Raw genomic sequence first — 54,290 nt, 5'->3', positions numbered from 1 at the left:
CCGGGATGCAGCTTGTCGACCTCGGCGAATGCGGCGCCGATGACCGGCAATTCGGAAAGCTCGTCCTCGGTGAACAGATCGGCCCGCAGCCCGTCATGCAGGTCATGGTGGTTATAGGCCACGTCATCCGCGACTGCCGCCACCTGCGCCTCGGCGCTGGCATTGGTATGCAGTTCCAGATCCCAATCGGCATTCACCTCGGCCAGGGCATAGGGCAGGTCGCCGGTGACCGGTCCATTATGCTTGGCGATACCTTCCAGTGCTTCCCATGTCAGGTTCAGGCCGTCGAAATCGGCATAATGGCGTTCCAGCCGCGTCACGATCCGCAAGGCCTGTGCATTGTGATCAAAGCCGCCATAGGGGGCCATCAGTTCGGCCAGCGCGTCTTCGCCGGTATGGCCGAAGGGCGGATGCCCCAGATCATGGGCCAGGGCGACCGTTTCCGCCAGATCGGTGTTCAGCCCCAGGGCCCCCGCGATCGTGCGCGCGACCTGCGCGACCTCGATCGTGTGGGTCAGGCGGGTTCTGAAATAGTCACCGCGATAGGCATCGCCATCATGTTCGACAAAAACCTGTGTCTTGTGCTTCAGGCGGCGGAAGGCCGAGGAATGGATGATCCGGTCCCGGTCGCGTTGCCAGGGTGATCTGAACGTGGACATGCGTTCGGACCAAAGACGGCCGCGGCTGTCTTCGGGGTGGCAGGCATAGGGCGCGATGGACACGATGCAGGGCCTTCCTTGCGAGTGATGCTTGCGAACCCTATATTCTGCGGTAACGGACGAAAACGGGAACGCCCCATGAACCTGCCACCGAAAGTGACCGAGCGCGCCTTTCAGCGCCTTGCCGAAATCAATGACGACGCCAACATCCGCCCCTTGCGGGTTGCCGTGGCGGGCGGAGGTTGTTCCGGGTTCCAGTACGAGATCCGTCTGGACGATGCCGCCGAGGATGATCTGATTCTGGAGCAGGATGGCCAGAAGGTCGTCGTTGATCCGGTTTCGTTGCCCTATCTGGCTGGCGCAGTCATCGATTTCACCGATGAATTGATTGGCGCACGCTTTGTGATCGACAATCCGAATGCCTCGTCAAGCTGCGGTTGCGGGACGTCGTTTTCGATCTGACGGCCGAAAATCCACGCGCCGAAAGCAAGCGCTATCGCGAAGCCGGAAAAATTGCGCTATCCTCGTCACGATAGTTAGTGATTTTCTGGTTTTGTTTGATGAGACGCGTTGTGACGCCCTATGCCGGGCTTGGCTCTGGCCCATTTCCGCCCCCGCTATCTGGCGATTTACCGGTTTTGACAGCCATCCGCTTTTTCGCGGCTTTCTGGGTTTTCGCCTTCCATTTCTGGAGCTGGATTGGCTTGCCGGATTCGGGCATCTGGCGCGTCGCGGGATCGGGTGCGCGTGGCGTTGACCTGTTCTTCGTGCTGTCGGGATTCGTGATCTATCACGTGTACGGGCGGGGCAGGGCTGCGAGCAATTTCGACTTTCCGACATTCATGTGGCGCCGGTTCGCGCGGGTCTATCCGCTGCATTTCGTGCTGCTGGTCGTCTGGCTGGTCTTTCTTATCGGACTTGCGCAGGCGGGAATAACCTTGGAACGCGAGCTGACCTTTCGCGATGTGATCGCGTCGGTATTTCTGGTCCAGTCCTGGCATATAACCGATGGCTTGTTGTTGAACGGGGTGTCTTGGTCGGTATCGGCCGAGATGACGGCCTATCTGTTGTTCGGATTGCTGATTTCGGTGGCTGGCGGCCGGTTGCGTTGGGGGTTCTGGCTTGTGGCGCTGATCTTGACTGCCATTCTCGGGCATGTGGTTGCGCGCGCCGAAGGGTATACGGGCTTCATGCATCCGACATGGGATTTCGGGGCGCTGCGCATCCTGCCCAGTTTTGCCTTGGGCGTTCTGGCGCGGCTTGCGGCGGATCGGGTCGGGATCAGGGGGGCGGTCGCGATCGGCGTGCTTTCGGTTGCTGGCTTGTCGGTCGTGATGCAGGATGCGGATGCCGGATATGCCTTGCTGCCATTGTTCGCGGGACTCATTCTGGCTGCTGCCCGCCTGTCGGGGCCGCTTGGGCGTATGCCCGGAATGGGTGTTCTGGTTTATCTGGGCGAGATTTCCTATTCGACCTATATGGTCCATACGCTGATATTGCTGATCTATTCACAAGCGGGACCGCGGGTTTTCGGTTTTTATGACCTGATTCCGCTGTCATGGCATGCGGTGATCGTGTTCGTGATCATTCTGGCAGCTTCCTCCCTCAGCTATCATCTGATTGAAAAGCCGGCGCGGAACTGGTTGAACCGGTCGTGGAGCCGGCGCGAGGTCGCGAAGGGCGTGAGCAAGGGGACGACATGAAGATTGCCAGCTTCAACATCAATGGAATCAAGGCCCGGATCGAGGCGCTGACAAGCTGGTTGGCCGGTGCCGATGTCGATGTCGTGGTGCTGCAGGAAATCAAATCCGTGGATGAAGGTTTCCCTAGGGATCATTTTTCCGATCTTGGCTGGAATGTCGAAACCCATGGGCAAAAGGGTTTCAACGGCGTCGCCATCTTGTCGCGCCTGCCGCTCGAGGATGTGTCGCGCGGCCTGCCCGGCGATGACAGCGACGAACAGGCCCGCTATATCGAGGCGACGGTCATGGGGGATCAGGCCGTCCGGCTTGCAGGACTGTATCTGCCCAATGGAAACCCCGTGCCCGGCCCGAAATATGATTACAAACTGGCGTGGATGGAGCGTCTGCGCAAACGTGCCGCCGAATTGCTGGACCTTGAAATGCCGGTGGTCATGCTGGGGGATTATAACGTCATCCCCGAGGCGCGTGATGCGGCAAAACCGGAAAAATGGGTCGATGATGCCCTGTTCCTGCCTCAAAGCCGCGCTGCGCTGCGCGCAATTCAGTGGCAGGGCTGGACGGATGCCATACGTATCCGGGAACCGTGGGCGCAGCGTGGGCCGTTCACCTTCTGGGATTATCAGGCGGGGGCGTGGAACCGGGATGACGGCATTCGCATCGACCATCTGCTGTTGTCGCCACAGGCAGCGGACCTGATGGTGGAAACCGGGGTTGATCGGGACGCGCGGGCCGGCGACAAGCCAAGCGACCATGTGCCTGTCTGGGTTCGGCTTGCGGCCTGACCGGGCGCGCTGACGGCCTCGTGAAAGGGTGTGATGGGGGCGATGATCGACCCCGGCGCCATTTTTTGAGACAAGCTGGGGTATGATGTTTTTGCGCACCCTTCTGTTATGGGCCGTTCTGGTCCTTGCCCTGCCCTGGGGTGCCTATGCGGGCGGGCATGGCCGGTTTGCGGCGCCGTCGCCCTCGGTGACGCAGCATGAAGTGTCAGAGCAGGTCGTGACGCCCAAACTGTTCGGCGTGCGGCGTTGTCACGGCACGGCTGTGGCGGGATCGAGCTGCCCGTTTGACAGTGTTCTGTTGCCATCGGTTCCATTGTCATTGGCGGGGCCATCCGGGGTGCGAATCTGGCCTGCGAAAACACCGCCTCGCAAGGGCATTACCCCGCTTGCGATGCTTGACCCGCCCAAGCAGGTCTGACAATCGCTGCCGCGTCATTCACGCGGCCAATCCCTTGTCAGACCATTCAGGAATATCACAGATGAACAGACGCATTTTTCTGACCGCGGCCTCTGCCGCCGCGCTGGCCGCATGCGCCAAATCCGAACCCAAGCCGCAGCCCTTGCCCGGGCGTGCGATTCCGCTGTTGCCTGCCCGCTATGGGGCTATCAATGACGAACCTTATCCCGTGCCGGCCGTTCCCGAGGGCGTGGTGCCGCCAGAGTTGTTGCGCCAAGAGGTTACGAATCCGTTTCCCAATCAGGCGCCGGGCACGGTGGTGGTCGATCCCGACCGGGCATTGTTGCACCTGATCCAGGAAGAGGGGCGTGCCTTGCGTTACGGCGTCGGCGTCGGCGCGGCGGGGTTTGGTTGGGATGGCGATGCGGTCATGCAATACAAACGGGAATGGCCGCGCTGGACGCCTCCGGATGAAATGGTGGCGCGGCGTCCCGATCTGGAACCCTATTCCATTGCCAATGGCGGGATGGATCCTGGACCGGGCAACCCGCTTGGCGCGCGCGCCTTGTATCTGTTCCAGAATGGTCAGGACACATTGTATCGCATTCACGGCGCTTGCGAGCCGCAGTATCTGGGTCAGGCGGTGTCGTCGGGATGTATCCGCCTGTTGGATCAGGACGCGATCGACCTGTATGAACGCGTGCAATCAGGTGCCAAGGTCGTGGTCCTGAAATCACTGTGGAAAGATGGCGCGCGCGGTCTGTTCTGATCACGCGGCGGGGCGCGCGTCAGGCGCGCCCTATATCACCATCACGCCGGTATGCTTGGCCTTGTGATCCGGCTCGACATGGATCGTGATCTCGGCTTCGGGCAAAAGTTCAAGCAGTGACGTCTCGATCCGGTCGCAGATCTCATGCGCGGCATCGACCGAGATGCCACCATCCACGACCAGATGAAAGTCGATGAAAGTGACTTTTCCGGCATGGCGGGTGCGCAGGTCATGGGCCTCGATCGCGCCAGAGGCCCGATCGGAGATGATCTGGCGAATTTGCGACAGGATGTCGTCTGGAACGGCCTCGTCCATCAGCCCGCTTAGCGAACTGGCGATGACCTTCCAGCCCGACCACAGGATATGCAGTCCGATGATCGCGGCCAGCAGCGGATCCAGTATCGCCCAGCCGGTCAGCCCGGCAAGGCCGACCCCGACAAGAACCCCGGCCGATGACACCACATCGGTCAGCAGATGGCGCCCGTCGGCCAGCAGAGCGGGTGAGGACAGCGCCCGCCCGCGTGAAATCAGCACCCAGCACCAGACGCCGTTGATCGCCCCCGCCAATGCATTGATGGCAAGGCCCGTTAGTGGCGCATCCAGCGCCGGCGGCGACATGAACCCCCGAAACGCTTCGCGCATGATCAAAAGCGCGGCGAGGATGATCATCACGCCTTCCAGGACTGCGCTGAAAAATTCTGCCTTGTGATGGCCATAGGGATGGCCCGCATCTGCGGGGCGCGCCGCCACGCGAATGGCAATCAGCACGGCGATTGCAGTGGCGACATTCACCGTGCTTTCCAAGGCATCCGACAACAATGCCACGGAATCGGTCAGCCGCCAGGCAACAAGCTTGAGCGCCAGAACGATCAGGCCGATCAGGATGCTGCCGACCGCAAGTTTTATCGTGCTGTTCATCTGTTGTCCCGGCCACCGCCGCCATCGGGGGCGACGGGGCGGATGTGTCAGATCATGCCGCGATACTCAAGCCGCCGGACAGGCGGGTTGTCCGGTGTTCTAGTCGTCATCGTTCTCGGGGCTATCGTCACCGAAACGCGCATCGTCGTCATACTCATCCTCGCCTTCGTTCACGTATTTCGAACTTAGCGCGATAGAGTGATTGTCATGCGTCGGATCCATGACGACATCCGATGGTATCTCGCCGGTCAGCCAATCACGCAGTTCGTCGCGGATTTCGGACGATTCCTGCCCGGTCACCTCGGCCAGATAGGCGATGAATGCCCGTTGATCGCCGTCGATTTCATCCAGATCCGATTCATCGGCTTCGGGCCATTTTTCCTGGATGGCCTCGTAAAAGGCCGACCAGTTTTCCTGAACGTGATGCCATTTCATCTAGTAACCTCCGGGAAGCCCCTGCTGGGCCCATCGTGCCGAGCCGGTGATATCCTCACCCACCCCTGCCACTGTATTGCATCCCGCGAGAAACGCACAGGCCAGCATGATCGTTGCGACTGCTCTCATTTTTTTGCCTCCTGCCACCAGACCTCGGGCATGAACCCGGGCCAGTCACCATAAAGCGGTGTGTTATCAGGATATTTCAGCCACGTCGAATGGGCCAGCCGCGAAACCGGCGAGAAACTGACCGGAATGACATAGCGTCCGGCCATGAGCACCCGATCCAGGGCACGCACCGCGGCGTTGAAATCCTGAGGAGAGCGGGCTTCCAGCATCTTGGCGATCATGTCTTCGGCCACGGGGTCCTTCATGCCCATCCAGTTGCGGCTGCCGGGCAGGGTCACGCCATCCCCGCCCCAATACAGCAATTGTTCGTTCCCCGGAGACAGCGACAAGGCGCGTTCATACCAGGTCATGCCGAAATCGTAATTGTTGGTGCGTTGCACGAATTGGGCGGAATCAAGCACTGTAACCCGTGGGGTGATGCCCAAATTCTTGAGGGATTCTAGATAGATATCCACGATCTGCTGGGTTTCGGATGCGCTGCGCATGGCAGATCCGGACTGGTTCAACAGGATCTCGAAATCAAAGCCCTGCCCGTCGCTGTTCTTCAGGGCACCGTCTTGTACTGTCCATCCGGCCTGTTCCAGAAGCTTCAGCGCACGGCGCAAACCCTGGCGATCAAAGGGGCGATCATTTCCGTCGGGCAGGGAATAACCTTCCATTGCGCCGGGCAGCAGCTTTCTGGCATGTGGTTCAAGCAATTCGCGAACGTCGCCCTCGGCAGGGCCGGAATGCATCGCCAAGGTCGAATTCGAGAAATACGAGGTGATGCGCGGGTCCAGCCCTCCGTTCAGGGTTTTGTTTATGAACTGGAAATTGAATGCCTCGATCATCGCCTGACGCACCCGCCAATCGCGAAAGATCGGGTTGCGTGTGTTCATGACCAGTCCCATGATTCCGGAAGGGCGCTGGTTGGGGATTTCGGATTTCACGACCTCTCCCTGGGTCAGCAAGGGAAAGTCATATTCACTGTCCCATTTCTGTGCCGAGAGTTCGCGCCAGAAATTTACCTCGCCGGCCTTGAACGCCTCGAACATGGCATTCGCGTCGCCAAAGTAATCATAGCGGATCTCGTCGAAATTGTTCAGCCCGCGATTGATCGGCAGATCCTTGCCCCAGTAATCAGGATCGCGCTTGAAGGTGATCGTTCGCCCTGGATCGACCTGATCGACCAGATAGGGGCCGGATCCGATGGGGGGTGTCAGGCCCGATTGCGCAAAGTCCTGCCCTTCCCATTGGGCTTTCTTGAGGATCGGGCGCATGCCCATCAGCATCGCCAGTTCGCGATCCTGTTCCTTGAAGGTGAAACGGACACTGCGTTCGCCGGTCTGTTCCATTCGAGAAACCTTGGACCAGGCGCCCAGATAACGGGGATGCCCAACGGTGCCCAATGTCTTGTAGGACCACATGACGTCTTCGATCGTGACCGGCGAGCCGTCGGAAAACCGAGCTTCCGGGCGCAGCGTGAATTCCACCCAGCTGCGGTCCGGGGCGGTTTCGACCGATTCCGCCAGCAGGCCATACAGGGTGAACGGTTCGTCGATGGACCGCATCATCAGCGATTCGACGACATGCACGCCGACACCCCAAGCCGAATTTCCTTTGAGAACCCAAGGTTTCAGCGAATCGAATCCCCCTGGCTCGGCCAGGCGAATCGTTCCGCCTTTCGGGGCTTCGGGGTTGGCATAGGGCAGGTTGGAAAACCCTGCGGGAAGGGCAGGTTCTCCATACATTGCAATGCCATGCGCGGGTTCTGCAAGGCTTGCCAGAGGCATTGCTGCAACACTGCCAAACAGGGGCAGCGCGACGGCAAACGCGCATCTGGTCGCGTATTTGTTAAGGATTTTGAAGATTCGCATCGCCGCTCGCCTCGTCTTTTCTTGTTTGACCACGATTTCAACAGGCTCGCCTGTCAGGCGTCAATGGCAGCAGGAACTTCATTGTTGGACTCGGACGGGGAGTCGCGTATAAATAACTTACTGCTCGATAGGTTTCTTGCCTGTATGAAACCTGCCTCATAACTTGCGCCCGCCTTGTGCGGGCGCTTTTTTTTATCCAATCCGATCAAGCTTTCGCTATTGGCACGTATTTCCTGCGATGCCGGAAAGGATTTGCCGCAACGCAGAAAATTGACCTGATTGCGGCTGGATATTGTTTCTTGCTCGGTTACTCTGTGCGCGATTGAGAACGTGAATTGGGGGTTCCAATGTTCGAAAAGTTTCTGGCGGGAAAAACGGCGGTTGTGACCGGTTCGAATTCCGGCATCGGTCTGGGTGTTGCGCATCAACTGGCCCGTGCCGGCGCCGATATCGTGTTGAACAGCTTTACCGACCGCGACGAAGATCATGCTCTTGCCCAAAGCATGGCCGATCAACATGGCGTCAAGGCGCGCTATATCAAGGCCGACATGTCCAAGGGCGATGAATGCCGCGCGTTGATCGAAACCGCCGGTGCCTGCGATATTCTGGTGAACAATGCGGGCATTCAGTTTGTTGCTCCGATCCCCGATTTTCCGACCGAAAAATGGGACGCTATCATTGCCATCAACATGTCATCGGCGTTTCACACGACGGCGGCGGCCTTGCCATTGATGCGCAAGGCCGGGTGGGGGCGCATCGTGAATGTCGCCTCGGCGCATGGTTTGACGGCCAGCCCGTTCAAATCGGCCTATGTGACCGCCAAGCATGGCGTTGTCGGGCTGACCAAGGTGACCGCACTTGAGACCGCGCAGGAAAAGATCACCTGTAACGCCATCTGCCCCGGATATGTCCTGACCCCGCTGGTCGAGGCGCAGATTCCCGACACGATGAAGGAATATGACATGACCCGCGACGAGGTGATCAAGAAGGTCATGCTTGAACGTCAGCCGTCCAAGGAATTTGCGACGGTCGAAGAAATCGGGGATACGGCGGCATTCCTGTGCAGCCCCGCGGCCGCCCAGATTACCGGCACCACGATCAGCGTCGATGGTGGCTGGACTGCGTTGTAGCGCCCCCGGTCATCCGGGTGAAATCAGGGGGCGTTGCGCCCCCTTTTTCAATTGCAGCCCTGACAGAATGTCTTGATTCGCGCGACGGCCTGGGTCAGTTGCGCATCGCTGGTTGCGTATGACACCCGGAAATGCGGACTGAGGCCGAAGGCGGCGCCGAAAACCACCGCGACGCCGGTTTCATCCAAAAGCGCGTTGGCAAAGGCTTCGTCGCTGTCGATCAATGTCCCGCTGGCTGATGTCTTGCCGATCATGTCGCGAATGGACGGATAGACATAGAATGCCCCTTGGGGCGTCGGGCATTCGATGCCGGGGCAGTCATTCAGCCCGGCAACCACCAGGTCGCGCCGACGCTGGAATGCGGCGCGGCTGTCACGGATGTAATCCTGCGGGCCGTTCAGCGCGGCTTCTGCAGCGTATTGGCCGATGGAACTGGGGTTCGAGGTTGATTGCGATTGCAGCTTGCCCATTGCGCGGATCAGCATTTCCGGCCCCGCGCCATAGCCGATGCGCCATCCGGTCATCGCATAGGCCTTACTGACGCCGTTCATGGTCAGGACACGATCTATCAGGCGCGCTTCGACCTGCGCGGGCGTGACAAAGCGGAAACCATCGAACACCAGATGTTCATATATGTCATCCGCCAGAATCCAGACCTGAGGGTGGCGCAACAGAACATCTGTCAATGCCCGCATCTGGTCATGACTGTATCCTGCACCTGACGGGTTCGAGGGCGAGTTCAGTATGATCCATTTCGTACGCGGGGTGATCGCGGCTTCCAGGGCCTCGGGGGTCAGGCGGAATCCGGCTTCTATGCCGCATTCGACAATCACCGGACGCCCGCCTGCCAGCAGAACCATATCAGGATAGCTGACCCAGTAAGGCGCGGGTATGACAACCTCGTCCCCGTCGTCCAGCGTTGCCATCAGGGCGTTGAACAGGATCTGCTTGCCCCCGGTGCCGACGGTGATCTGCGAAGGCGCGTAATCGAGACCGTTTTCACGCTCGAACTTCCGGCTGATGGCCTGTTTCAGGGATGGGGTGCCATCGACCGGGGTGTATCTGGTGTGGCCGGCATCGATGGCCTGCTTGGCGGCGTCTCGAATATGCTCGGGCGTGTCGAAATCGGGCTCGCCGGCGGACAGGCCGATGATGTCGCGGCCTTCCTGACGCAACTGGCCCGCACGGGTCGTCATGGCAATCGTGGGCGAGGGCTTGATCCGCTGCAGGCGGTCGGCAAGAAAGCTCATGATGGCCTCGTTGGTTTGAACTGTGCACCCGCTTGGCTTACGCTGAAGGTGACCAGACGACAAGCGAGGGTGCGATGGATCAGGAAGACTATGGCGAGGGACAGGCGACCTTGGGCGACCGGCTGACCGCGGCGCGTGAAGGTGCCGCCCTCGAATTGGGCGATCTTGCCGACCGTCTTGGCGTGCGGGTCGAGACCCTCGAAGGATGGGAGGCCGACCAGGCCGAACCTCGCGCCGCGTTCCTTGGCCGGCTTTCGGGGATGCTGGGGGTGTCGCTTGTCTGGCTGATGACGGGCGATGGCGAGGGGCCGCAGGATGGCGATGGCCTGCGCCAGATGCTAAGGGCCGAGTTGCGCGATCTTCGGCGAACGCTGGAAGAGGGCGCACAGCGTATCGATAGATTGGAGCGAATGCTTGGAGAAGACTGACGCCGTCGAAACACCGGACATCCGGCTGCGCCGCCTGACAATGCGCAGCTGGCGCCGCGGGATGAAGGAAATGGACCTGATTCTGGGGCGATTTGCCGATGAATGTCTGGCCCGGCTGCCCGAAAGCCGACTGGCAAGCTATGAACGCATGCTGTCGGAAAACGATCAGGACCTGTATCTTTGGGTGACGCGCCGTGTCACCGGATCAACCGATCCAGATCGCGGACCGCAAGAGCTTGCCGAAATTCTGGACCAGATCGCAGCGCACGCGGCGCAGCGGCGTCAGGCCTAGATCTGCCGGTCCGGTAAAGATCGCACACCATAGATAGCATTAACCGAAGATTCGTTCTTTTGTGACAATCATGGCGGTATCCAAGTTCTTACAGGAACCCAAGCCGCCATGCTGAGTCACATGCAACAATATCAACAAGGTCATCACCAAGCTTCGGCCCTGGACGAAGTAAGTGACAAGACAGAAGCCTATTTCGAGACCCTGCAACTGCTTGAGCGTATGCATCGATTGATGCTGGATCTGGTCAAGGATGAATTCGAACGCCTGCAACGGCACGAACTGACGCCCGTTCAGGCGCTGATCATCTACAATCTGGGCGAATCCGAAGTGACGGCCGGTGAATTGCGCTCTCGTGGAATGTATCAGGGTTCGAATGTCAGCTATAATCTGAAGAAACTGGTTGCGATGGGATATATCCACCACGAACGCTGCGATCTTGACCGGCGTTCGGTGCGCGTGCGTCTGACGGACTCCGGGCAAGAGGTTCGCCAGATGGTGCAGGATCTATTCCTGCGACATGCGGAAGGGCTGGCCATGTCAGGGATTCTGGATGATCCGCCCCTGGATCAGGTCAATATGCAAAGCAAACGAATCGAGCGTTTCTGGACCGAACAGATCAGATATATTTACTGATCTGTTCGGTCCATCGCCGGGCACTGTGGGCACGGGCGATGGGATGCCGATCCCGGACTGATTACCAATGGCCGGTGTTTTCCATGCTGGCCCAGGGTTCTTGCGGGGGCAGGTGGTCGCCTTCTTGCAAGAGTTCGATCGAAATATTGTCCGGGCTGCGTACAAAGGCCATGTGACCATCACGTGGCGGGCGGTTGATCGTTACGCCCGCGTCCTGAAGTTTCTGGCACAGTTCGTAGATATTCCCGACGCGATAGGCCAGGTGACCGAAATGCCGGCTATCCGACGGCAGGCCCTCGTCGCCATCCCAGTTATAGGTCAACTCGACGGGACATTCCTCTTGTCCCGGTGCGGCCATGAAAACCAGCGTGAACCGTCCCTTGTCGTTTTCCATACGTCGGGTTTCTTCCAGCCCGAGCAATTGGAAGAAGCGGATAGTCTCGTCCAGATTCTTCACGCGAACCATGGTGTGCAGATAGCGAATGTTCATATCGACCTCTTGTGCCATTGCGGGGCGGCATGCGCGGCCCGGTGTTGCTGCCGGACCATGGCATAGCCTTGTGCCCATGACAAACCGCGATGTCCGCATGCGGGTTCCGATGAAATCAGTTCACCAGCTCAGCGGCGATCCTGCGCACGATCGGGGTGGCTTCATCTGCCCGCATCCCCGGTTTCAGTCGGGGATCATAGAGTATCTGCAACAGCAGTTCATCATGCCGGGTCAGCAGCGCGAATTCCTCGTCGTCATTGAAGATCGACGGGCGTGCGTTGGGGCTGTCATTGGCCAGACCCATGCCCTGCGCCAACTCTTCGTGGATGCAGGAACTGCGCAACAAGGACGGCAATTCGGTGCGCAGGACTGCAATGGCCCGCACATAAACGGGAGAGCTGCCCCGCGAATAGGCAAAGACGGTACAGAGATTGTCCCGGTCCAGCTGGCCAAGCGTCGTGACATCCTGGGCGGGCAGATCCGGTGCTATGCCAGCCAGTTCCTCGGCGATGTTGCGCCGCTCGGCTTCGCTGAGGACAAGAATATGGAAATTGCCACCACGCTCCGTCAGGCTGACGGGATGCCCCGATGCTTGTTGCAGGCGCGTGGCAAATGCGGCGGTCTCGCCGCGATGCGCGCGCTGCGAGGCCTGATCCGCTGAATCGCCGAAATGCAATTGCAGGCGCACCGGACTTTGCCAGCGGCGCAGTGGCGCCGACGGCGAATCCGCGATCAGGCGCTCACCGCTGCGGCTGTATTCGTCATGCAAGGCGATTGCGATGAAATCCCGGGTCAGGCTGTCGGCATCAATGGGCGCATCCAGGGGCACGCGGTCCCGGCGCAGACGCCCATGGGACAGCAAACGCGCCTCCAGCCCCTGATAATAGCTGCGCAACTCTTCGTCGGGGCCGCTTTCGGCGGCCCGCGCGGCGTCATTCGCGGCGCGGTTGCGTTCTGCGCGTGCCTTGCGGATCTCGGCCTGACTGGGGGCATCGGTTTCCGCATCTGGCAGGCTGGGGCGAGGCAAAGGGGGCACCGGCGCAATGGCCGGCTGCGAGGCGCAGGCCGACAGCAGCAACAGGCACAGGCCCGCTGGACGAACTGCGGCCCGCAAGCTCATGATTGCGCGGCCTTGCTCGTCGCGGTAGCACCGGCCGAGGCCGCGCCCAATGCGTTGCGCAGCTCGCCCTCCATACGGGTCAGGTCCTCTTCTGCTGCGGCGCGGCGCGCGCGACCTTCATCGGCAATACGCAGGCTGTCCTCGATCGTGGCGATCAGTTCGGCATTGGCGGTGCGGATCGATTCGATGTCAAACACGCCGCGTTCGGTCTCGGTGCGGATCTGGGCGTTGGCCTGACGCAGATTTTCGGCGTTGCGAGTCAACAGGTCATTGGTGAGATCGCTTGCCTCGCGCACAGCTGTGGCTGCCTCGGCGCTGCGCTGGATCGTGACCGCTTGCGCAAGCTGGGTTTCCCAAAGTGGCACGGTGTTGACCAGCGTTGAATTGATCTTGGTGACCAGAGACTTGTCGTTTTCCTGCACCAGTCGGATCGAGGGCAGGGATTGCATCGTGACCTGCCGGGTCAGCTTCAGGTCATGGACGCGACGTTCCAGATCGTCGCGCGCCGAACGCAGGTCGCGCAGTTCCTGCGCCTCCATCACCTGTTCGGATTGCGGTTGGGCGTCGACCCGGGCCACAAGGGCAGGAATGTCCTGGCTGTCCAGTTGCTTCAGCTTGGCTTCGCCTGCGGAAATATACAGCGCCAGTTCGTCATAAAAGCCAAGGGTGCGGTCATAAAGAAGGTCCAGCGCCTTGATGTCCTTGAGCAAGCGTTGCTCGTGCCCCTCGAGATCCGAGGTCACGCGATCAAGCTGGGTCTGAACCTCTTCATAATTGGCGACAAATTTCGCGAAGGGGGCGGATTTTCCGATCAGCCTTTCCCACCAGCTGCGCTTGCGCCGTATATCCAGTTCTGAGGTGGAAAAGCCACGGATTGTCGTCACGATCTCGCGCAGGCTTTCACCAGCGGGGCCGATATCCTTGTTTTTGACATCCGCCAGCATGCCTTGGCTGATTTCCTGCAATTCCGCCTGCGCCCGCGTTCCGAACCGGACGATAGAACCGGTATCGGACATATCCAGTTCATCCATGCGGCGACGGATCTCGTCGCTGGTGGCCGCGTCGGCGGCCTCTAGGGGGACGGGGTCCTGTCCGGGTTCGGGCAGAACCACCGAAGTCACGTCCTCAATGTCCTTTTGTGCGGCCTCGGCGCGGCGGCGGGTGTCTTCGGTCATTCAGGCTATCCTTTTGTCGATTGCGACTTCGGCATCTATCTGCACCGCAGCATATGCCGATTCGCGCGACGTTCAACGGGCATGGGGGGCGAATTATTCGCCCCCCATGCAGACCTGCAACGACATGTCAGACGGCAGCTCGTCTAGGCCGCCTGCGCCTTGCTGCCAAAGCGGCCATAGAAGTGTTCGCCCTTCTCGGCCATCTCGCGCAGCAGCGCCGGGGCGTTGAAGCGGGCGCCGTAGCGTTCGGTCAGACCGTCGCAGATTTCCACCGCGCGAGCGGCGCCCAGCATGTCCAGCCAGCCGAAGGGACCGCCCGACCAGGGCGCGAAGCCCCAGCCCAGAATCGCGCCGACATCGCCTTCGCGGATATCCTCCAGCACGCCCGATTCCAGCGCGCGCACGGCCTCAAGCGTCTGGGCGAACATCAGGCGGTGCTGCACCTCGGTCAGTTCCGGCTGATCGCCGGATTGCGGATAGCGGGCGTCCAGTTCCCCCCACAGGCCCTGGCGCTTGCCCTTCTCGTCATAGTCGTAGAAGCCCGCATTCGCCTTGCGGCCCATGCGGCCCGCATCGGCCATGGCAAAGATCACCTCGTCGACGGCACCGTCGGGATAGGCGTCGCCCATTGCCGCGCGGGTGGCCTTGGCGATCTTGACGCCCAGATCGATGCTGGTCTCATCGACCAGCTGCAGCGGCCCAAGGGGCATCCCCATCATCTTGGCGGCATTTTCGATCAGGGTCGGGTTCACACCCTCGCCGACCATGCGGATGCCTTCGTTGATATAGGGGATGATGCAACGGTTGGCATAGAAGAACCGTTCATCATTGACCACGATGGGCGTCTTGCGGATCTGGCGGACGAAATCCAGCGCCTTGGCGACGGCGCGGGGGCCGGTTTCGCGGCCCTTGATGATCTCGACCAGCAGCATCTTGTCCACCGGGCTGAAGAAGTGGATGCCGATGAACTGTTCCGGACGGCTGCTGGCGCGGGCCAGGTCGCTGATCGGCAGGGTCGAGGTGTTGGTCGCGAAGATCGCGTCCTCGGGGATCACGGCCTCGGCCTTCTTCGTGACCTCGGCCTTGACGGACGGGTCCTCAAAAACGGCCTCGACGATCAGGTCGCAGCCCTTCAGCGCGTCGTAATCGGTCGTGGCGGTGATGCGGCCCAGAACTTCGGCCTTCTTCTCCTCGGTCGATTTCTTGCGGCTGATGGCCTTGTCCAGCAGCCCTTCGGAATAGGCCTTGCCCTTGTCGGCGCTGGCCTGCGCCGCGTCGATCAGCACGACCTCGATGCCGGCTATCGCGCTGACATAGGCGATGCCCGCGCCCATCATGCCCGCGCCCAGGATGCCGACCTTGCGGACGGTCTGATCGGGCGCCTCGGGGCGGTTCGCGCCTTTTTCCAGGGCTTCCTTGTTGATGAACAGGCTGCGGATCATCGCGCTGCTCGATGGGTTCATCAGCACGTTGGTGAACCAGCGGGCCTCGATCTTGAGCGCCTGGTCGAAGGGCACCATCGCGCCTTCATAGACCGCCGACAGCAGCGCCTTGGCCGCCGGATAGACGCCCATCGTCTTGCCATGCACCATCGCGGATGCACCGACGAAGGTCATGAAGCCCGCAGGATGGAAGGGCTCGCCCCCCGGCATCTTGTAGCCCTTGGCGTCCCAGGGCTTCACGATATCGGAGTCGGACGCGGCCAGCACCCATGTGCGCGCGTCGGCCAGCGGATCCTCGGACACCTCGTCGATCAGGCCGGCGGCCTTGGCCTTTTTCGGGTCCGACAGCTTGCCTTCCAGCAGGAAGGGAGCCGCGGCCATCGCGCCCAGCTTGCGGGCAAGGCGGGTGGTGCCGCCCGCGCCGGGGAAGATGCCGACCATGATTTCCGGCAGGCCGATCTTGGCCTTGGCATTGTCGGCGGCAAAGATGCGATGCGTGGCCAGCGGCAGTTCGAGGCCGATGCCAAGCGCGGTCCCGGGCAGGGCGGCGGCGATGGGCTTGCCGCCCTTCTTGGTCTTGCGGTCCATGCCCGCCAGTTCAATCTTGCGCAGCAGGTGGTGCAGGCCCATCACGCCGTCGAAGACGCCCTGCGCGCCGCCGGCCTCTCGCATCCCGGCGATGACGTTCAGATCCATCCCGGCGGCGAAATCCTTCTTGCCGCTGGTGATGACGATGCCCTTGACCGCATCGTCGGCCAACGCGTCGTCGATCAGGTCGCCAAGGGTATTGGCACCCTCCATCGACAGCACGTTCATGGATTTGCCCTGAACGTCCCAGGTGATGATCGCGGCGCCGTCGGCACCCTTCTCCATCGTGAAATCGGTCATGGTCTGATCCCTCACACGCGTTCGATGATGGTGGCCGCGCCCATGCCGGACGCGATGCACAGGGTCGCCAGACCCACGTTCTTGTCCTGACGCTCCAGCTCGTCCAGCAGGGTGCCGATGATGATCGCGCCCGTGGCGCCAAGGGGGTGACCCATGGCAATCGCGCCGCCATTGACGTTCACCCTGGCCGGATCGACCTGGAAGGCCTGCATGAAGCGCAGGACGACCGAGGCAAAGGCCTCGTTCACCTCGAACAGGTCGATATCGCCGATGGACATGCCGCTGTCCTTCAGGATCTTCTCGGTCACGGGGACGGGGCCGGTCAGCATGATCGTGGGATCGGTGCCGATCTTGGCGGTCGCGCGGATGCGGGCGCGGGGCTTCAGGCCGTGGGCCTTGCCGAATTCCTCGTTCCCGATCAGCACGGCGGCGGCGCCGTCCACGATGCCGCTGCTGTTGCCCGCATGGTGGATGTGGTCGATGGCGGACAGATGCGGGTATTTCAGCATCGCCACCTTGTCGAAGCCGGGCATCATCTCGCCCATCTCCTTGAAGGCGGGCTTCAGCTTGGCCAGGTCGTCGATCGTGGTGCCGGGGCGCATGTATTCGTCGCGATCAAGGATCGTCAGACCGTTCTGGTCGATGACCGGAACGATGGACTTGTCGAAGCGGCCTTCCTGCCATGCCTGTGCGGCGCGGCGCTGGCTTTCCAGCGCCAGGGCGTCGGCTTGGTCGCGGTCAAAGCCGTATTCGGTCGCGATGATGTCGGCGCTGATGCCCTGCGGCACGAAATAGGACTTCATCGCAAGGCTGGGATCGACCGCGATGGCCGCCCCGTCGCTGCCCATGGCGACGCGGCCCATCATCTCGACCCCGCCGGCGATATAGGCGCTGCCTGCGCCGCCCTTGATCTGGTTGGCGGCCAGGTTCACGGCCTCCATCCCCGATGCGCAGAAGCGGTTGATCGAAAGGCCCGGGATACGCTCGTCCAGATCGGATGCCAAAACCGCGCTGCGCGCAAGGCAGCCGCCCTGTTCCTTGACCTGGGTGACATTGCCCCAGATCACGTCCTCGACCGCGTGACCTTCCAGATTGTTGCGTTCCTTGACCGCGTTCAGCAGGCGCGCGGACAGCGCCAGCGACGTGACCTCGTGCAGGCTGCCATCGGGGCGGCCCTTGCCGCGCGGCGTGCGGGCGGCGTCATAGATGAATGCGTCGGTCATATGTCCTCCTCGGTCGCCCGGTCGGATGGATTGCCGGGCATCAGATCATAGGGGTGTTTCCAGCCGGGCAGATCGGCAATGCCGTCCAGCCAGCGGTCGATGTTCTTCCATTCGGCGCGCTCGAAGCCGAAGGGTTCGGGGTAATAGAGGTAACCGCACAGCGCGAAATCGGCGATGGTCGGTCCACCCGGGGCCACCCAGTCGCGATCCGCCAGATGCGCGTCCAGCACCTTCAGCGCCGCCAACATGCGGCCCTGAAGGAATTCGGCGGCGCCTGCGGGGCGCTTGTTCTGCGGCAGGAAGTTCAGCAGAAACCGGGCTGGTCCGGCTTGTGCCGAGACCTTGTGATTGTCGAACATCAACCAGCGCAACGTTTCGTTGCGGTCGGTGCCCCAGAACTTGCCGTGCAGATCGGCGAGATGCATCTGGATCACCGCAGATTGGGTCAAGGTCAGGTTGTCCTCGACAAAGACTGGTATCTCTCCCATCTCGTTCAGCGATTGGAATTCGGAAGCGCGGGTTTCACCGTTAAAGAAATCGACATAGACGGGCTGCCAGTCATGGCGCGTCATCGCTAGGGTCAATGCGGCCTTGTAAGCGTTGCCTGACTCTCCAAAACACCATAGTTTTGCTGTCATGTTTCCTCCATTCGTATCGGGGGCTGCTCGCTTCCGGACCCCTAGGGGTATTTGGGCGAAGAAGAAGCTCGGTTAACCTTTCCTCAATCTTGCCGTGTCACGATTGTTGGGCGGTACAGGCTGGGGAGCCGATGACCGCCGAAGGAGAAGTCGCCCCGGCTATCGGACCGAAAAGGTTGAACCCATGTTGACGCGTGGGCGAAGTCGGGGCGCATTCTGCTTCTTCTTCGTAGAAATACCCATTGCGCGGTATTCTGCTATCGTGACTTCAGAATGCATCGGGCTGTAATGCCATGACAGGCTCGGCGCCTGAAAGGATACGGGCCAGATGTGTCGTCGTCATGGGAAGTTGGCGGCGCATGTAGTATTTTCCCGTCGCGATCTTTGTGCGATAAAATTCTTGGTCATCGCCACCGTTTTCCAGGGCATGCTGCGCTGCGAGACATGTTCGGGCCCAGATATATCCCAGCGTGACATGGCCAAACAGATGCAGGAAGTCGCTTGAACCTGCGAGCGCGTCATTGGGGTTCTTCATGCCCCGTTCCATGAAGAACATGGCTGCGGTTTGCAGGTCCTTGGATGCGGCTTTCAGCGGTGCGACAAAGTCGTCGGCGAGGGCGGCGTTATCGCCGTATTTCTGGCAGAAGGCCTTGATGCGATCGATGAATGCCATCATGTGGCGTCCGCCATCCTGAGGCAGCTTGCGGGCCACCAGATCAAGGGCCTGCACGCCGTTCGCGCCCTCGTATATCATGGCAATACGTGCGTCACGAACGAACTGGCTCATGCCGTGTTCTTCAACATAGCCATGCCCGCCAAATACCTGCTGAGCCTGAACCGCCGATTCAAAGCCCTTGTCTGAAAGAAAGCCCTTGGCGACCGGCGTCAGCAAGGAAATCAACCCTTCTGCATCCGCGTCGCCGGCATGGCTGCGGTCGATCAGATGTGCGCCCCACAGAACAAGCGCACGGCCGCCTTCGATAAAGGATTTCTGGTCCATGAGGTTGCGCCGAATGTCGGGATGCACGATCAGCGGATCCGCCGCGCCGGATGGGTTTTCGGTTCCCGTAACCGCCCGGCCCTGCAGGCGGTCCTTGGCATAGACGACCGCATTCTGATAGGCGGCGTCTGCGCATGCATAACCCTGCATGGCCACGCCGAGACGGGCTTCGTTCATCATTGTGAACATGGCCCGCATGCCTTTGTGCAGGTCACCCAGCAGCCAGCCTCGGGCACCGTCATAATTCATCACGCAGGTTGCATTGCCGTGAATGCCCATCTTTTCTTCCAGGCTTCCGACGGAAACGCCGTTGCGATCCCCCAGCGACCCGTCTTCTTTGACCAAGAATTTGGGCACGATGAAGAGCGAGATGCCCTTGGTCCCCTCACCGCCGCCCGGAGCCTTGGCGAGGACAAGGTGGATCACGTTTTCGGCCATGTCATGATCGCCGGATGAGATGAAGATCTTTTGACCCGTGATGAGGTAGCTGCCGTCGTCTTGTGGTTCGGCTTTGGTGCGCAAAAGGCCCAGATCCGTGCCGCAATGCGGTTCGGTCAGGTTCATTGTGCCGGTCCAGTCGCAGCTGACCATTTTGGGCAGATATGTATTTTTTTGCTCGTCGGTACCGTGGGTGTGGATCGCTGAATAGGCACCATGCGTCAGGCCCTGATACATGGCAAAGGCCATGTTTGCGGCGGTGAAGATCTCTGATGTGGCGATTCCCAGCAGATAGGGAATGCCCTGGCCGCCATATTCCGGATCGGCATCCAGTGCCGTCCAGCCGCCTTCTTTCATGGCCTCGAACGCGTCTTTGAAGCCGTCAGGCGTATGCACGACGCCGTTTTCCAGCCTGCATCCCTGTTCATCGCCAACCCTGTTCAGCGGCGCAAGCATGTCCGATGCCAGTTTGCCTGCGGCCTCCAGGACGGCGCCGGTGAAGTCGCGATCCATTTCCGAATAGCCGGGCAGGTCGATTTTCTGCATGTCCAGAACATCATGCATGAGAAACTGAAAGTCGCGCAGTGGCGCATTGTAGATCGGCATGGGGCTAGTCCTCGTGCGTGTCGCGTGTCATTGCGGCAATGCGGGCTTCGGCTTCGACGATCTGAGCTTTCAGATCCTGAATTGCCTCGCCGAGCTCTGCATATTGGCGTTCCATATCGCCCAGTCGATCGCGTCCGATGTTCAATGTCGCGACGATCTGGTGCAGGTTGTCGCCGCCGGGTTCATAGAATTCCAGAAGCTGGCGGATCTGTTCGAGGCTGAAGCCAAATCGTTTGCCGCGCAGGATCAGGGTCAGACGTGCCCTGTCACGGCGATCGTACAGACGCCGCTGTCCCCTGCGTTCGGGGAAAATGAGCTCTCGGGATTCATAGAAACGCAATGTGCGCGGGGTCACGTCAAACGCGTCGCACATTTCGCGAATCGTCATCAGTTCATCTTGCATCGAAAGCGCTTCTCCCCTCAGCCGATGGCCAACCTCGAAGAAAATATAGGCACAAGTTGACGCGAACGTAAGGAAGACGCCACGTCACAAATTCGCGCGTCATCCCGGCGTTTCATTTCATGGCCTTCATCTCTTTTTCGCTGACCGTACGCAGTGCTTCCAGATCTTCGCGCGCGGCCCGCAATTCGGCGATCTGGTCATCCAGAACTTTCAGCTGCCTGTCGGCCAGTGCAAGCCAGCTTTCATATTGCTGCTTGCTGCCCTTTTCCTCGTACAGTGAAAGCCACTGCCGGATTTCCTCGAGCGAAAAGCCGAAGCGGCGGCCCCGCAATATCAGCGTCATGCGCGCAACTTCACGGGGGCCATAGAACCTGCTGCGTCCGTCGCGCTTGGGGCTGAGCAATTCGATATATTCGTAGTAGCGCAACGTGCGGGGCGTGACATCGAACCGTGCGCACATATCCTTGAAGCTGATCGTTTGCTCGTCTGGCAACTGATGGTCCTCCGACTTTTGCCACAAGCGCACGCTAGCGCCTTCGCGGCAAGTTCTCAACCGCAACGCGTAATGCGCCTTTGGGGGTTGAGAAAACCGGCGGGCAGGCGCTAATCGTTGGCAATCAACAGATCGGAGAAGCGGATGATGGTCGGGGCCGATGACGCAGGGCGGGACGAACAGGCCCGGATCGCACAGCAGTTTATCGGTGCGATTCCGCATGCCCGCGCGCTTGGGATGCAGGTCGAGGACATCGGGGCCGGAAAGGCCACGATCAGCATGCCCTGGGCCCCGCATCTGGTGGGCGACCCACGGCGGAACGTGATTCATGGGGGCGTCGTGTCCGCATTGATGGATACTTGTTGCGGAGCGGCGGTCATGGCGCATCCCGAACGCCCCCGGTCGACAGCGACAATTGATCTGCGCATTGATTACATGCGTGCGGCCAATCCGGGGCAGGGTATCACCGCAAGGGCGGAATGTTATCATATCACCCGAAGCGTGGCATTTCTGCGGGCCGTGGCGATGGACGAGGATGGTGAAGGCCCTGTTGCCTCTGCGACCGGCACCTTTACCGTGGAACGATAGGGGGCGTCATGGACCGCAACGAGCCATTGGACCGGGTCAAGAACCGCCGCGATTCGGCCTTGCGCGCGCTGGTGTCGGGCGTGCCATACATGACTTGGCTGGGGGTGCAGTTCGATCGTCGCGGAGACGAATTGACCGCCGTCCTGCCCTTTGACCAAAAGCTGATCGGCAACCCGGTGCTGCCCGCCATTCACGGGGGCGTAACTGCGGCCTTTCTGGAAATGACGGCAATCGTCGAGCTGTCCTGGTCGACGATGTGGGAGGATCTGGAATCCGGACGGATCTCACCCGATGCTGATGTGCCTGACAGCCTGCCGCGCCTGCCGAAGACGATTGATTTCACCATCGACTACCTGCTCAGTGGTTTGCCGCGGGATGTGTATGCGCGGGGGAGGGTGGTGCGGTCGGGGCGGCGTTATGCCTCGGTGCATGTCGAGGCATGGCAGGACAATCGCTCGAAGCTGATTGCACAGGCGACGGCGCATTTCCTGATGCCGCGAGGTTAACCGCAAATGAGCATATCCGAGGCGAGGCTGTCGCATCGGCGCGTGTTGAACATTGCGCTGCCGATCGTGCTGTCCAATCTGACCGTGCCCCTGCTGGGGCTGGTCGATACGGGCGTTGTTGGCCAGTTGGGGCGCCCCGAGCCCATTGGCGCGGTCGGAATCGGTGCGGTCATTCTGACCTCGATCTATTGGATCTTTGGTTTCCTGCGCATGGGAACATCGGGGCTAGTGGCGCAAAGTCACGGGGCCGGCGATGGCGCGCAGGTCGGGGCGCATCTGCTGCGCGCGCTGACCGTTGCGGGTGCCGCGGGTCTGGTGCTGATCCTGCTGCAGGTTCCGCTGTTCTGGGGGGCGTTTCGCCTTGCGCCGGCCTCGGCCGAGGTTGAAGCCATGGCGCGGGATTATCTGGCGATCCGGATCTGGGGGGCACCCGCGACGATTGGTCTGTATGCCATTACCGGTTGGCTGATCGCGATCGAGCGTACCCGCGCTGTCCTGACATTGCAGGTCTTGCAGAATGGCCTGAACGTCCTGCTGGATGTCTGGTTCGTGCTCAGCCTTGGCTGGGGCGTCGAAGGTGTCGCCTGGGCAAGTCTGATCGCCGAGACTTCGGGGTTGATATTCGGGCTGTATCTTGCGCGTCACGCGCTGGTTGCAGCTATCCATGCAGCGCGAAATGCTGCCACGCTGTTTGCCCGGGACAAGCTGGAACGACTGTGGCGGGTGAACTCGGATATCATGATCCGGTCGGTGCTGCTGCAGGGCAGCATCACATCGTTCCTGTTTCTGGGCGCTGCTCAGGGCGATGTGACGTTGGCCGCAAATCAGGTGCTGATCCAGTTCCTGTCGATCACCGCTTTCATGCTGGACGGATTCGCCTTCGCGGCCGAATCGCTGGTCGGCCAGGCTGTTGGCGCGCGGCGGCCGGACCGGGTGCGCCGTGCGTCGATTCTGACATCGGAATGGGGAATTGGGTGTTCCGTCCTGCTGGGGCTGGCGTTCTGGTTCGGGGGTGGCGCGATCATCGATATCCTGACCACGGCGCCAGAGGTGCGCATCGAAGCCCGTGAATATCTGGTTTGGCTGGCGTTCGCGCCGTTGGTCGGTATTGCAGGCTGGATGCTGGATGGCATCTTTATCGGGGCGACCCTGACGCGGGAAATGCGGATCGCAATGATTCAGTCTGTTGGCCTGTATGCGGTATTGGTGGTCACGCTGCCGCCGCTTTGGGGCAATCACGGGCTATGGGCTGCGCTGATGCTGTTGAATATCGCGCGCGGGCTGACAATGGCGCGGCTTTACCCCAGGGCAGAGGTCACGGCGCGTCCGTCAATGTCTTGATCCTGAAAGTAGAACAGGGGGCCAGGCCCCCTGTCGACAGGCGTTGCCGTTTGGGGCCTATTCCTCTTCGTCGATCACTTGTTTGCGGGCCGTGACCGTCATTTCCGCCATTTTCGCGCGGATGGTTTCCGCGTCGGCGCGCCCTTCAAGATCTTCGGCCAGCTTGCGAAAGACGTCCTCTTCGCCCGGCTCCTCGAAATCGGATGTCACGACGCTCATGGCATATGCGCTGGCTTCGTCACCGGTTTTGCCCAACAACTCAGCAGCCCAATCGCCCAACAATCTGTTGCGGCGGGCCTCGGCCTTGAAACGCAGATCGGCATCATGTGCGAATTTTGCTTCATAAGCGCGTTCGCGATCGTCAAAGGTGGTCATGCATGGCCTCCTGTTGCAGTTATACAAGATATGACCATTGCGGGCTGTTGCCGCAAGCCTGTATTGCCCATCGACCCCGTTTCGGGCTAAGGCGCAGGACATCAGATGCAAGAGGACGGTCTGCCCATGGCTCCGCGGCGTAAGAAAATCTATGAAGGCAAGGCAAAGGTTCTTTACGAAGGCACCGAGCCGGGAACGCTGGTTCAGTATTTCAAGGATGACGCCACCGCATTCAACGCCCAGAAAAAGGCGGTGATCGAAGGCAAGGGCGTGCTGAACAACCGCCTGTCCGAGTTCTTCATGAACGGGCTGACCAATATCGGCGTTCCCAACCACTTCATCCGACGCATCAACATGCGTGAACAACTGATCCGTCAGGTCGAGATCGTTCCGCTGGAGGTCATCGTGCGCAATTTCGCGGCTGGATCGCTGTCCAAGCGCCTCGGCCTGGAAGAAGGCACCGCACTGCCGCGTCCGATCGTCGAATACAGCTTCAAGAATGACGAGCTGGGCGATCCGATGGTCAGCGAAGAATACATCATCGCTTTTGGCTGGGCGACCCAGCAGGATCTGGACGACATCGTGTCGCTTGCCCTGCGGGTCAATGATTTCCTTTCCGGGGTCTTCTTCGGTGTGGGAATCAAGCTGATCGATTTCAAGATCGAGATCGGCCGCGTCTGGGACAATGATTTCATGCGTCTGATCGTCGCCGATGAAATCAGCCCCGACAGCTGCCGCCTGTGGGATCTGAAAACCGGTCAGAAACTGGACAAGGACGTGTTCCGCCGCGATCTGGGCAATCTGACCGATGCCTATACCGAGGTTGCGCGCCGGCTGGGCTTGATGCCTGCCAACACGACCAGCCTCAAACCGACTGCGATCAATTGAAGGATGCGCCGATGAAAGCCCGCGTCACCATCATGCTGAAAGACGGTGTTCTTGATCCCCAGGGCGAGGCGATCCGCCACGCGCTGGGTGGGTTGGGACACAAGAATGTTTCGGGCGTCCGTCAGGGCAAGCTGATCGAGCTGGACCTGACTGCGACCGACCCCGACGCCGCCCGCGCCGAGGTCGAGCGCATGTGCGAAGGTCTGCTGGCCAACACCGTGATTGAAAAATACTCGGTGGAAATCGCCTGACGCAGGGTCATCGGCGTGCATTCGGCGATGCAATGCGTGAAACCGTTGCAATCGGCACATAATTATCGCCCAATGCCCTGATGGATAGTCACAAGAACAACGCGCAGTCCGAAGCAGCCCCGGTCATCGAGATTCGGGGGCTGCATAAGGCCTATGGCCCTCTGGAAGTGTTGAAGGGCGTATCGCTTCGCGCGCCCCGCGGCCATGTCATCAGTCTTATCGGTTCTTCCGGTTCGGGAAAGTCGACGCTTTTGCGTTGCTGCAACCTGCTGGAAGACAGCCAGCAGGGGGATATTCTGTTTGACGCAGAACCCGTGCGCTGGCGCGGGCAGGGGCTAGGGCGCCACCCCGCCGACCGGGCTCAGGTGACGCGGTTCCGCACCAACCTGTCTATGGTGTTCCAGCAATTCAACCTGTGGTCACATATGACCATCCTTCAGAATGTCACGGAGGCACCGGTGACGGTTCTGGGTCAGGACCGTGCCGAGGTTGAAGAGCGCGGCCGCCAGTTGCTTGCCAAGGTCGGGATCGGCGATAAATGCGACGCATGGCCGGCGCAATTGTCCGGCGGGCAGCAACAGCGTGCCGCCATCGCGCGGGCATTGTGCATGAACCCCAAGGCGCTGCTTTTTGATGAACCGACCAGCGCGCTGGATCCGGAACTGCAACAAGAAGTGGTCAAGGTCATCAAGGATCTTGCAAGCGAACACCGCACGATGATTCTTGTCACTCATGACATGCGTCTGGCTGCCGATGTCAGCGATCACGTCGTTTTCCTGCATCAGGGCGTGATTTGCGAAGAAGGGCCGCCGGACCAGCTATTTGGCGCACCACAAACCGACAGGTTGCGCCAATTCCTCAGCGCCACAATGGCTGCCTGATTTCCACCAACGGGAGTAAATATAATAATGAACAAACTGTTTCTTGCCGCCGCGACGCTGGCCATGACCGCCAGCATGGGGACTGCCCAAACGGTTCGCATGGGAACGGAGGGTGCCTATCCTCCGTATAATTTCGTGAATGATTCCGGTGAGGTAGACGGATTTGAACGTGATCTGGGTGACGAGCTTTGCAAGCGGGCAGAGCTGGATTGCACCTGGGTCAAGAATGATTGGGATTCGATCATTCCGAACCTGGTCTCGTCGAATTACGACACGATCATGGCGGGGATGAACATCAACGAGGAACGCAAGAAAGTCATCCAATTCACCCAACCCTATACACCCGCGATGCCGTCGGCCTATGCCGCGCTTTCGGGGGATGCCGACATTGAGGGTGGCGTGGTTGCCGCGCAAACCAACACCATTCAGGCGGGGCATGTCGCCGAATCAGGGGCGACGTTGCTGGAATATGCGACCCCGGACGAAACCGTTGCCGCCGTGCGAAACGGCGAAGCCGATGCGGTTTTTGCGGACAAGGATTATCTGGTGCCGATCGTCGAGGAATCGGGCGGCGAACTGGTCTGGGTCGACGGATATGACACCGTGCCGCTTGGCGAAGGTATCGGTATGGGGTTGCGTCAATCCGATGCCGAATTGAAAGACAAGTTCGATGCCGTCATTACCGAAATGAAAGCGGATGGCAGCCTGAACGAGCTGATCAAGAAATGGTTCGGCGAGGACGCGCTGGTCTTCAATTGATCTGAAAACAGGCCGCTGCCCGGCGTTTTCCGGGCAGCGGCAAGCAGGTGTCTGACCATGTTCGCTCAATGCGCCGATCCCGCCCAGCTTGAAGGTTTTGCCTGGCTGATGTGCTATCTCACATCGGGCAAGCACATGCTGTTCTACGCCAGTTTCGGCACCGTGCTGCTGTTGCTTGCGGTGACGGCGCCGATGGCGTTGCTGTTCGGCTTTCTCGGGGCCATGGCCTCGCGTTCGCGCCTGTTCGCGCTGCGCTGGCTGGGCAAGATCTATACCTCGATGGTGCGGGGCGTCCCTGACGTGATCTTTTTCCTGTTCGTGCCAATCGCGCTGGACCAGGGCTTTGAGTGGCTACGTCACCAGGCCCTGTGCGATGGCGATGCGCCGGTCAGGCAGGGCAATGATTTCATCGTATGCGCGGCGGCCAAGCTGCCATTGTCGACGGCGGCCCCGTGGGTGCATGAACTCTATGGCCTGTTTCTGGCGGTGATCGCGTTTTCCGTGGTGTTTGGCGCGTTCGCGGCGAATGTTCTGTATGGCGCCATGCAGGCGGTGCCGCGCGCCCAGCTTGAAACCGCCGAGGCCTATGGCATGTCGCCGCGGCAAGTGACCCGGCGGGTGTTGGTCCCGCAAATGTGGAGCTATGCGATCCCGGGATTGTCCAATCTCTGGATGATCCTGCTGAAGGCGACGCCGCTGCTGTTCCTTTTGGGGGTCGAGGATATTGTCTATTGGGCACGGGAGCTGGGCGGCGCCAAGACCAGCGCGTTTTCCTATCCCCATCCGGATTGGCGGCTGTATTATTTCCTGGGGATTCTGGTGTTCTACCTGCTGATGACCTGGGTGTCCGAACGCCTGATTGCGCGTGTGACACGGCGGTTGTCGTCGGGGCAGGCGACGATGGCGGGTGAAGCATTGCGCAAGGGGGCCGCATGAGCTGTGCGCAGACAATTTCCGATTACGCGCTGCGTTCCATTGGCTTTGGCGAAAGATTGCTGCCGCGCAGCGATTTTACGCTTTGCCAGCAATTCACGCTGATCGGTTCGGGCCTGATCTGGAACCTGTATTTCGCGATCCTCGCCCTGAGCATCGGCTTTTTCCTGGCGAATGCGCTGGCCGTCGCAAAGGCCAGCCGGAACCCGTGGCTGCGCAAGCCGGCCGAGGGGTTCATTTTTCTGTTTCGCGGCAGTCCGCTGTTTATCCAGTTCTTTCTGGCATACGAGGCGCTGGTGCTTTTGCCCCGCGCCGGTATCGAGATCTTCGGCATCACCATTGCGACCAGCTGGTTGACCAAGGCATGGGCCGGTGCGCTGATCGTACTGGTCCTGAACACGACAGCCTATTCCGCGCAGATCTTCTATGGTGCGCTGATGTCGGTGCCCAAGGGCGATATCGAGGCCGCTGATGCCTATGGGTTGACCGGCTGGAACAAGTTTCGCCGGGTGGTCTGGCCTACAATGATGCGGCTTGCCTGGCCCGCCTATACCAATGAGGCAATCTTCCTGTTTCATGCAACGGCGCTGGTCTATTTTTCGGGTTTTCCCGCGTTCCAGCAACGCGGGGACAGCCTGTATTACGCCAGTTATTTTGCCGACAAGACCTTCAATCCCTTCGTGGCCTATCCTATCGTCGCGGGTTATTTCATCCTGTTTACATTGTTGCTGATTTCATTATTCGCGATGGTGAACCGGCGATTGAACCGGCATTTGCCCGGTGCGCGCAAGCGATTGAAATATCGTCCGCAACTGATCCGCTGATCGTGTCGCGAACGTCACGGAACTGTTCGTTTCGATATCTTTTCCAGCCCATGCTCCCGTGCTATCGAAAAAATGTTCTCAGGGCGGGGTGTGATTCCCCACCGGCGGTGACAGCCCGCGAGCGCCTTCCAGCGGAAGGGTCAGCAGATCCGGTGAAATTCCGGGGCCGACGGTATAGTCCGGATGGAAGAGAACCGTGATCGTGCCTGCCCGGGCCGGTCGTGGCTCGTGCTCTGGGACCTGACGCAAGTAACGGAAGGTTCCGAAATGAAGACAAGTACTGCTACCCCCCGTATCGCTTTTATCAAGGCCCGCTGGCACGCGGATGTCGTTGACCGCGCCTATGAGGGCTTTGCCGCCGAGGCGGCGACGCTGTTGCCCAATGCGGTGATCGACAGCATCGATGTGCCCGGCGCGTTCGAAATGCCGCTGGTGGCCAAGAAACTGGCGAAGACCGGAAAATATGATGCCATCGTCGCAGCCGCGCTTGTGGTTGATGGCGGGATCTATCGCCATGACTTCGTGGCAGATGCGGTTGTGACGGGGTTGATGAATGTGGGTCTGGAAACCGAAGTGCCGTGTTTTTCGGTATCGCTGACGCCCCATAATTATCAAGAGGTCGATGTCCTGACGTCCTTCTATCGCGACCACTTTGTGAAAAAAGGTGCCGAGGCTGCTGGCGCGGTGCGCCAGATCCTGGATCTTGATGCCCGGCTGGCCGCCGAAGATCGCGCGGCGGTGGCATAAATGTAGCGTTCGGTCGCGGGTCTGTGGTCCGCGACCGTTTGACCACAGCGGCCTCAGTTGCGATATGACCCTTCGGGGCCAATCGAACAGGAAAGCGCCAATGACCACTGCTTTTGCCTTCGCCACCGCAACCGAAATCCTGTTCGGACGAGGGCAGGCCGACACCGCTGCGGCGCGCATTTCGGCGCTGGGAAAACGATTGTTGTTGGTTCGCGGGCAAAGCGAGGTTCGCAGCCGCGATCTGGCGCAAGCCCTGACCGTGGCGGGCTGTCAGATCATCCCATATGCCATAGCGCAAGAGCCTGAGTTGTCGATGATCGAGCGGGGGGTCGCTCTTGCCCGCGAACACCGGGTCGATGCGGTTCTGGCGATTGGTGGGGGCGCGGTCATTGACGCCGGAAAGGCAATCGCCGGGCTTGTGCCAGGGACGCGCCCCATACTGGATCATCTCGAGGTCGTCGGACGGGGATTGCCGCTGGAACATGCGCCCTTGCCCTTTGTGGCCATGCCCACAACTGCCGGGACAGGGGCAGAGGTCACGCGCAACGCGGTGATCGGCGTGCCGGAACATCGCCGCAAGGTCAGCCTGCGCGATCCGCGCATGTTGCCTCGACTTGCGATCATCGATCCGGCACTGACCGACAATTGCCCACGCGGAATCACTCTGGCATCGGGGCTGGACGCGATTACGCAGGTGATCGAACCTTTCGTCTGCACCCGTGCAAATCACCTGACAGATGCATTGTGTCGCGACGCGATCGGGCGCGGCCTGACGGCGATCCGCCGTCTGATGCAGGCAGAAGATCCCGAGGCACGCGACGAGATGGCATGGGTCAGCCTCTGCGGTGGGTTTGCGCTTGCGAATTCGGGCCTGGGCGCCGTTCATGGGCTTGCCGGGCCGCTTGGCGGGCTGAGCAAGGCACCTCATGGAGCGATTTGCGGGGCGTTGCTGCCGCATGTGTTGCGCGCCAATCGCCGTGCTGTCACCGAATCAAGACTGCTTGCGCGGCTTGATCAGGTTGCGCTGTGGATCAACGCTGCGTTTGGCGATCATGATCAGGACATGGAACGAGCGGCCAGCAGGCTTGAAACATGGTCAAGGGAGGCTGGCCTTGCGCGCCTGTCAGAGCTGGGCGTCAGTCGGGCGGCCATGGAAACAGCGGCGGTTTCGGCAGCAGCGTCTTCTTCGATGAAGGCCAATCCGGCGGCGCTCTCGGCAGGTGAACTGCACGACATCATGCTGGCGGCTGGTTAGACCAGCCCCATCTCGGCAAGCGCGGCGGCGATATCTGCGGGAAGCGGGTCTTCGGCCTCGCGTCCCTTGGGAAGGTCGGCGGGCGCGTCCTCGGCCGAAAGGTATCGCCAGCCCTGAAAGGGGCGGCGCGGAGCTGCCGTAACCCTGTGCAGTTCCCGGTCAAGCACAAGGGCGCAGCGGCGCACACCGTCTTCGCCGAACTGCTCATCCAGTCGTAACAGCTTTTGCCGCGCCAGCAATACGCCCTTGAATACCCAATAGATCGAGCCGCCGTCCAGCAGTTCGGCTTCGCGCTTGGGCCACATGCGGGTGACATGCATGGCCGGACCATCGCCAAATCGGATCGCCTGCCAGCGTTCAAGGTCTTCGGGGCCATCCGCTCCGACGCATAGCTTGATCAGGTTTAAAGACGCGCTCATGACGTTTCAGATATGTCGCGGGGGCTGTGCTTGCAAGGTTGCTGCGGCAGCGAAGCAGCAGATATGAAAAAGCCGCGGAATTGACCGCGGCTTTTCCAGATTGCGATGGATCGCAGATCAGATCTCGTCCAGGCTTTCGACGGCTTTTTCCAGCTCTTCCTTGGAGACCTGCTTTTCTTCAACCTTCGCTTGTTCGGCGATGTGGTCGACAACCTTGTCTTCAAAGATCGGCGCGCGCAGCTGTTGCTGGGCAGCCTGATTCTGCTGGATGAATTCGAAGAAGGCGCGTTCCTGACCGGGATACTGACGTGCGGCCTGCATGACAGCCTGGGTCATTTCCTGATCGCTGACGTTGACTTCAGCCTTCTGTCCGATTTCGGCCAGCAGCAGACCCAGGCGCACGCGGCGCTCGGCCAGTTTCTTGTGGTCATCCGTCGGTTCGATGGCGCCATGATCATGGCCTTGAACCTCGGGGTTTTCCTCGTGCCACAGCTGATGAGCGATCTGCTGAGCTTCGGCTTCGACCAGCGATTCGGGCAGTTCGAACTTGACCTGTTCGTCCAGTTGATCCAGCAGGCCGCGCTTCATGATCGCACGGGCAGCACCGGCATATTCGGCTTCCAGCCGCTCGGTGATCTGCTTTTTCAGACCATCCAGATCCTCGGCACCGAATTTCTTGGCCAGTTCATCGTCGATTTCGGCGGGCTTGGGCGCCTTGACGGCCTTGATCTTGCATTCAAAGATGGCGTCTTTTCCGGCCAGATGCTCGGCGCCGTATTCTTCCGGGAACTTGACCTCGACCTTGACCTCTTCGTCGAATTTCGCGCCGACAAGCTGTTCTTCAAATCCGGGGATGAAGCTGTTGGAGCCCAGAACCAGCGGATAATCTTCGGCTTCGCCGCCTTCGAAGGCTTCGCCGTCAACAAAACCCTTGAAGTCGATCACGACCTGATCGCCGTCCTTGGCCTTGCTGCCCTTGCGGCGGTCGTCGAAATTCTGTGCCGATTTCGCCAAGTTTTCCAGCGCTTCGGTGATCGCGGCTTCTTCGGCCGGAACGGTCAGGCGTTCCAGCGACAGCTTGCCCAGATCCACTTCGGGGATCTCGGGCAGGGCTTCATAGGAAACGTTGACGACGACATCATCGCCTTCTTTCCAGTTCTCGCCGTCATTCATTTCGACTTTGGGCTGTGCTGCCGGGCGGTCGCCCGATTCTTCCAGATGCTTGCGCAGCGCCCCGTCGATCGCCTCTTGCATGGCGTCGCCCATGACGCGCGGGCCGAATTGCTTCTTCAGCATCGCCATCGGGACTTTGCCCTTGCGGAAGCCCTTCATTTCGATTTCGGGCTGCGCCTCTTTCAGCTTGGCGTCGACCGTCGCGGCCAGGTCGGCGGCTGGCAGGGTGAGTTGATAGCCCCGCTTCAGACCATCGTTCTGGGTTTCCTTGACCTGCATCATCGTCCTCATAGCAAGAAGGGCCACCGGTAACGGCGGCCTGAAAATTTCCGCTCTTCTAGTCGCCGCGACCAAGCTCTGCAAGCGGATTGCGGGGTTTCATCGGTCGTGATGGCAATTTGCGCCCTCAATCCGCCCGATATCCGGGCTTGAACAAAAGCGCCCCCCGAACCGCAGGGGATCGGGGGGCGCATGAATTCGGTCGTTCCGGGCGGATTATCAGCCACCAAAGTCATCAAGCATGATGTCTTCGCGATCGACGCCCAGTTCAAGCAGCATGTTGATACAGGACGAGTTCATGATCGGCGGACCGCACATGTAGAATTCGCAATCCTCAGGCGCCGGGTGGTTCTTGAGGTATTCGTCATGCAGCACGTTGTGAATAAAGCCGGTATAGCCGGTCCATTCATCTTCGGGCAGCGCATCCGACAGCGCGACATGCCAGGTGAAGTTCGGGAACTCCTTGGCCAGCTCGTCGAAATCCTCGACGAAGAACATCTCTTTCTTCGAGCGTGCGCCATACCAGAAGGTGATCTTGCGATCGCGATTCTTGAGGCGTTTGAGCTGATCGAAGATATGGCTGCGCATAGGTGCCATACCTGCACCACCGCCGATGAACACCATTTCCTTTTGCGTGTCGCGCGCAAAGAATTCGCCGAACGGACCCGAAATGGTCACCTTGTCACCTGGCTTCAGGTTGAAGATATAGGATGACATCTGGCCCGGCGCGAAATCGGTGCCCGGCGGGGGCGAGGCCACGCGGACATTCAGCATGATCAACCCCTTCTCGTCGGGGTAGTTGGCCATGGAATAGGCGCGTTCGATCGGTTCGGAAACGTTCGACTTGTATTGCCACAGGTTAAACTTGTCCCAGTCCTCGCGGTATTCTTCCTGAATATCGAAATCGGTATAGCTGAGTTGATGTGCGGGGGCCTCGATCTGGATATAACCACCGGCGCGGAAGTTGACATCCTCGCCCTCGGGCAGTTCCAGCACCAGATTCTTGATGAAGGTCGCGACGTTTTCGTTCGATCGGACCGTGCATTCCCATTTCTTGACACCGAAGACCTCTTCGGGAACTTCGACCTGCATGTCCTGCTTGACGGCCACCTGACAGGACAGGCGGTCACCACAGGCGGCCTCTCGCTTGGTGATGTGGCTTTCTTCTGTTGGCAGGATCGAGCCGCCACCTTCCAGGATGCGGACCCGGCATTGCGCGCAGGTGCCGCCCCCGCCACAGGCCGAAGGCACGAACAGTTTCTCGGCGGCCAATGTCTGCAACAGCTTGCCACCCGCGGGAACCGAGATGGTCTTTTCGCCATTGATGGTGATGTTGACATTGCCGCTGGACACCAGGCGTGAACGGGCCAGCATGATGATTGTCACCAGTGCCAGGACAATCAGGGAAAACAGCAATACGCCAAGGCTGAATGTTTGCATGTTTGCCGCCCCCTCAGAGATTGACGCCAGAGAAGGACATAAAGGCCATGGCCATCAGTCCCGCGCTGATGAAGGTGATCCCAAGACCCTGCAGGCCATCGGGAATGTCCGAATATTTCAGCTTTTCGCGCACACCGGCCATGGCCGTGATGGCCAAAGCCCAGCCAAAGCCCGATGAAAGGCCATAGACGGCGGATTGCGCCAGATCATAGTCGCGTTCGACCATGAACAGCGAACCACCCAGAATGGCGCAGTTCACGGTGATCAGCGGCAGGAACACACCCAGTGCATTGTAGAGCGGTGGGAAATACTTATCGAGAATCATCTCGAGGATCTGAACCATGGCGGCGATCACGCCGATATAGGAAATCAGGCCAAGAAAGGTCAGGTCCACATCCGGAAAACCCGCCCATGCAAGCGCGCCGGGCGCAAGCAGATAGGTCAGGATCAGGTTATTGGCGGGCACGGTGATCGCCTGGACCAGCGTCACCGAAATGCCCAGCCCGATTGCTGTCGAAATCTTCTTGGACACGGCAAGAAAGGTGCACATGCCAAGGAAGAAGGCGAGGGCCATGTTCTCGACGAAAATGGCCTTCACGGCGAGGGAAAGAAGATCTTCCATCAATGCGCCTCCACGGTCTGGATGCGGTATTCGCGGTCCTCGACCTGTTCGGGTTTCCACGAACGGAACGCCCAGATGATCAGACCGATGATGAAGAATGCCGAAGGTGGCAGCAGCAGCAGGCCGTTGGGCACATACCAGCCGCCATTGTTCACGGTTTGAAGAACGGTGATGCCGAAGACGCTGCCCGATCCAAGGAATTCGCGGATAAAGCCGACAAGCATCAGGATCAGCCCATAGCCCAAACCATTGCCGACGCCGTCTACGAACGACGCGAATGGAGGGTTCTTCATGGCAAAGGCTTCGGCGCGGCCCATCACGATGCAGTTGGTGATGATCAGGCCGACAAAGACCGAAAGGGTTTTCGATATCTCATAGGCATAGGCCTTGAGCACCTGATCAACGACGATCACCAGCGATGCGATGATGATCATCTGCACGATGATACGGATCGACGACGGAATCTGGCTGCGCAGAACCGAGATGAACATCGACGAGAAACCCGTCACCAGCGTCACTGCGATGGTCATGACCATCGCCACCTGCAGGGATGAGGTCACCGCCAGCGCCGAACAGATACCCAGCACTTGCAGGGTAATCGGGTTGTTGTCGACCATCGGGTCGACGAGCATGGTCCGATAGGTCTGTGCCATCAGATCTCTCCCGCTCTGACACGTTCAAGGAAGGGCTCGAAGCCGCGCTCGCTCATCCAGAACCGGATAAGGTTGTCGACCCCGCGCGATGTAAGTGTTGCGCCCGACAGCGCATCGATATGATAGTCCTCGCCCGCGGGAGGGGCGGTCTTGGCGACGGTGATGGCCAGCTCGCCCTTGCCGTCATCGGTGCGCAGCAGCTTGTCGTTCCACAGTGCTTTCCAGCGGGGGTTGTCGACTTCGGCACCAAGGCCGGGGGTTTCCGCGTGTTCATAGAACTGCAGCCCGTAGATGGTGTTCCCATCCTCTTCGACGGCGATAAAGCCATAGAGCGTGGACCACAGACCATAGCCATAGACCGGCAGGATGACCTTATCGAGCGATCCGTCTTCGTTGCGCAGCAGATAGACGGTTACGTAATTGGCCTGTCGGCCGATATTGGCGGGGTCGTCATCCAGCGGTGCCGACAGCGTCACGTCATCGGCCGCGGCCCGGTCATCGAACTGATAGGGATCGAACTGATCGGTGAACTCGCCGGTTGCCAGTTCCAGGACATGCGGTTCGAACGCCTCGAAGGTTTCGGCAACATCGATACCGTCCTCGTACAGGCCGGCGACCTGAACGATGTTGACCTGTTTGTCCAGGGCAGCATTCTGTTCCTGCAATGGCCGCAGGGACACAGCCGCCGCCGACACGATCATCGAGGCGACAAAGCAAAGCCCAAGCGCCACCACCATCGTCTTGGCGGTGTTGTCGGCCGGGGTGTCCAGAAACCGGCGCAGGAACCCTTTCGAGGTCACGACTTCACCTTCGGGGGCAGGAAGATCACGGTCTGGCGGGTTCATCTCGGGGGTGAACTTCGCCTCGGTATCCTGTCCGTTGCGGTTTTCGGTGTTGTTCTCAGACATTGCGGCGGGCCCTCCGGCGAATATTGGCCTGCACGACGAAATAGTCGATCAGTGGCGCAAAGACGTTTCCGAACAGGATGGCCAGCATCATGCCCTCGGGGAAGGCGGGGTTGATCACGCGGATCATGACGACCATGAAGCCGATCAATGCACCGTAGATATAACGGCCAAGATTTGTATGGGCACCCGAAACGGGTTCGGTGACCATAAAGACCAGCCCAAAGGCATAGCCGCCCAGCACAAGATGCCAGTACCAGGGCATCGCGAACATCGGGTTGGTATCCGAACCGATCCAGTTCAACAGCAACGAAAAGACGATCATGCCACCCAGGCACCCCACCACCATCCGATAATTTGCGATTTTCGTCGCCAGCAGGAAGGCAAGGCCCAGCAAAGCGGCCAGGGTCGATGTCTCACCCAGCGATCCGGGTACGAAACCAAGGAAGCTGTCCCACCAGGTCATGCCGCGTCCGGCCAGTTCCTGAAACCCATCAGCTGCCGAAACGGCCAATGCGGTGGCGCCGGTAAATCCGTCGACCGGCACCCAGACGCTGTCGCCCGACAATTGCGCCGGATAGGCGAAATACAGGAAGGCACGCCCTGTCAGTGCAGGGTTGAGAAAGTTCTTGCCGGTGCCGCCGAACACTTCCTTGCCGATCACGACGCCGAAGATGATGCCCAGGGCAACCTGCCAAAGTGGCGTCGTTGCAGGCAGGATCAGCGCATAGAGCATCGACGAAACCAGAAAGCCCTCGTTGACTTCGTGCCTGCGCACGGTCGCGAAGATCACTTCGAAGATACCGCCGGCAACCAGCGTCACGATATAGATCGGCAGGAAGTACAGCAGGCCGTGCAGCATGTTCGCCAGCGGATTGGCCGGATTGAAGCCGATGCCGAGAGCCTCGATGATCGCGGCGCGCCAGCCCGACGGCCCGTATTCGCCAATCGCGATATTGGTCTGATAGCCTGTGTTGTACAACGCCATCAGGATGCAGGGGATCGTGGCCAGCACCACATAGGTCATGATCCGCTTCATGTCGACGTAGGAACGTGCATGCGGCGCGGCGGTCGTGACCGTCTTGGGTGTGTAAAGAAAGCTCTCGACCATTTCATAGACGGGGAAATAGCGTTCCCATTTCCCGCCGTTGACGAAATGCGGCTCGATCCTGTCAAAGAAGTTGCGCAAGCCCATTGCCTAGCCCTCCCTTTCGATCTTGGTCAGGCAGTCGCGCAAGGCCATGCCGTATTCATATTTTGCAGGGCAGGAGAAGCCGACAAGTCCAAGGTCCTCTTCGTCAAGCTCCAGCGCCCCCAGAAGCTGAGCCTGGTCGGTATCCATCACCAACAGGGCACGCAATAGCTGGGTTGGCAGAAAATCCTGCGGCATCAGCGTTTCAAATGTGCCAAGCGGCACCATCGCGCGCCGTCCGCCGTTCAGGTTCGACGTCAGCGGGAACATGCGCCGCGCCAGGGCAGAACCCAGCACCGGCTGCACCGCGTATTTCGAGAACATCGGACGGATCCAGCCCATCGGGATCTGTTTGTGATCTTCTTCGATCAGCGTGATCTGGCGCGCATAGCGGCCCAGATATGCGGTGGCGCCTTCCCCGGCACGTCCGCTGAGAACCGATCCCGAAATGATGCGAACCGGCAGGCCAGAGGGCATGTCGGATTCCAGAAGATCCGTCATCGACGCCCCCGCGACCGTGCGCACCAGGCGGGGATTACCACAGGCAGGCCCGCCAAGCGAGATGATCCGCGATGAATCGTAATGCCCGCTCTGCACCAGCCGCCCGATGGCAATCACATCCTGATAGCCGATCGTCCAGACGGCAGAATCGGCCGTCGGCGTTTTCAGGAAATGGATATGGGTGCCGGGCAGGCCGGCGGGATGGGGGCCGCTGAAGCGCACGGGGGTGACGCCCTTGGCATCATGTCCGGGCAAAGCGGCCTCGCCAGCCTGGCATAGATAGGTGGGACCGTCGGTCAGCCGCGCAACCGCTGCGACACCCGCTGCGAAGGCATCCGGATCATCAGCGATGGCCAGCGCAGGGTCGGCGGACAACGGTTCGGTATCCGTCGCGGTCACGAAGATCGCCAGAGGCGTGCTGCCGGGCTGAGGCACCTTGGAATAGGGGCGTGTGCGGAACGATGTCCAAAGGCCGGCGGCACACAGCTTTTGCGTCAGGCCCTCGGCGCTGTCGGTATCGCCCACGGCACTGAAATCCACCGGCGGGTTTCCGGTGTCATCGACATCTATTTCTATACTGACAAGCTTGCGCCGAGCGCCGCGATTGATCGCGCGCACCCGACCGGCAACGGGCGAGACGATTTGCGCCTCGGGCATGTTCTTGTCAAACATCAGCGGCGTGCCGGCCACCACCGTATCGCCTTCTTCGACGGCAATGCGCGGCTTCAGGCCCAGATAATCATCGCCCAAAATGCCGACTGTTCTTACGGCTGGCGCCGAATCAATGGTTTGCCGCGGAGCTCCCGAAATGGGCAAATCCAGACCCTTGCGTAGCTTGAAATGCTTCACCGTCCTGTAACCTCAGCCTTGATCTTTCCGATTCATAAGCCACATGTAAGTGTGTCCGACTGTCTGCTAGTGGTTTTTTCGGCAAATGACCATAAAGAGCTTGAAAAAACTGTGCGCAATCGACTAGTTCGGCGCGAAGATTGGCGAAAGGACCTTACGTGAGCAGCTTGACATCCTTTACCCGTCGTTCGTTCCTGGTCATGCCGCTTGCGTTGGCTGCGTGTTACAACCGCCAGCAAGTCGTGGAATTCAATGGACTTTCGATGGGCACGACTTACCGGGTCGTTGCCGTCGATCATCGTAACAAGCTTGATGAAACCAAGCTGCGCCAGGCCGTTGCCGATGCGCTGGCCGAGGTGAACGGCGCGATGTCGAACTGGGATGACCGGTCCGAGATTTCGCGGGTGAATGCTGCTCCGGCGGGGGCGGTGACGCCGATGTCGCCGATCCTTTCGCATGTGATGCAGGCCGCAGCCGAGGTCAATCTGGCCAGTGCGGGGCGTTTCGATACAACCGTCGGTCCGCTGATCGAGTTGTGGGGTTTTGGCGCGCCGGGCGCACGCAGCCTGCCGGATGACGCCAGCATCGCCGCAGTTCGGGCCCGGTCGGGTCATGAAAATTCTTTGGTGATCGGTTCTGACGCCGTTCAGAAGAAGCATGATTCCGCTCAGGTCTATCTTGCCGCCATCGGCAAGGGCTATGGCGCGGACCATGTTGGCCGCGCAATCGAACGCCTTGGGATCACCGATTATATGGTTGAAATCGGCGGCGATCTTTATGCATCAGGCCGCAACCCGGATGGTGCGCCCTGGCAGATCGGGATTGAATCGCCCGATGTTGCCGATCGTGGGATGCTGGGTGTGGTCGGCGTGTCGGGCAAAGGGCTGGCATCGTCGGGCGATTACCGGAACTATTTCGAGGTCGATGGCCAGCGCTATTCGCATCTGATCGATCCCGCGACGGGGCGCCCTGTCGAACACAAGACTGCATCCGCGACTGTCCTGGCAGACAACGCCATGCTGGCCGATGCGTGGTCGACCGCGATGCTGGTTCTTGGCCGCGAACAGGGCCTCGAAATCGCGCAACAGCACGATATCGCCGTGCAATTTGTCGAACGTGACCCGTCGGTGGCGCATCTTGCCTTCAAGACCTTTGCAAGCGACGCCTTCAGGAACCTGACGGCCTGATCGAATTGAAAGGCACAAGTCATGGCCACCTTTGCTTTGTCCTTCACGCTTTTGCTGCTGGTCATGCTGGGCATGTCGCTTGGCGTGATCCTGATGAACAAGAGGATCAAGGGCAGCTGCGGCGGGCTGAATGCAATTGGCGATGCGGATCAATGCCTTGTGTGCCACAAGGAAATTGATCCCGACAGCCCGTTGCGCGAAAGACTGCAATGCCCGCGGGCGCGAAAAATGCTTGAGCAAATGGAAGGGGATCGCGTAGCCTGAGGTTGAAAGGGGTTCCGCGATGCCAACGTCTTACCAATCTCCGATGCGGCAGGATCACGAGTCTCAGCGCTCGAAAAGCCAGACCGTAAGCCTACATGAACTTCATGCGACGGTTGGCGATCTGCTTGCCAGCAAGGGCCGCGATGTGTTCTCGATCAAGCCCGGCGAAACGTTGGGGCAAGCGGTCAAGGAACTGCGCGACAAGCGAATCGGTGCGTTGATGGTCACCGATGATTCCGGCGCGCTGGCCGGAATTCTGTCAGAACGCGATATCGTGCGCAAACTTGCCGAGACACCGGGGCAGACCTTGCCGCAACTTGTCGGTGATGTGATGACCTGCGAAGTGCAAAGCTGCGATCCGTCGGAGCAACTGGTAACCGTGCTCAAGCGGATGACCGAAGGTCGTTTTCGACATATGCCGGTTCTGGAAGATGGGGCGTTGGTCGGAATGGTGTCCATCGGTGACGTCATCCATCACCGCCTGAACCAGCTGGAATATGAAGCACTGCATCTCAAGCAGCTGATCACCGGCTGACGTCCTGCTAACCCGGCAGATCAAGCGGTATGAAGGCAAGCAGCCCAAGGCCAAGGGCTGCTATCACGCCAAATAGCCAATATTGATACCTTGGGCCTTCTTTCTTCCAGACGCGGCGATACTGGTATCCCGAGAGGCAGGCCACACAGAAGATCAACGTGGCCACAACCGGATTCAGGGTAAATTCTGCCATTGGGTCTTCCTCTGTCATCTGGCTGCGATCTGATGGAAGGATCGCCTGGCGGGCATGCTTAATGCGACACGCTTTCCCGCGCCATCAGTTTCCGGCGTTTTTCGGCATTGCCATGTGGTTTTCTGTCTCTGGGCAAGTAGAGCGCATGGCTCAGTCGCCAAGATGGTCCGTGACAAGTGGCACCCTGTTTCGACCTGGGATAGGAAGCCCTTGTCTGGGCGTCGGGTAATCCAAGGAATCACGGAATGGAATGGATCAAGCTGCTTTCGAATGAGCGACTGCATGACCGCAGATATGCCGAACAGCCCAACCGATCCATTTTTACCCAGGATTATGATCGGATCGTGTTTTCAGAACCATTTCGCCGCCTTGCCAACAAGACGCAGGTGCAGCCACTTTACGAACATGATCACGTGCATCACCGTCTGATCCATTCGATCGAGGTTGGCAGCGTGGGGCGATCGCTGGCAATGTCCATCGGACAATGGCTGGTCGAGCAGGGCGAAATCGAAGCCGGAGAAGAGAACAGCCTGGCCAATATCGTTCAGGCCGCTTGCGCGGCACATGATATTGGAAACCCTCCCTTTGGGCATTCGGGCGAAAACGCGATCGGCGCTTGGTTTTCCGACAGATTTCAAGAGCCGAGCGGCATATTCTCCGATCTCGACGAGACTTTGCGCGATGAGTTCCGGAACTTTGAAGGGAACGCACAAGGTTTTCGGATCGTCGCAAGAACCGAGATGTATCGAAATGCCGGCGGTATGCGCCTGTCAAAGGCGGTGCTGGGCGCTTTTATGAAATATCCCCTCAGCGCGGCGACCAGATCCGTGCTTGCCGGCGGGGCTATCAGCGACGCGGGCTACTTCGGGAACAAGAAATTCGGTCTGTTCGAATCCGATCAGGCATTGTTCGCCGAAGCGGCCGGCACCTTGGGACTGCCAGAGATTCAATCTGGCGACCGGCGCTGGTGGCGTCGACACCCCTTGGTCTTCGTGGTCGAGGCCGCCGATGACATTTGCTATAACATCGTTGATCTTGAAGATGCCTTTACCACCGGGGAACTGACATTCGAGATCGTCCGCGACGCGCTGTTCGATCTTGCAGAGCGTCCCAATCGGGATACCGCGGGCATGAGCGAGGCTGAGCAAATCGCCCTTCTTCGTGCCATCAGTATCGGCAAGGCCATTCAAAGCTGCCTTGAGGCATTCAAGGACAATTATCGCGCGATCATGGAGGGGACATTCTCGCGCAGCCTGATCGAGGCTGGCACCTTGGGAGGGCAGTTCGCGCAAATAAAGACGCTTGCCGGTTCGCGAATTTTCACGGCCCGCAGGAAAACCGAGCTGGAGGTGTCCGGGCATCGGATTATCGGAAATGTTCTTTCCGGCATTTTGCCTGTATATCAGCAACTTGCTGACGAAAATTGGAATGCCGAAGAACTTGATGAGCATCCGCGGCAGATCGCGCGGGCGCTTTCGCTGGACCTGCGCGACATCTCGAACCCCGAACAGGCCCTGCATGGCATGGCTGACTTCATATCGGGAATGACCGATCGCTACGCATTGCGGATATCGCGGATGCTGTCGGGAACCTGACCATCACTCCATGCCAGACGCAGCCGGGTGGCACGCGGTATCGACCGATATGCCGCGACGCCCGACCGTGACGACAACATCTGGGTTGAGCGCCGCACCGGGCAATGCAAGGCGGCCAGCCGCTTGGCCAGTTCGCGCCCGAACTTATTGACGCGACAGTTGCGGGTGTTGCCGATCAATCAGCCTTGGCGAAGTGATCCAGTTGATCTTGATAGGCTTTCTTGAAGGCCGGTCGTGAAACTGCACGTTCAACATAGGATCGGCAATTCGGATAGTTGCTCAGCGCGTCAAAGCGGTCGGCCAGACGCAGAACATCGGACATGATGATGTCGGCGATGGAAAAATCATCACAAAGCCAGTTTCGTCCCGAAAGATAGGCTTCGACATGACCGAGCCGCGCCGACAAAAAACCGTCCAGAGCCTGGCGACCGGGCGTTTCTTCTTCATCCCCGGAAAATTTGAAGATCGTGAAGGGCAGAACCGCCATCTCTACCGAATTCAGCCCTGCAAACAGCCACATGATTACTTCGCTTCGTCCTTTTGGGTCCGCTGGTAACAGCTTGCCGCTGGTCTCCGCGAGATAGAGCAAGTCGGCTCCGCTTTCGAAAATGGAGATGTCGCCGTGGGTCAGCCATGGAACCTGCCCGAATGGCTGGTTTTCAAAATGCTCGTCGCCCCTATCCTTGAAAGGTGTGCTTTCAACCCTGTAGGGCAGTCCAACTTCTTCCAATGCCCAACGCAGCCGGATATCGCGAACATATCCGCGCGGCACATTTGGAACCCAATCGAATGTTGTGATCGTGATGTCGGCCATTCGCCTACACTAACATCGGTGCCCCGGACTGTCGAACGTCGGGTGCCTCGGCGAAACTGGCGCCAGCAATTCTTGCCGCAACTCCCGTTAACCCGGCCCTTGCGGGTTTCGCCAATAACATCCAGACCGCCTGTACATTGTCTTCTTGGCAGTCCTTTCCCGTGATCTTGTGTTGCATGATGGTGTGCGATGGGTGGGCCTTCGTTCGCCTCACCTGCGGTTGACTCTGCTTGACATATCGCGAATTGGCATCCACAAGCCTGCCCTCGGGCCGGCGCTTCATGTCCAGCGCTCGGGGCTTGCGAAGTTCTGCCCCACGCTTTTTCATACATGCCCGCGCGGTCTTCTTACGATCGAAGATATATGCTGATTTATGGACGATGCGCCGGTTTTGCTTGATTCCGATGCCGACCGGGATGGCAATCGATCCACTGGTCCGGATACGCTTCGCAGTTGGCTTGCGATCGGTATCGCAAGCTTGGAACAAAAAACATCGAACAAGGCAAGATGATGCAAGATCCATCACCTAAGAACTTATCGCAAGCTTTTGACGATGAACATAAGGCATCAATTGCGATGGCGTCTCGCCTCAGCATTGCGCCGATGATGGATTGGACGGACCGCAATTGTCGGGTGTTTCACCGGATGATGTCGCGGCACGCCTTGCTTTACACCGAAATGGTCACTGCGCCTGCGGTGGTTCACGGCGACCGGTCCCGGCTATTGGATTACGATGCCGCAGAGCATCCGTTGGCATTGCAGCTTGGCGGTTCTGATCCGGCCGAACTTCGGCAGGCCACGCAGATCGCGAATGACTGGGGGTATGATGAAATCAACCTCAATGTCGGCTGCCCCAGCGATCGGGTGCAATCCGGCTGCTTTGGGGCCGTGTTGATGAAATCACCCGATCTGGTCGCTGAATGTGTCATGGCAATGCAGGATGTCAGCAGGGCCGAGGTGACCGTCAAATGCCGCATTGGCGTTGATGATCAGGATCCTTCCGACGTTCTTCCGGACTTTATCGCCCGTATGCAGAAGGCCGGAATTCGGCGGATGTCGATCCATGCCCGCAAGGCGTGGCTGCAGGGTTTGTCGCCGCGCGAAAATCGCGAAGTTCCGCCGCTGGATTATGATCTGGTTCACCTGATGAAACAGCAGTTTCCCGACATGCATCTGTCCGTGAACGGCGGGATCGGATCGGTCGCGGATATCCACAGGCATCTGGACCATATGGATGGGGTGATGGTGGGGCGTGCCGCGTATCATCAGCCTTGGGATATTCTGGGCGCGGCGGATCGGCTTTGGGATGCTGCGGCGCCGATGCACGGCCCCGTCGAAGTCGCCGAGGCCATGCGCCCGGTGATCCAGGCGCATCTGAAAAATGGTGGCAGGCTGCACCAGTTCACCCGTCATATGCTGGGGTTGTTCCATGGTCGGGCCGGTGCACGCAGCTGGAAGCGAACGCTGTCCGAGGGCGCATCCAGGGGCGGGATCGAGGTCTATGACGCTGCGCTTGCACAGGTGAGGCAGGCAGCGGCGGCCTAGGTTCAATTCGGGCTGGCATGCACTGGCGCTGTGCGATAGCCACGCGGCATGAGCGAATATCTTCTTCCGGTTCTGATCCTTTTGGGCACGGGGGCCTTTGCGGGAATCCTTGCGGGTTTGCTGGGGGTGGGCGGTGGCATCATACTGGTGCCGGCCTTTCTTCTGGTGTTCACACAGGCGGGGTTTGGCGGGCCGGATGTGATGCAGGTCTGCCTTGCGACCTCGCTTGCGACGATCATCGTGACCTCGATCCGTTCCGTTCTGGCGCATCACCGCCGGGGCGCGGTTGACTGGAATATCCTGCGCAACTACGCGCCAGGAATTGCGGTCGGCGCGGTGTTGGGGGTCATGGTGGTGCAGGCCTTGCGCACGCAAACGCTGCAACTGGTTTTCGCGGTTCTGGTCGTGATCATCGCCACCTACATGGCCATGTCGCGGCCGCATTGGCGCCTGGGCGACCGGATGCCGCGCGGATGGCTGCAGGGCGTGATTTCATTGTGCACAGGATTCATATCGGTGTTGCTGGGGATCGGCGGGGGCAGCATTGGCGTCCCGCTGATGACGCTGCACGGAATTGCGATCCATCGTGCCGTCGCGACCGCCGCGGGATTCGGAATTCTGATCGCTGCGCCTTCGGTTGCGACCTTCCTTTTCGTGCCTGCACAGAATGCGCCGCCCCTGACCATCGGGTCGGTGAATGTCGCCGCATTTCTTGTAACCATCGCGATGACATTGATGACTGCGCCATTGGGCGCGGCGCTGGCGCATCGTACCGATGCGGCGCGGCTGAAACGCTACTTCGCGATTTTCCTGTTTCTGGTCGCGCTGAACATGCTGCGCAAGGTTCTGATCGGCTAGGCGCGGGCCTTTTCCCGCAGCTTGGCCTGATCCCAGAGCCGGTCCATTTCAGCCAGATCGCTGTCCTCGGGTTTGCGCCCATCGGCGGCCAGTGCGGCCTCGATGGCCTGAAAGCGGCGGGTGAATTTGGCATTGGCGCGACGCAGGGCCAGCTCTGGGTCCAGATTGAGATGTCGCCCCAGATTGGCCATCACGAAAAGCAGATCGCCGAATTCTTCCTCAAGCGCGGTGTGGTCCAGCTTGTCGCGCGCCTCGACCAGTTCGGCGGTTTCTTCGGTGATCTTGTCCAGCACATTGGCGGCATCCGGCCAGTCAAAGCCCACACGCGCGGCGCGGTTTTGCAGCTTGAGCGCGCGGGTCAGGGCCGGCAACCCCATCGCCACCCCGTCCAGCGTTCCGCGTTCGGCCTTGTTGGCGCGTTCGACCGCCTTGATCGCCTCCCAGTCCTTGATCTGCTGTTCGGCGGATTTGTCGCGGCTTTCGTCGCCGAAAACATGGGGATGACGAAAAACCAGCTTGTCCGAGATGGCGGCTGCGCAATCGGCAAAGTCGAACATCTCCGCTTCATCCGCCATTTGCGCGTGGAACACGACTTGCAGCAGCAGGTCGCCCAATTCTCCGGGAAGTTCGCTCCATGCCTTGCGCTCAATCACGTCGGCGACTTCATGCGCCTCTTCGATCGTATAGGGGGCGATCGACGCAAAATTCTGCTCTATATCCCAAGGGCAGCCTTTGTCGGGATCGCGCAACATTGCCATGATCTCGATCAGCCGGGTGACTTCCCGGGCTGCGTCGCGCGAAGCGGGATTTGATTCGGCCATTGCAATTCACCTTGTCGCTGGTCCAGAACGACCTCTCGACTGCCACAGCAGAAGGTCCGTGTCCACATGCCCGTGCTGAACCGCATTGCCGCATTTTCTGACGATATGCGCGTCTGGCGCAGGCATCTCCATCGTCATCCCGAGCTTGGCTTCGAATGTCACGGGACCGCCGCCTTCGTGACCCAGAGATTGCGCGACTTTGGTGTCGACGAGATTCACGAGGGGATCGCGCAAACCGGCATCGTCGCGATTATCAACGGTCAGGGTCAGGGGCCGACGATCGGGCTGCGTGCGGACATGGATGCACTGCCCATTCAGGAACGAACCGGCGCCGAATGGGCATCAAGCATGGATGGGCGGATGCATGCCTGTGGCCATGACGGTCACACCACCATGTTGTTGGGGGCTGCGCGCTATCTGGCCGAGACGCGTAATTTTTCTGGTCGGGTTGCCCTGATCTTCCAGCCCGCCGAGGAAACCGATGGCGGGGCCGAGGTGATGGTGCGCGCCGGCATCATGCAGCGTTTCGGCATCTCGCGTGTCTTTGCGATGCATAACAGCCCGGGCGCCCCCGCAGGGCATTTGTCGACGACGCCGGGACCGATCATGGCGGCGGTGGATACGTTCGAAATTCACGTGCAGGGCAGCGGCGGGCATGGAGCAATGCCGCATCTGACCGCCGATCCGGTTGTTGCCGCGGTGTCGATCGTCAATGCGATTCAGACCATTCCCAGCCGAAATCACTGCGCGCTGGATGATCTGGTCGTGTCGGTGACGCAAATTCATACCGGCAGCACGGACAATATCGTGCCGGATACCGCCTATGTCTGCGGAACGGTGCGGACCTTCGATCCCGCGGTTCAGGACATGGTGCGACGTCGGCTGACCAGTATTTGCGAAGGGCAGGGGCTGGCCTATGACGTGTCGGTGGATCTCGACTATCAGACCAGCTATCCGGCGACCGTGAACGATCCGGCCGAGGCGGCGTTTGCAAGCGATGTCGCCCGCGAGATTGCCGGGCCTGACGCCGTGGATGACAATGTGCAGCGGCAAATGGGGGCCGAGGATTTCAGCTATATGCTGAATGCCGTGCCCGGATGCTATCTGTTTCTGGGGCAGGGCGACACTGCGTCACTTCACCACCCTGGCTATGATTTCAACGATGATGTCGCGCCCGTCGGCGCCAGCCTGTTCGCGCGGCTTGTCGAACGCGCACAGCCGTCCGGCGCGCCCGTAGCGGCGTGCCAGGACTGATTCACAAACGCGTATGTGGCCCTTGACCCGGGGGCTGTCTGCGCTTTCTTGCCAAGGGCGGGCACCGCAGATAGGTTGCGCGCCAACTAAAACTGGACCGGTGGACCCGGTCAGCCAGCCGAGAGGATAATTCATGTTCGCAACTCCCGCCTTTGCACAGGCCGCCGGTTCCGGTGGTGCGGCATCCCCCATCATGCAATTCGTTCCGCTGATCCTGATCTTTGCGATCATGTATTTCCTGATGATCCGGCCGCAGCAAAAGCGCGCCAAGCAGCATCGCGAGATGGTGGCCTCGTTGTCCAAGGGTGATCATGTCGTCACGCAAGGTGGTGTCATCGGCAAGGTGGCCTCGGTTCGCGACGACGAAATCGAGGTCGAGATCGCCCAAGGTGTCAAGGTTCGCATCGTGCGGGCAACCGTTGCCCAGGTGGTGAACAAGACCCAGCCCGTCGCGGCCAACAGCTAAGCAGACAATAACAAGAGGGCGTAAGCCGAAATGCTTCAGATCGACCGATGGAAGCGCATCCTGATCATCGGGATCTGCCTTCTGGGATTGGCTTATGCCATGCCCAACCTGTTCTACCAGCGTGTCGAGGCACATAATGATGCCGTCGCCACCATCGAGAAAACAGGCGTAACCACGCCCGAGCTGGAGGCCGCACGTGACGGTTGGCCGGGTTGGTTGCCCAACGGGTTGGTCAATCTGGGGCTGGATCTGCGCGGCGGTGCCCATTTGCTGGGCGAAGTGCAGGTCGCGCAGGTCTATAAGTCGCGCATGGATGCGTTGTGGCCCGAATTGCGCCGCGCGCTTGCCGATGAACGCGCGACCGTCGGTGCGGTCCGCCGTGTTCAGGCCCCTGAAGGGGTGCTGAAAATCGAGATCGGAAATCCTGATCAGCTGGCCCGTGCGGTCGAAATCGTGCGCGGTTTTTCGGAGCCGGTCACGACGCTGACCGGGGCCGGGCAGACCAGTCTGGCGATCGACGCGTCAGGCAGCGCGATCACGATCCAGCTGTCTGACGCCGAAAAGGCGATCACCGACGATCGCACGATACAACAAAGCCTCGAAATCATCCGCCGCCGCGTCGACGAGGTTGGAACCCGTGAACCGACGATCATGCGCCAGGGGCAGGACCGGATCCTGATCCAGGTGCCGGGCATCGGGTCGGCCGAAGAACTCAAGGCCCTGATCGGCACAACCGCGAAGCTGACATTCAATTCGGTCGTCGGCACCGGCAGTGACCCGGATGCGCGCGCCGGTATCGGACAGGTCGTTCTGCCGTCGGCGGATCAGGACGGAATTTACTATACGATCGACGAAACGCCGGTCGTGACGGGTGAGGAATTGACCGATGCCCTGCCGTCCTCGGATCAGAACGGGCTGCCGTCGGTCGATTTCCGGTTCAATCCGACAGGGGCGCGCAAGTTCGGCGCCTATACTTCGGCGAATGTCGGTCAACCTTTTGCAATCGTTCTGGATGACGAGGTGATCTCGGCGCCCGTCATCCGTCAGGCGATCACCACCGGTTCCGGACAGATTTCGGGATCGATGGATTATGAAGAGGCAAACCGCCTGGCTGTGCTGTTGCGTGCGGGGGCCTTGCCTGCCGAGCTGAACTTTCTGGAAGAGCGCACAGTAGGGCCGGAACTGGGGCAGGACAGCGTTGATGCCGGGCGCATCGCTTCGGCGGTCGGCTTTGCGGCGGTGATCGTGCTGATGGTGCTGTCCTATGGTTTGTTCGGCCTGTTCGCGGCCATTGCGCTGGCGGTCAACATGGCGTTGGTCTTCGGGGTGTTGTCGCTGATCGGGGCAACCCTGACCTTGCCGGGGATCGCGGGCATCGTGTTGACCATTGGTATGGCGGTTGACGCCAATGTGCTGGTTTTCGAACGTATCCGGGAAGAGTTGCGCACCGCGCGTGGCCCCGCACGGGCCATCGAACTGGGCTATGAGCGGGCGATGTCGGCCATTGTGGATGCCAATATCACCACATTGATCATTGCCGCGATCCTGTTCGTGCTGGGATCCGGTCCGGTCAAGGGTTTTGCCGTGACGCTGAGCATCGGCATCGTGACCTCTGTCTTTACGGCGCTTTTCGTGACGCGGCTTATCACCGTTTCCTGGTTCGAACGTGCGCGCCCGCGCCAAATTGAGGTGTAAGATGGCATTTCGTTTGAAACTGGTTCCTGCTGAAACCAAGATCGATTTCTTCCGCTGGCAATTCGTGACCTTCGGATTCTCGGCCTTGCTGTCGGTGTTGTCGGTTGTGTTCCTGCTGATGTTCGGTCTGAATTTCGGCATCGATTTCCGGGGCGGCACGACCATCCGCACCGAATCGACGCAGGCTGTTGATGTCGGCGCCTATCGTGATGCCTTGCAGACGCTGGATCTGGGCGATGTCGCGATCTCTGAGGTGTTCGATCCCACCTTTCGCGACGATCAACACGTCGCGCAGGTTCGGATCAGCGCTCAGGATAACGTGGAATCGGTCACGCCCGAGACCATCAATGCCGTCGAGGCCGCACTGCAAGAAGTCGACCCTTCGATCACCTTTCCTTCGGTCGAATCGGTCGGCCCCAAAGTGTCAGGCGAGCTGATCCAGACGGCGATTTATGCCGTGCTTGCGTCGCTGGTCGCGATCTCGATCTATATCTGGCTGCGCTTTGAATGGCAGTTCGCGATCGGGGCGATCGTGTCGCTGGTGCATGATGTGTTGATCACGATGGGTATCTTCAGCCTGTTCCAGATCAAGTTCGACCTGACCACCATCGCAGCCCTGCTGACCATCGTCGGCTATTCGATCAATGACACGGTGGTTGTCTTTGACCGCCTGCGTGAAAACCTGATGAAATACAAGAAGCGGGCGCTGCGCGACCTCATGAACCTGACGGTGAATGAAACCCTGTCGCGGACCCTGATGACGTCGGGCACGACCCTGGTTGCGCTGATTGCCCTGCTGGTGCTGGGTGGAGACGTGATCCGCAGCTTTGTGTTTGCCATCACCTTCGGCATTCTCATCGGGACCTATTCATCGGTCTACGTGGCCAAGAATGTGGTGCTTTGGTTGGGCGTCAAGCGCGACTGGTCCAAAAAGGACCCCAAGGAAGACGGCTCGCCGTTTTCGGGTGCCGAGGCTCCGTAATGGCGATGAACCCCACCGATTTCGGCGGCGCAACGGCGGTTGACGGCTATGGACCGGGCTTTTTTCGCGTGGGCGGAAAGGTTTTCCATGGCTCGGTGCTGGTGACCGCCGAAGGTGCGATGCCTTGGGGTGGCTTGCCGGATTCGGATGCGTTGCTGGCCCTGGCGGGAAAGGTGGATGTGCTTTTCCTGGGGATGGGTGAAACCATCGCCCACCCGCCAAGGGAACTGGTCGAGGCGCTGGATCATGTCGGCGTGATGGTCGAGGCCATGGCGTCGCCGACCGCCGCACGAACCTATAACGTAACACTGTCCGAGGGCCGCCGCGTTGCGTGCGCCCTTGTGCCGCTGTGACGCTGCTGCGGGTTCGCGATCTGGCCGTCGCCCGTGGCGGGATGCGGGTGGTCGAGAATGTGTCTTTCACGCTTGATGCCGGGACTGCGCTGATCCTGCGCGGCCCCAACGGGATCGGCAAGACCAGTCTTTTGCGCACCCTGGCAGGGTTGCAGCCTTCTGTTGGTGGCATGATGGAACATGCCGAGGATGCGGTGGCCTATGCGGCACATGCAGACGGGCTGAAGCCCGCCTTGACCGCTGCCGAGAATCTGAAATTCTGGTCCAGCATTTTTGGTGGCGGCGCGGTTGGGCCGGCGCTTGCGGCGATGGATCTGTTGTCATTGGCCGATCGTCCGGCGGCGTCCTTGTCTGCCGGTCAGAAGCGGCGTCTGGGCCTTGCGCGTTTGCTGGTGACGGGCCGCAGCATCTGGATGCTGGACGAGCCAACCGTGTCACTGGACGCGCACTCGGTCGCGCTGTTCGCCAAGGTCGTGCGCGATCATCTGGTGGCGGGCGGTGCGGCGATCATGGCCACGCATATCGATCTCGGGTTGTCCGAGGCCGAAACCCTCGACTTGGAACCGTTCCGCGCTCAGCCCGGCCAGATGTCCGCGCCCGCAGGGTTCAACGAGGCTTTCGCATGAGTCGGGCGGCCGTGACCTGTGGCGTGCCGGGCATGAAGGGGACAGCATGCTTGCCCTGTTGAAACGCGATCTGGTTCTGGCCACGCGGGCGGGCGGGGGCTTTGGGCTGGGCGTCGCATTTTTCCTGATTCTCTGTGCCCTTGTGCCGTTTGGCGTCGGTCCGCAGACCGAGGCGTTGCGCCCGATTGCCCCCGGAATCCTGTGGGTCGGTGCCCTGTTGGCGTGCCTGCTGTCGCTGGACCGTATCTTTGCGCTCGATCACGAAGATGGCAGCCTCGATCTGCTGGCGACGGCACCATTGCCGTTGGAGGGGGGCGTGGCCGTAAAGGCGTTGGCGCATTGGCTGACGACCAGCTTGCCGTTGATCGTCGCGGCGCCGGTATTCGGGTTGCTGCTGCACCTGCCGGGCAAGGCGGTTCCCTGGTTGATTATATCGCTGCTTGTCGGAACGCCGGCCCTGTCGGTTCTTGGCGCATTCGGGGCGGCGATCACGGTTGGGTTGCGGCGGGGCGGATTGTTGCTGTCGCTCTTGGTGCTGCCGCTTTACATTCCGACCTTGATTTTCGGAACCGAGATCGTCAGGCGGGGCATGGAGGGGGGCGACCCGATCACGCCGATGCTGTTTCTTGCCGGGATAAGCGCGGCGGTCGTCGCGCTGGTCCCTTTTGCCGCGGCGGCGGCATTGCGCGTCAACCTGCGCTGATGTGACTTGAGCCGTGCAACAGGGGGCGGTAGGGGATACGACATGTCGATCTGGAAATATGCAAACCCCGTCAAATTCATGCGCAGCAGTGGCGCGATCCTGCCATGGGTGGTTGCGGGTGCGGGCCTGTGCACCATTGGCGGTGTGCTGTGGGGGTTCCTGACACCCCAGGATTACAAGCAGGGCTCGACGGTCAAGATCGTCTTTCTGCATGTGCCGGCCGCGATGATGGCGATCAATATCTGGGTGATGATGCTGGTCGCGTCGCTGATCTGGCTGGTACGGCGCCACCATGTGAGTGCGCTGGCCGCCAAGGCGGCAGCGCCGGTGGGCGCGATCATGACCCTGATCGCACTGGCCACCGGGGCCATCTGGGGGCAACCGATGTGGGGATCATGGTGGGAATGGGACCCGCGCCTGACCAGTTTCCTGATCCTGTTTCTGTTCTATGTCGGTTATATCGCGCTGTGGTCGGCGATTGACGATGCAGACAGCGCGGCCGATCTGACCGGGGTCTTGTGCCTTGTGGGTTCGGTTTTCGCGTTGCTCAGCCGCTATGCGGTGCTGTTCTGGAACCAGGGTCTGCATCAGGGTGCCTCGCTTTCGGTGGCGCCCGGTGAACGGATGAGCGCGGTCTATCGCTATCCGCTGTATCTTTCGATGCTGGGGTTCTTGTTGTTGTTCGTGGCGCTGGTGCTGATCCGGACGCGAACGGAAATCCGCAGGCGGCGTCTTATCGCATTGCAGGCCAAAGAGGCGCGCGCATGATTGATCTGGGAAAATACGCAGGCACGGTTCTGGCGGCCTATGGCGTCTCGGCCGTGCTGTTGATCGGCCTGATCTGGCAAAGCGTCGCCGCCAATGCGCGCGCCAGAAAGGCTTTGGAAAAGCAGGAAAAGAATGGCTAGAATCTCGCCGCTTGTTGTGCTGCCACCGATGATTTTCGCATCGCTCGGGGCGTTGTTCCTGTGGGGGATGGGGCGCGATGATCCTGATGCCCTGCCTTCGACAATGGTGGGGCGCCCGGCACCGGTGGTGCCCGGAACCACGCTGGACGGCAAGACACAGCTGACCGATGCAATGCTGCGTGAACCCGGCGTCAAGCTTGTGAATTTCTGGGCAAGCTGGTGTCCGCCATGCCGCGCCGAACATCCGACCCTGACCGAGTTGTCGCGTCAGTTGCCTGTCTATGGTGTCGACCTCAAGGATCCCGAAGGCAATGCGCTGGCGTTCCTGGAACAGGATGGCGATCCTTTCCATGCCATTGCCACGGATCCCAAGGGACGGACGGCGATCGAATGGGGGGTCACGGCTCCGCCTGAAACCTTTATCATCGACGGTGAGGGCAAGGTTCTGTTTCGTTTCGCTGGTCCGATGGTGCGCGAAGACTATACCCATCGTTTCCTGCCCGAGCTGGAAAAGGCGCTGGCCGAACAGGAATGAAAACCTGACTTGCACCCAAGGTGGACCGGGATCAAACTGCCTCCATCCAAAGTTGAGGGGAGGGTTTGCCATGACACGTTTCAACCTTGTCACGGCGCTGCTGATGGGCACCGTCTGGTCGGTGCCGGCGGTCGCACAGCAGGCGACGGATGCCATTGCGCCTGAAGGCAGCAGTGAACAGGCCGAAGCTTCGGCGTTTGCCGGGCTGGGCGAGGCCGGACAGGCAGCGCTGGACAGCAAGGCACAGGGAAAACCGGTCAGTGCCGATAACTGGATGG

64 protein-coding genes and 1 riboswitch (2 of these 65 only partly in view) are annotated in these 54,290 nt (G+C 60.0%); of the genes, 37 read left to right on the top strand and 27 right to left on the bottom strand.

The genetic code is table 11. From position 1 onward, the window contains the following. On the bottom strand, window positions 1–716 hold the 5' portion of the coding sequence (locus tag PAF17_RS08775) for a deoxyguanosinetriphosphate triphosphohydrolase (RefSeq protein WP_271888749.1). It extends 436 nt beyond the left edge of the window; the window shows 716 of its 1,152 coding nt (coding positions 1–716); its start codon is at window positions 714–716; its stop codon lies off the left edge, out of view. 81 nt (window positions 717–797) lie between these two features. Here PAF17_RS08775 and erpA point away from each other — a divergent pair, with 81 nt between their 5' ends. From erpA to PAF17_RS08750, 5 genes are all read left to right on the top strand, one after another. Continuing rightward, window positions 798–1,121, top strand: a complete 324-nt coding sequence (gene erpA / locus PAF17_RS08770; RefSeq protein WP_271888719.1) for an iron-sulfur cluster insertion protein ErpA — start codon at window positions 798–800, stop codon at window positions 1,119–1,121. Window positions 1,122–1,219: 98 nt separating this feature from the next. Further along, the gene (locus tag PAF17_RS08765; protein ID WP_271888718.1) at window positions 1,220–2,362 is read left to right on the top strand and encodes an acyltransferase family protein; all 1,143 of its coding nucleotides are present in this window, start codon (window positions 1,220–1,222) and stop codon (window positions 2,360–2,362) included. After that, window positions 2,359–3,144 carry an exodeoxyribonuclease III gene (gene xth, locus PAF17_RS08760; protein ID WP_271888717.1) on the top strand — a complete coding sequence of 262 codons (786 nt, stop codon included), beginning with the start codon at window positions 2,359–2,361 and terminating at the stop codon, window positions 3,142–3,144. Before PAF17_RS08765 ends, xth begins: the two co-directional genes overlap by 4 nt. An 85-nt stretch (window positions 3,145–3,229) precedes the next feature. After that, on the top strand, window positions 3,230–3,562 hold the full coding sequence (locus PAF17_RS08755; protein WP_271888716.1) for a hypothetical protein: 333 nt from the start codon (window positions 3,230–3,232) through the stop codon (window positions 3,560–3,562). 61 nt (window positions 3,563–3,623) lie between these two features. Next, on the top strand, window positions 3,624–4,310 hold the full coding sequence (locus PAF17_RS08750) for a L,D-transpeptidase (protein WP_271888715.1): 687 nt from the start codon (window positions 3,624–3,626) through the stop codon (window positions 4,308–4,310). A 30-nt stretch (window positions 4,311–4,340) separates the two neighbouring features. On the opposite strand, the gene PAF17_RS08745 is transcribed toward PAF17_RS08750, so the two are convergent. From PAF17_RS08745 to PAF17_RS08730, 4 genes are all read right to left on the bottom strand, one after another. Then, window positions 4,341–5,228, bottom strand: a complete 888-nt coding sequence (locus PAF17_RS08745) for a cation diffusion facilitator family transporter (protein WP_271888714.1) — start codon at window positions 5,226–5,228, stop codon at window positions 4,341–4,343. Window positions 5,229–5,327: 99 nt separating this feature from the next. Next, window positions 5,328–5,663, bottom strand: coding sequence for a hypothetical protein (locus PAF17_RS08740; RefSeq protein WP_271888713.1), 336 nt, complete (start codon window positions 5,661–5,663; stop codon window positions 5,328–5,330). Then, window positions 5,664–5,792: a hypothetical protein gene (locus tag PAF17_RS08735; protein ID WP_271888712.1), complete on the bottom strand. Its 129-nt coding sequence runs from the start codon at window positions 5,790–5,792 to the stop codon at window positions 5,664–5,666. Continuing rightward, a complete protein-coding gene (locus tag PAF17_RS08730) occupies window positions 5,789–7,648 on the bottom strand; it encodes an extracellular solute-binding protein (RefSeq protein WP_271888711.1) in 1,860 nt (619 codons plus the stop codon). Before PAF17_RS08730 ends, PAF17_RS08735 begins: the two co-directional genes overlap by 4 nt. Window positions 7,649–7,995: 347 nt before the next feature. On the opposite strand from PAF17_RS08730, the gene PAF17_RS08725 reads away from it, so the two are divergent. After that, entirely contained in the window at window positions 7,996–8,778 is a 783-nt protein-coding gene (locus PAF17_RS08725) for a 3-hydroxybutyrate dehydrogenase (RefSeq protein WP_271888710.1), read from the top strand. Window positions 8,779–8,825: 47 nt separating this feature from the next. Here PAF17_RS08725 and PAF17_RS08720 read toward each other — a convergent pair whose 3' ends face one another. After that, entirely contained in the window at window positions 8,826–10,028 is a 1,203-nt protein-coding gene (locus PAF17_RS08720; RefSeq protein WP_271888709.1) for a pyridoxal phosphate-dependent aminotransferase, read from the bottom strand. 74 nt (window positions 10,029–10,102) lie between these two features. On the opposite strand from PAF17_RS08720, the gene PAF17_RS08715 reads away from it, so the two are divergent. From PAF17_RS08715 to PAF17_RS08705, 3 genes are all read left to right on the top strand, one after another. Beyond that, the gene (locus tag PAF17_RS08715) at window positions 10,103–10,456 is read left to right on the top strand and encodes a helix-turn-helix domain-containing protein (protein WP_271888708.1); all 354 of its coding nucleotides are present in this window, start codon (window positions 10,103–10,105) and stop codon (window positions 10,454–10,456) included. Between the two features lie 40 nt (window positions 10,457–10,496). Next, entirely contained in the window at window positions 10,497–10,748 is a 252-nt protein-coding gene (locus tag PAF17_RS08710) for a succinate dehydrogenase assembly factor 2 (RefSeq protein WP_271888748.1), read from the top strand. Window positions 10,749–10,868: 120 nt separating this feature from the next. After that, on the top strand, window positions 10,869–11,381 hold the full coding sequence (locus tag PAF17_RS08705) for a MarR family winged helix-turn-helix transcriptional regulator (protein WP_408636392.1): 513 nt from the start codon (window positions 10,869–10,871) through the stop codon (window positions 11,379–11,381). 61 nt (window positions 11,382–11,442) lie between these two features. Here PAF17_RS08705 and PAF17_RS08700 read toward each other — a convergent pair whose 3' ends face one another. The 9 genes from PAF17_RS08700 to PAF17_RS08660 all read right to left on the bottom strand — a co-directional run bounded on the left by PAF17_RS08700 (window position 11,443) and on the right by PAF17_RS08660 (window position 21,264). Beyond that, complete coding sequence (locus PAF17_RS08700) at window positions 11,443–11,871, bottom strand: VOC family protein (RefSeq protein WP_271888707.1); 429 nt, start codon at window positions 11,869–11,871, stop codon at window positions 11,443–11,445. A 115-nt stretch (window positions 11,872–11,986) separates the two neighbouring features. Next, entirely contained in the window at window positions 11,987–12,991 is a 1,005-nt protein-coding gene (locus tag PAF17_RS08695) for a DUF2927 domain-containing protein (RefSeq protein WP_271888706.1), read from the bottom strand. Then, complete coding sequence (locus PAF17_RS08690; protein ID WP_271888705.1) at window positions 12,988–14,166, bottom strand: toxic anion resistance protein; 1,179 nt, start codon at window positions 14,164–14,166, stop codon at window positions 12,988–12,990. The genes PAF17_RS08695 and PAF17_RS08690 overlap by 4 nt, the downstream gene beginning before the upstream one ends. 143 nt (window positions 14,167–14,309) lie before the next feature. Further along, window positions 14,310–16,496, bottom strand: coding sequence for a 3-hydroxyacyl-CoA dehydrogenase NAD-binding domain-containing protein (locus PAF17_RS08685; protein ID WP_271888704.1), 2,187 nt, complete (start codon window positions 16,494–16,496; stop codon window positions 14,310–14,312). 11 nt (window positions 16,497–16,507) lie between these two features. Next, window positions 16,508–17,719: an acetyl-CoA C-acetyltransferase gene (locus PAF17_RS08680; RefSeq protein WP_271888703.1), complete on the bottom strand. Its 1,212-nt coding sequence runs from the start codon at window positions 17,717–17,719 to the stop codon at window positions 16,508–16,510. Beyond that, window positions 17,716–18,357 (bottom strand): glutathione S-transferase family protein, encoded by a 642-nt coding sequence (locus PAF17_RS08675; RefSeq protein WP_271888702.1) that lies wholly within the window; start codon window positions 18,355–18,357, stop codon window positions 17,716–17,718. The genes PAF17_RS08680 and PAF17_RS08675 overlap by 4 nt, the downstream gene beginning before the upstream one ends. A gap of 268 nt (window positions 18,358–18,625) precedes the next feature. Beyond that, window positions 18,626–20,401 carry an acyl-CoA dehydrogenase C-terminal domain-containing protein gene (locus PAF17_RS08670; RefSeq protein WP_271888701.1) on the bottom strand — a complete coding sequence of 592 codons (1,776 nt, stop codon included), beginning with the start codon at window positions 20,399–20,401 and terminating at the stop codon, window positions 18,626–18,628. A gap of 4 nt (window positions 20,402–20,405) precedes the next feature. Next, complete coding sequence (locus tag PAF17_RS08665; protein WP_271888700.1) at window positions 20,406–20,804, bottom strand: MerR family transcriptional regulator; 399 nt, start codon at window positions 20,802–20,804, stop codon at window positions 20,406–20,408. Between the two features lie 112 nt (window positions 20,805–20,916). Continuing rightward, complete coding sequence (locus tag PAF17_RS08660; protein ID WP_271888746.1) at window positions 20,917–21,264, bottom strand: MerR family transcriptional regulator; 348 nt, start codon at window positions 21,262–21,264, stop codon at window positions 20,917–20,919. A 180-nt stretch (window positions 21,265–21,444) separates the two neighbouring features. Between PAF17_RS08660 and PAF17_RS08655 the strand changes: the two genes are divergently transcribed. From PAF17_RS08655 to PAF17_RS08645, 3 genes are read left to right on the top strand one after another with little or no spacing between them, the layout of a single operon-like run. Next, window positions 21,445–21,885, top strand: a complete 441-nt coding sequence (locus PAF17_RS08655; RefSeq protein ID WP_271888745.1) for a PaaI family thioesterase — start codon at window positions 21,445–21,447, stop codon at window positions 21,883–21,885. Window positions 21,886–21,893: 8 nt separating this feature from the next. Continuing rightward, window positions 21,894–22,391, top strand: a complete 498-nt coding sequence (locus PAF17_RS08650; RefSeq protein WP_271888699.1) for a PaaI family thioesterase — start codon at window positions 21,894–21,896, stop codon at window positions 22,389–22,391. 6 nt (window positions 22,392–22,397) lie between these two features. After that, the gene (locus PAF17_RS08645; protein WP_271888698.1) at window positions 22,398–23,732 is read left to right on the top strand and encodes an MATE family efflux transporter; all 1,335 of its coding nucleotides are present in this window, start codon (window positions 22,398–22,400) and stop codon (window positions 23,730–23,732) included. A 57-nt stretch (window positions 23,733–23,789) separates the two neighbouring features. Here PAF17_RS08645 and PAF17_RS08640 read toward each other — a convergent pair whose 3' ends face one another. Continuing rightward, window positions 23,790–24,107 carry a DUF1476 domain-containing protein gene (locus tag PAF17_RS08640; RefSeq protein WP_271888697.1) on the bottom strand — a complete coding sequence of 106 codons (318 nt, stop codon included), beginning with the start codon at window positions 24,105–24,107 and terminating at the stop codon, window positions 23,790–23,792. Between the two features lie 126 nt (window positions 24,108–24,233). Between PAF17_RS08640 and purC the strand changes: the two genes are divergently transcribed. From purC to PAF17_RS08600, 8 genes are all read left to right on the top strand, one after another. Next, complete coding sequence (gene purC, locus PAF17_RS08635) at window positions 24,234–24,995, top strand: phosphoribosylaminoimidazolesuccinocarboxamide synthase (RefSeq protein WP_271888744.1); 762 nt, start codon at window positions 24,234–24,236, stop codon at window positions 24,993–24,995. Window positions 24,996–25,006: 11 nt separating this feature from the next. After that, window positions 25,007–25,246 carry a phosphoribosylformylglycinamidine synthase subunit PurS gene (gene purS / locus PAF17_RS08630; RefSeq protein ID WP_271888696.1) on the top strand — a complete coding sequence of 80 codons (240 nt, stop codon included), beginning with the start codon at window positions 25,007–25,009 and terminating at the stop codon, window positions 25,244–25,246. A gap of 80 nt (window positions 25,247–25,326) precedes the next feature. Next, window positions 25,327–26,127: an ABC transporter ATP-binding protein gene (locus tag PAF17_RS08625; RefSeq protein ID WP_271888695.1), complete on the top strand. Its 801-nt coding sequence runs from the start codon at window positions 25,327–25,329 to the stop codon at window positions 26,125–26,127. Between the two features lie 27 nt (window positions 26,128–26,154). Then, a complete protein-coding gene (locus tag PAF17_RS08620; protein ID WP_271888694.1) occupies window positions 26,155–26,886 on the top strand; it encodes a transporter substrate-binding domain-containing protein in 732 nt (243 codons plus the stop codon). Window positions 26,887–26,943: 57 nt separating this feature from the next. Continuing rightward, entirely contained in the window at window positions 26,944–27,822 is an 879-nt protein-coding gene (locus PAF17_RS08615) for an ABC transporter permease (protein ID WP_271888693.1), read from the top strand. Beyond that, complete coding sequence (locus PAF17_RS08610; RefSeq protein WP_271888692.1) at window positions 27,819–28,643, top strand: ABC transporter permease; 825 nt, start codon at window positions 27,819–27,821, stop codon at window positions 28,641–28,643. The genes PAF17_RS08615 and PAF17_RS08610 overlap by 4 nt, the downstream gene beginning before the upstream one ends. Before the next feature lie 70 nt (window positions 28,644–28,713). Beyond that, window positions 28,714–28,842: riboswitch (FMN riboswitch) on the top strand. Window positions 28,843–28,910: 68 nt separating this feature from the next. Next, a complete protein-coding gene (locus PAF17_RS08605; protein WP_271888691.1) occupies window positions 28,911–29,390 on the top strand; it encodes a 6,7-dimethyl-8-ribityllumazine synthase in 480 nt (159 codons plus the stop codon). A gap of 100 nt (window positions 29,391–29,490) precedes the next feature. Continuing rightward, the gene (locus PAF17_RS08600; protein ID WP_271888690.1) at window positions 29,491–30,645 is read left to right on the top strand and encodes an iron-containing alcohol dehydrogenase; all 1,155 of its coding nucleotides are present in this window, start codon (window positions 29,491–29,493) and stop codon (window positions 30,643–30,645) included. Here PAF17_RS08600 and PAF17_RS08595 read toward each other — a convergent pair. The 8 genes from PAF17_RS08595 to PAF17_RS08560 all read right to left on the bottom strand — a co-directional run bounded on the left by PAF17_RS08595 (window position 30,642) and on the right by PAF17_RS08560 (window position 38,678). Then, a complete protein-coding gene (locus tag PAF17_RS08595) occupies window positions 30,642–31,064 on the bottom strand; it encodes a DUF1489 family protein (protein ID WP_271888689.1) in 423 nt (140 codons plus the stop codon). The genes PAF17_RS08600 and PAF17_RS08595 overlap by 4 nt on opposite strands. Before the next feature lie 117 nt (window positions 31,065–31,181). After that, window positions 31,182–32,516, bottom strand: a complete 1,335-nt coding sequence (tig, locus tag PAF17_RS08590) for a trigger factor (protein WP_271888688.1) — start codon at window positions 32,514–32,516, stop codon at window positions 31,182–31,184. Window positions 32,517–32,735: 219 nt separating this feature from the next. Next, the gene (gene nqrF, locus PAF17_RS08585) at window positions 32,736–33,956 is read right to left on the bottom strand and encodes an NADH:ubiquinone reductase (Na(+)-transporting) subunit F (RefSeq protein ID WP_271888687.1); all 1,221 of its coding nucleotides are present in this window, start codon (window positions 33,954–33,956) and stop codon (window positions 32,736–32,738) included. Window positions 33,957–33,969: 13 nt separating this feature from the next. Next, window positions 33,970–34,578 (bottom strand): NADH:ubiquinone reductase (Na(+)-transporting) subunit E, encoded by a 609-nt coding sequence (gene nqrE / locus PAF17_RS08580; protein ID WP_271888686.1) that lies wholly within the window; start codon window positions 34,576–34,578, stop codon window positions 33,970–33,972. Then, complete coding sequence (locus PAF17_RS08575) at window positions 34,578–35,231, bottom strand: NADH:ubiquinone reductase (Na(+)-transporting) subunit D (RefSeq protein ID WP_271888685.1); 654 nt, start codon at window positions 35,229–35,231, stop codon at window positions 34,578–34,580. Before PAF17_RS08575 ends, nqrE begins: the two co-directional genes overlap by 1 nt. Continuing rightward, window positions 35,231–36,076, bottom strand: a complete 846-nt coding sequence (locus PAF17_RS08570) for a Na(+)-translocating NADH-quinone reductase subunit C (RefSeq protein WP_271888743.1) — start codon at window positions 36,074–36,076, stop codon at window positions 35,231–35,233. Before PAF17_RS08570 ends, PAF17_RS08575 begins: the two co-directional genes overlap by 1 nt. Window positions 36,077–36,131: 55 nt before the next feature. Then, the gene (locus PAF17_RS08565) at window positions 36,132–37,331 is read right to left on the bottom strand and encodes an NADH:ubiquinone reductase (Na(+)-transporting) subunit B (protein ID WP_271888684.1); all 1,200 of its coding nucleotides are present in this window, start codon (window positions 37,329–37,331) and stop codon (window positions 36,132–36,134) included. 3 nt (window positions 37,332–37,334) lie between these two features. After that, window positions 37,335–38,678 (bottom strand): Na(+)-translocating NADH-quinone reductase subunit A, encoded by a 1,344-nt coding sequence (locus tag PAF17_RS08560; RefSeq protein WP_271888683.1) that lies wholly within the window; start codon window positions 38,676–38,678, stop codon window positions 37,335–37,337. Between the two features lie 158 nt (window positions 38,679–38,836). Here PAF17_RS08560 and PAF17_RS08555 point away from each other — a divergent pair, with 158 nt between their 5' ends. Genes PAF17_RS08555 through PAF17_RS08545 form a run of 3 tightly spaced genes read left to right on the top strand, consistent with a single transcriptional unit; the run spans window position 38,837 to window position 40,664 of the window. After that, entirely contained in the window at window positions 38,837–39,865 is a 1,029-nt protein-coding gene (locus PAF17_RS08555; RefSeq protein WP_271888682.1) for an FAD:protein FMN transferase, read from the top strand. Between the two features lie 21 nt (window positions 39,866–39,886). Then, window positions 39,887–40,129, top strand: coding sequence for a (Na+)-NQR maturation NqrM (gene nqrM / locus PAF17_RS08550; RefSeq protein WP_271888681.1), 243 nt, complete (start codon window positions 39,887–39,889; stop codon window positions 40,127–40,129). A 19-nt stretch (window positions 40,130–40,148) separates the two neighbouring features. Beyond that, complete coding sequence (locus tag PAF17_RS08545; protein WP_271888680.1) at window positions 40,149–40,664, top strand: CBS domain-containing protein; 516 nt, start codon at window positions 40,149–40,151, stop codon at window positions 40,662–40,664. A gap of 7 nt (window positions 40,665–40,671) precedes the next feature. Here the strand turns inward: PAF17_RS08545 and PAF17_RS08540 are convergent, their stop codons facing one another. Beyond that, window positions 40,672–40,857 (bottom strand): hypothetical protein, encoded by a 186-nt coding sequence (locus tag PAF17_RS08540; protein WP_271888679.1) that lies wholly within the window; start codon window positions 40,855–40,857, stop codon window positions 40,672–40,674. Between the two features lie 245 nt (window positions 40,858–41,102). Here PAF17_RS08540 and dgt point away from each other — a divergent pair, with 245 nt between their 5' ends. Then, window positions 41,103–42,452, top strand: a complete 1,350-nt coding sequence (gene dgt / locus PAF17_RS08535; protein ID WP_271888678.1) for a dGTP triphosphohydrolase — start codon at window positions 41,103–41,105, stop codon at window positions 42,450–42,452. A 175-nt stretch (window positions 42,453–42,627) separates the two neighbouring features. Here the strand turns inward: dgt and PAF17_RS08530 are convergent, their stop codons facing one another. After that, window positions 42,628–43,266 (bottom strand): glutathione S-transferase family protein, encoded by a 639-nt coding sequence (locus tag PAF17_RS08530; protein WP_271888677.1) that lies wholly within the window; start codon window positions 43,264–43,266, stop codon window positions 42,628–42,630. Between the two features lie 507 nt (window positions 43,267–43,773). Between PAF17_RS08530 and dusA the strand changes: the two genes are divergently transcribed. Next, window positions 43,774–44,811 carry a tRNA dihydrouridine(20/20a) synthase DusA gene (gene dusA / locus PAF17_RS08525; RefSeq protein WP_271888676.1) on the top strand — a complete coding sequence of 346 codons (1,038 nt, stop codon included), beginning with the start codon at window positions 43,774–43,776 and terminating at the stop codon, window positions 44,809–44,811. Window positions 44,812–44,859: 48 nt separating this feature from the next. Beyond that, window positions 44,860–45,669 (top strand): sulfite exporter TauE/SafE family protein, encoded by an 810-nt coding sequence (locus PAF17_RS08520; protein ID WP_271888675.1) that lies wholly within the window; start codon window positions 44,860–44,862, stop codon window positions 45,667–45,669. Here PAF17_RS08520 and mazG read toward each other — a convergent pair. Then, on the bottom strand, window positions 45,666–46,490 hold the full coding sequence (gene mazG, locus PAF17_RS08515; protein WP_271888674.1) for a nucleoside triphosphate pyrophosphohydrolase: 825 nt from the start codon (window positions 46,488–46,490) through the stop codon (window positions 45,666–45,668). The two genes, PAF17_RS08520 and mazG, sit on opposite strands and share 4 nt — an antisense overlap. A gap of 66 nt (window positions 46,491–46,556) precedes the next feature. Here mazG and PAF17_RS08510 point away from each other — a divergent pair, with 66 nt between their 5' ends. From PAF17_RS08510 to ggt, 11 genes are all read left to right on the top strand, one after another. Continuing rightward, window positions 46,557–47,744: a M20 aminoacylase family protein gene (locus PAF17_RS08510; RefSeq protein ID WP_271888673.1), complete on the top strand. Its 1,188-nt coding sequence runs from the start codon at window positions 46,557–46,559 to the stop codon at window positions 47,742–47,744. A 133-nt stretch (window positions 47,745–47,877) separates the two neighbouring features. After that, window positions 47,878–48,210 carry a preprotein translocase subunit YajC gene (yajC, locus tag PAF17_RS08505; protein WP_271888672.1) on the top strand — a complete coding sequence of 111 codons (333 nt, stop codon included), beginning with the start codon at window positions 47,878–47,880 and terminating at the stop codon, window positions 48,208–48,210. Window positions 48,211–48,240: 30 nt separating this feature from the next. Then, window positions 48,241–49,905, top strand: a complete 1,665-nt coding sequence (gene secD / locus PAF17_RS08500) for a protein translocase subunit SecD (protein WP_271888671.1) — start codon at window positions 48,241–48,243, stop codon at window positions 49,903–49,905. Window position 49,906: 1 nt separating this feature from the next. Continuing rightward, entirely contained in the window at window positions 49,907–50,887 is a 981-nt protein-coding gene (gene secF, locus PAF17_RS08495) for a protein translocase subunit SecF (RefSeq protein WP_271888670.1), read from the top strand. Beyond that, window positions 50,887–51,240 carry an Mth938-like domain-containing protein gene (locus tag PAF17_RS08490; RefSeq protein ID WP_271888669.1) on the top strand — a complete coding sequence of 118 codons (354 nt, stop codon included), beginning with the start codon at window positions 50,887–50,889 and terminating at the stop codon, window positions 51,238–51,240. The genes secF and PAF17_RS08490 overlap by 1 nt, the downstream gene beginning before the upstream one ends. Further along, window positions 51,237–51,866 carry a heme ABC exporter ATP-binding protein CcmA gene (gene ccmA, locus PAF17_RS08485; RefSeq protein ID WP_271888668.1) on the top strand — a complete coding sequence of 210 codons (630 nt, stop codon included), beginning with the start codon at window positions 51,237–51,239 and terminating at the stop codon, window positions 51,864–51,866. The genes PAF17_RS08490 and ccmA overlap by 4 nt, the downstream gene beginning before the upstream one ends. A 46-nt stretch (window positions 51,867–51,912) precedes the next feature. Beyond that, the gene (gene ccmB, locus PAF17_RS08480) at window positions 51,913–52,569 is read left to right on the top strand and encodes a heme exporter protein CcmB (RefSeq protein WP_271888667.1); all 657 of its coding nucleotides are present in this window, start codon (window positions 51,913–51,915) and stop codon (window positions 52,567–52,569) included. Between the two features lie 42 nt (window positions 52,570–52,611). Then, window positions 52,612–53,337 (top strand): heme ABC transporter permease CcmC, encoded by a 726-nt coding sequence (gene ccmC, locus PAF17_RS08475; protein WP_271888666.1) that lies wholly within the window; start codon window positions 52,612–52,614, stop codon window positions 53,335–53,337. Beyond that, on the top strand, window positions 53,334–53,477 hold the full coding sequence (gene ccmD, locus PAF17_RS08470) for a heme exporter protein CcmD (protein ID WP_271888665.1): 144 nt from the start codon (window positions 53,334–53,336) through the stop codon (window positions 53,475–53,477). Before ccmC ends, ccmD begins: the two co-directional genes overlap by 4 nt. Then, complete coding sequence (locus tag PAF17_RS08465; protein ID WP_271888664.1) at window positions 53,470–54,012, top strand: DsbE family thiol:disulfide interchange protein; 543 nt, start codon at window positions 53,470–53,472, stop codon at window positions 54,010–54,012. The genes ccmD and PAF17_RS08465 overlap by 8 nt, the downstream gene beginning before the upstream one ends. Window positions 54,013–54,082: 70 nt before the next feature. After that, a protein-coding gene (ggt, locus tag PAF17_RS08460) for a gamma-glutamyltransferase (protein WP_271888663.1) crosses the window boundary here: on the top strand, window positions 54,083–54,290 show its start. Its footprint extends 1,604 nt past the window's final position; the window shows 208 of its 1,812 coding nt (coding positions 1–208); the start codon lies at window positions 54,083–54,085; its stop codon lies beyond the right edge, outside the window.

This window comes from Paracoccus onchidii (assembly GCF_028294535.1).
In the GTDB taxonomy this organism is placed as follows: Bacteria; Pseudomonadota; Alphaproteobacteria; order Rhodobacterales; family Rhodobacteraceae; genus Paracoccus; species Paracoccus onchidii.
This window is presented reverse-complemented; position numbering and strand designations above follow the sequence as displayed.

Coding starts and splice junctions, on each gene's coding strand:
- erpA (WP_271888719.1), top strand. CDS start 798: ATGAACCTGCCACCGAAAGTGACCGAGCGCGCCTTTCAGCGCCTTGCC.
- PAF17_RS08765 (WP_271888718.1), top strand. CDS start 1,220: ATGAGACGCGTTGTGACGCCCTATGCCGGGCTTGGCTCTGGCCCATTT.
- xth (WP_271888717.1), top strand. CDS start 2,359: ATGAAGATTGCCAGCTTCAACATCAATGGAATCAAGGCCCGGATCGAG.
- PAF17_RS08755 (WP_271888716.1), top strand. CDS start 3,230: ATGTTTTTGCGCACCCTTCTGTTATGGGCCGTTCTGGTCCTTGCCCTG.
- PAF17_RS08750 (WP_271888715.1), top strand. CDS start 3,624: ATGAACAGACGCATTTTTCTGACCGCGGCCTCTGCCGCCGCGCTGGCC.
- PAF17_RS08745 (WP_271888714.1), bottom strand. CDS start 5,228: ATGAACAGCACGATAAAACTTGCGGTCGGCAGCATCCTGATCGGCCTG.
- PAF17_RS08740 (WP_271888713.1), bottom strand. CDS start 5,663: ATGAAATGGCATCACGTTCAGGAAAACTGGTCGGCCTTTTACGAGGCC.
- PAF17_RS08735 (WP_271888712.1), bottom strand. CDS start 5,792: ATGAGAGCAGTCGCAACGATCATGCTGGCCTGTGCGTTTCTCGCGGGA.
- PAF17_RS08730 (WP_271888711.1), bottom strand. CDS start 7,648: ATGCGAATCTTCAAAATCCTTAACAAATACGCGACCAGATGCGCGTTT.
- PAF17_RS08725 (WP_271888710.1), top strand. CDS start 7,996: ATGTTCGAAAAGTTTCTGGCGGGAAAAACGGCGGTTGTGACCGGTTCG.
- PAF17_RS08720 (WP_271888709.1), bottom strand. CDS start 10,028: ATGAGCTTTCTTGCCGACCGCCTGCAGCGGATCAAGCCCTCGCCCACG.
- PAF17_RS08715 (WP_271888708.1), top strand. CDS start 10,103: ATGGATCAGGAAGACTATGGCGAGGGACAGGCGACCTTGGGCGACCGG.
- PAF17_RS08710 (WP_271888748.1), top strand. CDS start 10,497: ATGCGCAGCTGGCGCCGCGGGATGAAGGAAATGGACCTGATTCTGGGG.
- PAF17_RS08705 (WP_408636392.1), top strand. CDS start 10,869: ATGCAACAATATCAACAAGGTCATCACCAAGCTTCGGCCCTGGACGAA.
- PAF17_RS08700 (WP_271888707.1), bottom strand. CDS start 11,871: ATGAACATTCGCTATCTGCACACCATGGTTCGCGTGAAGAATCTGGAC.
- PAF17_RS08695 (WP_271888706.1), bottom strand. CDS start 12,991: ATGAGCTTGCGGGCCGCAGTTCGTCCAGCGGGCCTGTGCCTGTTGCTG.
- PAF17_RS08690 (WP_271888705.1), bottom strand. CDS start 14,166: ATGACCGAAGACACCCGCCGCCGCGCCGAGGCCGCACAAAAGGACATT.
- PAF17_RS08685 (WP_271888704.1), bottom strand. CDS start 16,496: ATGACCGATTTCACGATGGAGAAGGGTGCCGACGGCGCCGCGATCATC.
- PAF17_RS08680 (WP_271888703.1), bottom strand. CDS start 17,719: ATGACCGACGCATTCATCTATGACGCCGCCCGCACGCCGCGCGGCAAG.
- PAF17_RS08675 (WP_271888702.1), bottom strand. CDS start 18,357: ATGACAGCAAAACTATGGTGTTTTGGAGAGTCAGGCAACGCTTACAAG.
- PAF17_RS08670 (WP_271888701.1), bottom strand. CDS start 20,401: ATGCCGATCTACAATGCGCCACTGCGCGACTTTCAGTTTCTCATGCAT.
- PAF17_RS08665 (WP_271888700.1), bottom strand. CDS start 20,804: ATGCAAGATGAACTGATGACGATTCGCGAAATGTGCGACGCGTTTGAC.
- PAF17_RS08660 (WP_271888746.1), bottom strand. CDS start 21,264: ATGTGCGCACGGTTCGATGTCACGCCCCGCACGTTGCGCTACTACGAA.
- PAF17_RS08655 (WP_271888745.1), top strand. CDS start 21,445: ATGGTCGGGGCCGATGACGCAGGGCGGGACGAACAGGCCCGGATCGCA.
- PAF17_RS08650 (WP_271888699.1), top strand. CDS start 21,894: ATGGACCGCAACGAGCCATTGGACCGGGTCAAGAACCGCCGCGATTCG.
- PAF17_RS08645 (WP_271888698.1), top strand. CDS start 22,398: ATGAGCATATCCGAGGCGAGGCTGTCGCATCGGCGCGTGTTGAACATT.
- PAF17_RS08640 (WP_271888697.1), bottom strand. CDS start 24,107: ATGACCACCTTTGACGATCGCGAACGCGCTTATGAAGCAAAATTCGCA.
- purC (WP_271888744.1), top strand. CDS start 24,234: ATGGCTCCGCGGCGTAAGAAAATCTATGAAGGCAAGGCAAAGGTTCTT.
- purS (WP_271888696.1), top strand. CDS start 25,007: ATGAAAGCCCGCGTCACCATCATGCTGAAAGACGGTGTTCTTGATCCC.
- PAF17_RS08625 (WP_271888695.1), top strand. CDS start 25,327: ATGGATAGTCACAAGAACAACGCGCAGTCCGAAGCAGCCCCGGTCATC.
- PAF17_RS08620 (WP_271888694.1), top strand. CDS start 26,155: ATGAACAAACTGTTTCTTGCCGCCGCGACGCTGGCCATGACCGCCAGC.
- PAF17_RS08615 (WP_271888693.1), top strand. CDS start 26,944: ATGTTCGCTCAATGCGCCGATCCCGCCCAGCTTGAAGGTTTTGCCTGG.
- PAF17_RS08610 (WP_271888692.1), top strand. CDS start 27,819: ATGAGCTGTGCGCAGACAATTTCCGATTACGCGCTGCGTTCCATTGGC.
- PAF17_RS08605 (WP_271888691.1), top strand. CDS start 28,911: ATGAAGACAAGTACTGCTACCCCCCGTATCGCTTTTATCAAGGCCCGC.
- PAF17_RS08600 (WP_271888690.1), top strand. CDS start 29,491: ATGACCACTGCTTTTGCCTTCGCCACCGCAACCGAAATCCTGTTCGGA.
- PAF17_RS08595 (WP_271888689.1), bottom strand. CDS start 31,064: ATGAGCGCGTCTTTAAACCTGATCAAGCTATGCGTCGGAGCGGATGGC.
- tig (WP_271888688.1), bottom strand. CDS start 32,516: ATGCAGGTCAAGGAAACCCAGAACGATGGTCTGAAGCGGGGCTATCAA.
- nqrF (WP_271888687.1), bottom strand. CDS start 33,956: ATGCAAACATTCAGCCTTGGCGTATTGCTGTTTTCCCTGATTGTCCTG.
- nqrE (WP_271888686.1), bottom strand. CDS start 34,578: ATGGAAGATCTTCTTTCCCTCGCCGTGAAGGCCATTTTCGTCGAGAAC.
- PAF17_RS08575 (WP_271888685.1), bottom strand. CDS start 35,231: ATGGCACAGACCTATCGGACCATGCTCGTCGACCCGATGGTCGACAAC.
- PAF17_RS08570 (WP_271888743.1), bottom strand. CDS start 36,076: ATGAACCCGCCAGACCGTGATCTTCCTGCCCCCGAAGGTGAAGTCGTG.
- PAF17_RS08565 (WP_271888684.1), bottom strand. CDS start 37,331: ATGGGCTTGCGCAACTTCTTTGACAGGATCGAGCCGCATTTCGTCAAC.
- nqrM (WP_271888681.1), top strand. CDS start 39,887: ATGGCCACCTTTGCTTTGTCCTTCACGCTTTTGCTGCTGGTCATGCTG.
- PAF17_RS08545 (WP_271888680.1), top strand. CDS start 40,149: ATGCCAACGTCTTACCAATCTCCGATGCGGCAGGATCACGAGTCTCAG.
- PAF17_RS08540 (WP_271888679.1), bottom strand. CDS start 40,857: ATGGCAGAATTTACCCTGAATCCGGTTGTGGCCACGTTGATCTTCTGT.
- dgt (WP_271888678.1), top strand. CDS start 41,103: ATGGAATGGATCAAGCTGCTTTCGAATGAGCGACTGCATGACCGCAGA.
- PAF17_RS08530 (WP_271888677.1), bottom strand. CDS start 43,266: ATGGCCGACATCACGATCACAACATTCGATTGGGTTCCAAATGTGCCG.
- dusA (WP_271888676.1), top strand. CDS start 43,774: ATGATGCAAGATCCATCACCTAAGAACTTATCGCAAGCTTTTGACGAT.
- PAF17_RS08520 (WP_271888675.1), top strand. CDS start 44,860: ATGAGCGAATATCTTCTTCCGGTTCTGATCCTTTTGGGCACGGGGGCC.
- mazG (WP_271888674.1), bottom strand. CDS start 46,490: ATGGCCGAATCAAATCCCGCTTCGCGCGACGCAGCCCGGGAAGTCACC.
- PAF17_RS08510 (WP_271888673.1), top strand. CDS start 46,557: ATGCCCGTGCTGAACCGCATTGCCGCATTTTCTGACGATATGCGCGTC.
- yajC (WP_271888672.1), top strand. CDS start 47,878: ATGTTCGCAACTCCCGCCTTTGCACAGGCCGCCGGTTCCGGTGGTGCG.
- secD (WP_271888671.1), top strand. CDS start 48,241: ATGCTTCAGATCGACCGATGGAAGCGCATCCTGATCATCGGGATCTGC.
- secF (WP_271888670.1), top strand. CDS start 49,907: ATGGCATTTCGTTTGAAACTGGTTCCTGCTGAAACCAAGATCGATTTC.
- PAF17_RS08490 (WP_271888669.1), top strand. CDS start 50,887: ATGGCGATGAACCCCACCGATTTCGGCGGCGCAACGGCGGTTGACGGC.
- ccmB (WP_271888667.1), top strand. CDS start 51,913: ATGCTTGCCCTGTTGAAACGCGATCTGGTTCTGGCCACGCGGGCGGGC.
- ccmC (WP_271888666.1), top strand. CDS start 52,612: ATGTCGATCTGGAAATATGCAAACCCCGTCAAATTCATGCGCAGCAGT.
- ccmD (WP_271888665.1), top strand. CDS start 53,334: ATGATTGATCTGGGAAAATACGCAGGCACGGTTCTGGCGGCCTATGGC.
- PAF17_RS08465 (WP_271888664.1), top strand. CDS start 53,470: ATGGCTAGAATCTCGCCGCTTGTTGTGCTGCCACCGATGATTTTCGCA.